Origin of the sequence: Thauera propionica (assembly GCF_002245655.1) — a bacterium.
Taxonomy (GTDB): Bacteria; Pseudomonadota; Gammaproteobacteria; order Burkholderiales; family Rhodocyclaceae; genus Thauera; species Thauera propionica.
Window position 1 is genome coordinate 113870 of record NZ_NOIH01000014.1, and the last position, 40808, is coordinate 154677.

The following is a 40808-nucleotide window of genomic DNA, read 5'->3' on the forward strand; positions in this document are numbered from 1 at the left end:
AGCTCTTCCAGGTCAGCACGAAATTGTTCGACTGTTTCGGCAACTCCGGTGCGCAAAGCGACAGATTGCTGAAGCGCTCGGAGCGCTTGGCGTCGTGCCAGAGCACTGCGTCAAAGTGAATGCAATCGCTGGCTTTGAGCGTGAGGCTGCGGGTCAGCGTCATCTGATCAGCCGGAATTTGCAGATTGCTGATCACCACCTTGGGCCACTCCGGGGCGCGACCGTCGGTAGACAGATTGTGGCGCAAGGCGTTATGCAGTGGAGTGCCCAGCAAGCTGTTGCGACTTGCCGCGCTTGCGGGCGTAGCCGCTTGCGACAGACTGGTTCCAATGGAGTGTCCTAGTCCGTTCAGGGAATCCAACGCCCCCTGCATGTCGGTTGTGGCGCAGCCCGTCAATACAAAAGGCAGAAGCAGCAAGCTCCGGTAGTGTTTCATCGCAGTTCCTCGCGAGGTTATCCGTTGAAGAGGGTATTGAGCCGGGCGCACCAGGTTTCCGCCGCCCGACGGCTCATGGGAAAACTGAGCACTGGTCGTTGCGGATCGGCGGTTTGCAGCTCGATGGCGAAGTTTTTGGCGCGTACCGTGCGCTCGAAGGTCGGCACGCTCATGCCGCTGGCGTTGACCTGACGGCTGCCGCCGTTCATCTCCATGCTCTCGACCTCGCGCCAGGTCATCCGCCAACCAAGCAGCCAGGAGAAGTCGTGGATTCGCCAGGTTTCATCCACGATTGAACAGACAGCCAGTTTGCGATGCTGCCGGTCAAACACCAGAAAGGCCGGCGCGGGGTAGCCCAAGAGTTGTCCAGCATCGAATGACAGGCCCTGCTGGGCGTTGATTTTGGCGACAAGGGCCTGACAGCGAGCCTGCAAACGTGCCAGAAAGCGGAAGGACAGCGTGAAGATCGCCAGCGAAATCAGCAGATAGAGCATCAGCTCACTGGTCAGCAGCCCCCACAGCGACGTCTGTGACAGGCGCGCAGGCCCTATGCCGAACATCGCCAGTACAAGAATCAGCGCAAAACCAGCGGCAGCCAGTCCTGAAAGCCCAGCCACCGGAACAGCAAGCCCCGCAGCCGCCCCCATCCCTGCAGTCTTCCAGACGCTTGCCATACGTCACCGCCTCCCCATTGTTACTCATAGAGGTCATTTTAGTGATTAAGAGCCTAGTTGTCACTTATAGAGCGTGCTCATATAGAGCGTGGCCTTATATGGCGGGCACTCATAGATTCTTTCTTTTTGAAAAGAGAGAGATATGGCCCTTGATCCGCGAGTGCGCTTTGGCCTGAAGCTGATTGAAATACGGAAGACCAAAGGGTGGTCACAAGAGCGCCTGGCGTTGGAGAGCGGCTTGGCCCGTAGCTATTTGGGTGGGGTTGAGCGCGGCCAGCGCAACATCGCGCTGCTCAACATCTTCAAGCTGGCCGAAGCGCTGGAAGTGGAGCCTTCGGTACTGCTGGAGGCGCCTGCAGCTGGACAGGAGGCAGCACCGTAATATCGTAGCGCTACGTTATCGTAACGTTACGATGTCATCTGACAGGGGCGAGTTGCCCCGGCAGGCCTGTCGATAGCATGTTGAGAAAACCGACGCCAAGTAGTCCTGTTTTTTGAGTAACGAGTAGCCGCGCAGCGACCGGAGGGAGCGAAGGATTTTCCACAGCCGCAGGGCGGTAGCTACTAGGTATTTATAAATACTAGGAAAAACCTAAAAGCAGAACTACTAGAGGCGACCTCTCCTCCTGGCTGAATCGCCATCCCAGCGGGGCTTACAGGCGACCTCACACGTTGATCTTGACTAGCGATGTCACGTAAAACGGCTAGTGATGTCACGTACCGATGACTAGCGATGTCACGTGGACAATTTACAGAAGTGGCACCAAAGCCAGCTCTGGCAAGGGTTTCCGTCTTGCTAGTGATGTCACGTGGACAGCCCGAAAAGCCCACAGGCTTATCCCCTCCTCTTGGTCGCTGCGATATGCAGGCGTGCAGGGGTGAGGATCAGGCAATCTTTCGTTTCCTCGATGTGGTTCCGAGCCTCGGGATAGAACAGCAGCGCTTCGTTTAGCCGGAGGCGGAAATTGGTCTTGAAGTTGGCCAGCCCCTTGGGAGTATTCGCATAGCCAGAGCCGAACTGCATCATCAGGCCAGTCCATGGCACGTGAACAAGCCGTTTGCCTCCTTTGCTTGCCCCAACGTTCAAAGTGAACATGCGGTAGACCAGCCATGTGTAGATGTCCATCGCCAGAGGCGACTTTATGAGCGCACGTAGTGCCTCCATCTTGAGTGGCACGGGGGCGCTGATCAGACGTTTAAAAAAGTCTGTGCTCAAGGTGATCGAGCTTTCCCATGCCCCTCGTCGCACCGTATCGCGAGAGCTCCAGAAGACGAACGCCTCCTCCGCGATGAGGATGTTTCTGACGTGCAGCGCATCGCCATCTGCACCACCGACGGTAATCATCGAATGCACCAGCCGCAAGCTCTGGTCACGCACTCGCGCGATGTACCGGCCATCATTGTGCAGATCAAGACTTTGCAAGAATGCCGCCTGGGAACGCCCAAGCGATAGATCGGGACTACCGGTGCGAACGGCTTCAGTACACATCCACGCCAGCAGCAGGCGCGGCAGCCCGCCATACGGTACGCCATAGTCGGGGTTGGCTACGATGGAAAGGCTCAGCTTGCCCGTGCCGCGTTTGAAATGGTTGGTCTTGGGGTCTGTATGAGGAAGTGTGGCCTGCGCCAGAAAGTGTGCGATGTAGCCTGTAGCGCCTGCGTTGCGGGCCTGCTCGATCTCCAGCTCCACAGCTTCGTCGATCAAGTGGCGTACCCGTGGAGTCAATGCATGGGCGGCGTCGTGCTGCTCCGCCTGTTTCGTCACTTCGGCAGCTTTCTGCTTGATCCACGGCAGCGGATCGCGCTTGGGCGTGGCTTCTGCCAAGCCAGTGTCCAGCAAACTGCCCATGCTGCGCATCGTCGAATCCTGACCTTTGACCTGCGAGATCGCGGCGATCAGGGATGGACAGCGTTGTTGCTGGCGGTACGGGCGGCTGCGGCCTTCTGTCCGAGCCAGGTATCAATTTCGTGTTCCAGCCATCCGACAACCCGCTTGTTGATCTGGATGCATACTGGGAATGTCGGATCATCGCGTGTGATCCGCCAGAGCGTTACGTCATTGATGCCGCCAAGCTTTTCGCAGACGGCCTTGCGGCGTAGAATTTTCATCGTCCCCACCTCCTGCACATTGAAAGTCGATGCAGGAAGTTTCAGGCGACGACCCGGCAGCGGTCACGGATTCCCAGAAGGGAATTTTTGCAGCAAAAAATCCGACGGCAGCGATGCGGGACAGGCAAGCGATGCGCGGACCTCGCTCCGGGTAGCAGCGGCTAAAGTGTATATGGAAGTGACTACAAGATGAGTGATAGCAGAGGCAATTCCGCTCCTACACGAGCTTTCCGGCCAGATTTCTGGTTTAACGTCTGAGCGCTGCCTGACCGAGGGCTGCAATGCACGCCCCGCAGATCCGGAAGGACTGCGGGGCGTTCTGTTTTACGGGCACTTCACGAAAAAAGGCCTCCCTCTTGCGAGGAAGGCCCCAAGTACCTCACACCAAATCAGGATGGCGTATCAGCTACGCAGCTTGCGACGCCCCGCGCCCAGGCCCAGCAGACCGATACCGAGCAGGGCAAGCACACCGGGCTCGGGCACCTGCGTGGGCGGGATGTTGATGATGTTGACCAGCGCGAGTTCTTCACCACCCGAATCCAGACCCGTCATGCGCAGCTGGAAGTACAACTCGTAGCCGTTGTCGTAATTGCGCAGATCGAGCTCAGGTGCGTAGGCGAAGAAGTCAGGCTTGCCGCTACCGACGTTGTTGTCGACGTTCATCGTGCACAGACCGCTCAAATCGCAGCTCGGGTTGCCCGGATCAAACCAGTTGACCACGACCGTCGGGTACGCCGTAACGAAAGAGTCCTCGTCGTAGGTTTTCACGTTGAAGACGTTGTCGAAGGCGAAGGTGTCGATAACGGTCTTGCCGATGATCTTGCCGTCTTCGTCACGCACGACATCGGTCACGATCTCGAATACGCCGTTCAGGGACAGCAGGTTCCTGGCCGTGTTGTTGAGGTCGAACGAGAACACCGGCGAGTAGTTGCCTTCGCCCAGGAAGCTCTTCAGATCGCCCACGGTCACGACCGCGTCGAACGGCCACTCGCCCAGGTAGAGCGTGTCGTTCTTCGGCGTCTGGTCGCCGTCCGGCGAGGGGTTCTGGTTGTCGCCCGTACCGCCGGTGGCGGGCGGCAGCGCGCCGTTGTTCGATTCATTGAACGAGAACAGCTTGACGATCTGGCCGGAACCGAAGGACGGCAGGCTGCTCCATTCCGAGAACTCGGAATAGCCGTAGCTCGAGAGCTGGGTCAGGGCGTTCACCGAGTAGGAGATGTAGTCGTCGTGCTGGCTGGCGACGTAAACCTTGGCGCCGGTCGAAGTCGTGACGCACAGCAGGTTGGCAAGATTCGGGTCGGGGAAACCACAGCTCGACACCGGCGGCAGCGACAACGCGTGGGCGGCACCCGCACTCATGAACGTACCCGCAAGCAGGGCTGTCGCACAAAGCGTTTTTGTCATTTTTTTCATTTCAATCCCCTGGGACAGTGAGTAACTCAGCTAATGCAATCCCCGCGCCAGATTTAGCATGAATATTTTTCTCCTTGCTCAACGAGCACTTAGTCTAAAACGCCGCAAATCACCCAAAATGGGCAATCCGGAAGTGTAAAGAAATCCGACACGGCGCAGCGTGAGTGTGAGGGCGGGCCCAGCATTCAACCGGCCGTTCCAGCTCGCGTCGGACGGGCTGTACCTCATGGCAGCCGGCGCGGCGCCTACTTCAGCGCAGTCCGCAGCAGCGCACGAATCCAGGGCCAGCGGCTCAGCACCAGCGCGGCGAAGATGAGGCCACAGCCGACGAACTGAAGGGTGGTCATGCGCTCGCCAAACCACCACGCCGCGACGATGGCGGTCCACATCGGCTCCAGCATCAGGATCACCGCGGCGTGGCTGGGCGTGGTCAGGCTCTGGCCGTAGAGCTGGACGAAGAAGCGCAAGGTCGTCGCGATCAGGGCGCTCGCCAGCAGCCAGCCGAGCACTGGTGTGCTGACGGCGTCGGGCCAGCTCTCGGTGAGGGCGGAGAGCGGCAGCATCAGCCCCCCGACCATCGAGACCTGTATCGCGCTCAGCGCCAGCGGCGACACGTTGCGCACCACACGGCTGTTGAGATTGAGCAGGATCGCAAACACCACGGCCGCGGCGATGAAGAACCACTGCCCCGGCTCGAAGCGGAAGCCATGCTCGAGCGACAGGCAGGCGAAGCCGCCGAGCGCGACCGGCATCGCGACCCAGGTCAGGCGCGGCGGACGGTCGCCGAAGAACAGCCGGCCAATGAGCGGCACCAGCACGATGCCAAGGCTGGAGATGAAGGCACCCTCCCCGAGGTGGCGTGCATGTTCGAGGCCCTTGATCCAGAACGCCATCGCCACCGCGAACAAGGTGCCAACCAGCAGCGAACCACGCAGCCCCGCACGGTCGAGCGCACGCAACTGGTTCCAGCCCAAAGCCGCGAGCACCACGCCGGCCAGCAGGAAGCGCACGCCCACGAACTGCAACGGCGGCATGCCCGCCAGCGCTTCCTTGGAAAAGATCCACCCCGCGGCGGCAACCAGCGTGGCGAGGACGAGCAGCAGGTCCGCCTTCAGCGGATGGTCGCCGGACGACACCCGGCTCAGGCTCCGGACGGCGGACGGGCGAGCTTTCGCTGAAGGGTGCGGCGATGCATCTGCAGCGCGCGCGCAGTGGCGGAAATGTTGCCTTCGTGTTCGGCCAGCACGCGCTGGATGTGCTCCCACTCCAGGCGGTCGACCGATAGCGGCGCATCGGGCGCACGGTCGTCGATGACCACGTCCTCGGCGCGCAGGGCCTTGATGATGGCGTCCACTTCAGCCGGCTTGGCCAGGTACTGGATGGCCCCCAGCTTCACCGCGTCGACCGCGGTGGCGATGCTGGCGTAACCGGTCAGCACCAGGATGCGCGCCCCAGGGCTTGCCTCGAGCAACGGACGGATGAGCTTGAGCCCGGACTCGCCGCCGATGTTCAGGTCGAGCACGATGAACTCGGGCGAATGATCCTGAGCCAGTTCCAGCGCGCCCTCGCTGTCGGTCGCGCCATAGGTGTCGAAGCCGCGCTGCGCCAGCGCCCGGACCAGCACGCGATTGAAAGCGGAGTCGTCATCGACGACAAGCAGGGTCGGAGCGTGTTCAACGGTCATTCGTCACTCATGCGCAGCGGTAGGACAAGGCGTGCAATGGTGCCACCGCCCGGGCGTGAATGGAACGACAGTTGTCCGCCATGATGTTCGACAGCCGCATGCGCCAGCATCAGCCCCACGCCCATGCCCGAGGAATGACTGCCCGATGGCGCGTGCCGGGCAGCCACCACACGCTCGGGCGACAGCCCCGGACCGCGGTCCGCGACCTCGACACGCAGCGCCCCCTCCGCCAGCCGGCCACGCACCTCCACCGCCTCGGTCGCCTGTCCGGCAGCGGCATTGGCGTTGGCAGCGTTGTCGATGAGGTTCTGCAGCGCCTCCCCCAGGCTGGCATCGGCGACGACGCCCTGCAGGGCGAGTTCCGGCGCGAGATCCAGGCGCAGCACGGCGGCAGGTCGCAAGCGCTGCCAGCGCGCCACGCATTCACGGACCCAGGCCGCCGCCGGCGCCTGCCCGCCGCCCTCGGCACGCTGCTGTCCCGTTTCCTGCGTCAGGCTGTTGAGAATGTCGCGGCAGTGATCGACCTGCTCGCGCATCAGTGCCACGTCCTCCTGGACCTCGGCCGGCAGGTCCCGCCGACGCGCCATCTCGTCCGCCAGGATGCGCAGGGTGCCCAGCGGCGTTCCCAATCGATGGGCCGCCCCTGCCGCCAGGTTGCCGAGACCGACCACGTAGGCGTCGCGCGCGCGCGCCGCCTGCGCCTCTGCCAGCGCAGCCTCTCCCCTGGCGATGGCCGCGTTCAGGCGGACGATGAACCACACGACGGTGACGGCAGCCAGCGCAAAGCTCACCCACATGCCGGCCAGGTGCCAGAACATGGCGGACGCAGCGTCAGCCAGATGGACCGGATGGTGGAACTCCCACAGCACGGCATAGACCCCGACAGCCACCACGGCCAGCGCCCAGGCCTGGCGCGATGGCAGGATGGACGCGCCGACGGCGACGACGGGCAACAGCAGCGAAATGGCGGGGTTGGTCACACCTCCGCCGAAATACAGGAAGGCCCCCCAGGCGACGAGGTCAAGCACGAGCTGCACGAAAGCGCCCCCCCGACCATCGAGCCAGCGCGCCAGGCCCGCCTGCAGCGCCAGATTCACCGCGGCCAGCACCAGCGCGACGCCAAGGAGGGGCTGCGCGGGATGCCCCGGTGCCAGCAGCGGAAACGCAATCACCGCCATCGCCACCATGGCGCCAACCGAGAACCAGCGCAGCTGGAGCAGGCGGGAACGATCCAGGCGCACCGCTGCGATCGCCGCAGACGCCGCACGCGGCTCGCCGGCCGCGTCGGCCGACGGGGCGTCCAAGCCAACCGGCTCGGCCGAAGGATGGGTCATGCCGTTGAAATCCTCAGAAGAATTGCCCGGATCACATGCCGGGCAAATGCATGCGTCTTTAACCCAGATCAAGGTTTGCCCACGTGGCCAGACCTAGAGTGCACCTGCGACAAAACGCCACAGGACATTTTGTCACAGGCATCCGCCCACCCTGCGCCATGGCGCACGAACCCCGGATGACTGGACGAACACCGATCACGTCAGTAACGGGAGCGAAAGATCATGAACGAAGACGCCAAGATGAACCAGGTCGACGCGATGCCCGACCCGAGCCGCCGCAAGTTCCTCAATTCCGCCGCGCTTGCCGGCCTCGCCGGCGCCGGCCTGTCGGTCGGCCTGTCGGCCTGCAACAAGGAATCGGCGCCCGCGCCGTCCGCGGCACCTGCAGCCGCGCCCGCTGCCGCGCCGAAGGCTGCAGCCAGCGACCTGCACCTGCACATGAAGCCGGGCGAACTCGACACCTATTATGGCGTCTGGTCCGGCGGCCACTCCGGCGAATGCCGCATCCTCGGCCTGCCCTCGGGCCGCGAGATCAAGCGCATCCCGACCTTCAACGTCGACTGCATGAGTGGCTGGGGCATCACCAACGAGTCGAAGAAGATCATCGGCACCCGTCCGGACGGCCGCCTGAAGTACATGACCGGCGACACGCACCACATCCACGGCTCGTACACCGACGGCACCTTCAACGGCAAGTACTTCTGGGTCAACGACAAGATCCACGGCCGGCTCGGCCGCATCCGCGGCGACATCTTCGAGTGCGACGCCATCACCGAGCTGCCCAACATCCAGGGCTTCCACGGCATCTTCCCGGACAAGCGCGACCCGGTCGACCCGGCGATCAACTACACCACCCGCGTGTTCTGCGGCAACGAGTTCCACATCCCGCAGCCGAACGACGGCCGCGACCTGGACGATCCGACCAAGTATTTCTGCCTCTTCACCTGCGTCGATGCCGAAACCATGGAAGTGCGCTGGCAGGCGAAGATCGACGGCAACATGGACCTCGTCGCCACCTCGTACGACGGCCGCTTCGCCGCATCGAACCAGTACAACACCGAAGGCGGCGCGCGCTACGAAGACATGATGTCGGCCGAGATGGACGCCTGCGTGTTCTTCGACGTCGCCCGTGTCGAGCAGGCGATCAAGGACGGCAAGTTCATGACCATCGGCAGCTCGAAGGTGCCGGTCGTCGATGGCACCAAGGCCGCGAACACCGATCCGAAGACCGCACTGACCGGCTACGTGCCGGTGCCGAAGAACCCGCACGGCGTCAATGCCAGCCCGGACGGCAAGTACTTCATCTGCTCGGGCAAGCTGTCGCCCACCTGCACCGTGATCGAGCTGGCGAAGGTTGCCGACTGGTTCGACGGCAAGCTCGACGACATCCGCAAGGCTGTGGTCGCCGAAGTCGAAGTCGGCCTCGGCCCCCTGCACACCACCTTCGATGGTCGCGGCAACGCCTTCACCACGCTGTTCCTGGACAGCCAGATCGTGAAGTGGAATGTTGACAAGGCGATCCAGTTCTTCGGCGGCGACAAGAACGCGCAGTACGTGGTCGACCGTATCGACGTGCATTACCAGCCGGGCCACATCAACGCCTCGATGGGCGAGACGAAGGAAGCCGACGGCCAGTTCCTCGCGGTAGGCTGCAAGTTCTCCAAGGACCGCTTCCTGCCGGTCGGCCCGATGCACCCGGAGAACGAACAGCTGATCGACATCCGTGGCGAGAAGATGGTTCTGCTGGCGGACCACCCGGTGCATCCGGAACCGCACGACTTCATCATCGTCAAGCGCGACATCATCAAGACCAAGCAGGTCGGCACCCTCGACGACCACCCGCTGGCGGTGAAGGATGCGAAGGACTCGGGCGTGTTCCGCGATGGCAACAAGGTCACGGTCAAGATCGCCTCGCTGGCGCCGGCCTACACCCTGCGCGAGTTCGAGCTGAAGGTGGGCGACGAAGTCACCCTGATCCTGACCAACCTCGACAAGGTGGAAGACCTGTCGCACGGCTTCGCGATTCCGAAGTACGACATCAACTTCGTGGTGAACCCGCAGGAAACCAAGTCCGTCACCTTCAAGGCCGACAAGCCGGGTGTGTTCTGGGCCTACTGCACCCACTTCTGCCACGCGCTGCACCTGGAAATGCGTTCGCGCATGATCGTGCGTCCGTAAGCCTGCAAGGCACCCGTGCCGGGCGAAAGCCCGGCCGGCGGCAGAGTGTGTCGACGAGGGGCTTCGCGCCCCTCGTTCCGTTTCCGGGAGTCGTCCGGCATGCAGGTCTTCCGTGATGCCGCACGACAACGTACTGCGGCAATTTGACGCGGAACAAATACACGCCGCGCTTCGGCGCCTAGACTCCATCGCAATTCTCTAATGGAGCGCATCATGAAGCCCCTGTCCGCCCTGCGGGGCATCGCGATGGCGGCGATCCTCGCCACCGTTTCCCTGTTGTCCCCGCCCGCCGCAGCCCAGACCGCCTACGAGGCCAAGCTGCCGCCCGAGGTCAATACCGCCCCCGCGCTGTGCGATTACGTGCCCTGTACGGATGTACTGCCCGGTGCCACCAGCTTCTCCGAGCGCAAAGGCCAGCCACCCTACGTCGAGGGCTATGCCGAGGAGAACGGCCAACGCAAGCTCATTGGCTACGTCGTGCTGTCCACCGACGTCACCGACACCCCCGCGTACTCCGGCAAGCCGGTCGTTACCCTGATCGGTCTCACGCCGCAGGGCCACTTCGCCGGCATCAAGATCCTCAAGCATTCCGAGCCCATCCTGCTGCTCGGCATCCCCGAGTCCGCGCTGACCAAGTTCAACGATCAGTACCTGGGCCAGTTCGTCGGCGCCAATATCGAGATCGGCCGCTCGCGTCCCGAGGAAGACATGATCGGCCTCGACGCGATCTCGGGCGCCACGGTGACGGTGATCGCGCAGAACCAGGTCATGATGATGTCCGGTGCGGCAGTTGGCCGTCAGGTCGGCATCCTGGAAGCCACCGTGCGCCCCCAGGCGAACTTCGCCGATCGCGGCCGCAAGCTCGACTGGGCGACGCTGGTCAAGGAAGGCGCGGTGCAGCGCTTGACGGTGATGCCCGAGCAGGTCGGCCTGCCGCGGAGCAGTGAACCCTTCATCGACCTGTGGTACGGCTACCTGAACCACCCCGAGGTGGGCCGCGCCATCATGGGCGAGACCGGCTGGCGCGACCTGATGGCACGCATCAAGGAGGGCGAGCACGCCCTGTTCGTGATCCGCACCGGCGGCAACGAGTCGTTCAAGGGCTCGGGTTTCGTGCGCGGCGGCATCTACGATCGCGTGCAGTTGCGCCAGGGCCAGGACGTGTTCACCTTCCGCGATCTCGACTACTACAACCTGTATGGAGTCTCCGCCCCGGGCGCGCCCTCCTTCAACGAGTCCGCGATCTTCATCGTGCGCTCGCCCGCCTTCTCCGGCGCATTCCCATGGAAGTTCATCTTCCTCGGCAACCGGATCGACCGGGAGACCGGCGCGCGTACCTTCGTTAACTTCGACAGGGAGTACTGGCTGCCCAGCGCCTATCTGGAAGGCGGCCGCCCGGTGGTGAAGAAGCCGGACGCGCCCTGGGTGCGCGTGTGGAAGACCCGCGCCGTGGAGATCGGGCTGTTCGCCGCCCTGCTCATCGCCGTGGCCGCAGTCTATGCGAACCGCGACGCACTCACCCGGCGCTCGACGCGCAAGAACAAGTGGCCGGTCAACGCCTTCAAGTACAGCGCATGGATCATCAGCATCGGCTTCGTCGGCTTCGGCCTGCTCGCCCAGCCGTCCATCACGCAGGTGCTGACCTGGTTCCACTCGCTGCTGTTCCAGTGGCAGTGGGAGCTGTTCCTCACCGACCCCTTCATCTTCCTGTTCTGGATCTTCATCATCCTCACGGTGTTCGTGTGGGGCCGCGGTCTGTTCTGCGGCTGGCTGTGCCCCTTCGGCTCGCTGTCGGAGCTGCTGTACAAGGTGGGCCGTGCGATTGGCCTCAAGCGTTTCCAGTTCGCACTGCCGATGAAGTGGCACAACCGTTTGAAGTGGGTGAAGTACGCGGTGTTCTTTGGTCTGCTGGCGGTGTCGATGTTCTCGATGGGCCTGGCCGAGAAGCTGGCCGAAGTCGAGCCCTTCAAGACCACCTTCCTGGTCGGCCTGTTCAACCGCAGTTGGCCCTACACGCTGTTCGCCGCTGGGCTGCTCGGCCTGTCGATCTTCATGGAACGGCCGTTCTGCAAGTATCTGTGCCCGCTGGGGGCCGCGTTGGCCATGCCCTCGACCTTCCGCTGGTTCGGCCTGCGCCGCAAGCAGGAGTGCGACAGCTGCAAGGCCTGCGCAGTCGGCTGCGGCTCGCTGGCGATCGACGAAAAGGGCCGCATCGACCACCGCGAATGCATGCTGTGCCTGGACTGCATGGTGCTCTACACCGACGAGCACGCCTGCCCGCCGCTGGCGCAGGAACGCAAGCGCCGCACCAAGGCCGGCCTGGCGCTGACGCCGATCGGCAAGGACGGCTACTACATCCCGATCAAGCCGGTGGCGCCTGCCGCGCCCCGCGCCTGATCCCGGTTCAACACATTCGAGGAGGATTCGATCATGGTCGATCCGCGCATCCTGACCGAGGCGGTCGAGCCGCCCTACGCCGGCGGCGGCGCTGCAAGCCGCCTGCTGTCCGAGATCTGGGACCACCTGTGGCCGTGGAGCCGCAACGGCTTCCAGCATCAGCGCTTCGTGCAGGCCACCGGCCTGGCGCTGGCGGCTGCCGCCAGCGTGGCGTGGGTACTGGCCGCGATGGGCGACATGACGCCGGGCGCCATCATCGGCTGGTGGTTTGGCTGGAGCGTGTTCGAGGTCGTCGTGCGCCTCGGCTCCAAGCCCTACGTCAAGGACGGCCCGTGGTGGGGTAGCCGCTACCGCCGCGCCAGCGTCATGGACATGATCTGCTACGTCGGCTTCAAGAACTTGCTGATCGGCGCCACGCTGTTCCTCGCACTGAAGAGCCTCGGCCTGGTCCAGATCTGAGAGCCAGTCGGGAAAACCGGCTCATGTGCGCCGCCCTCCGGGGCGGCGCACCGTTTCTGGCTTGCATATCCGGGGCCGCGAGCACTTCACCTAGATCAAGTACCAATGCGACATTGCGTCGCATACTGAGCGCCAATGTCAGCCGCCCGTTGCGCAATGTCCCATTCCCTTCGCCTCCTCCGCACCCTCGCCGCCATATTGCTCGCAGCGACGCTCGCGAGCCCGGCCGCTGCGGCGGTGTGGCGCGTCAAGGCGGGCGAATCCATCCAGGCGGCCATCGATCGTGCCGAACTGGGCGACACCATCGAGATCGAGCGCGCGCGTTACTTCGGTCATCTGCTGGTCGACAAGCCCCTGACCCTGCGCGGTATAGACCGCCCGACGATCGACGGCGAGCTGAAGGAGAACACCATCAGCGTGAAGGCCGAGAACGTCACCATCGACGGCCTGATCGTCGCCAACTCCGGCGGCGACACGCTGTACCAGCACGCCGGCATCTACATCTACCCCGGCTCGCACAAGGCGGTGGTGCGCAACTGCGACTTCTCGTACACCCTGTTCGGGCTGTGGATCGAGAAGGCCGACGACGTGCTGATCGAGAACAACCTCATCACCGGCAAGCGTGACTTCGACTCGCCCAAACGTGGTAACGGCATCCAGCTCTACAACACCCAGCGTGCCCGCATCATCGGCAACAACGTGAGCTTCGTGCGCGACGCGATCTATGTCGACGTGTCGCACGACGCGATCTTCCGCGGCAACAAGCTCCACCACAGCCGCTACGGCACCCACTACATGACCTCCTACCGCAACATCTGGGAGGACAACGAGACCTGGTACAACCGTGGCGGCCTGGCGCTGATGGAGGTGCGCGACCAGATCGTGCGCAACAACCGCGCCTGGGGCAATTCCGACCACGGCATCATGCTGCGCACGATCCAGGACGCAGTCATCGAGAACAACGTCGTCGCCGGCAACCAGCGCGGCTTCTTCATCTACGACGCCGAGTACAACGAGATACGCGGCAACCAGGTCATCGACAACGTGGTCGGCATCCACCTGTGGGCCGGCTCGAAGAACAACAAGGTGGAAGGCAACGACTTCATCGCCAACCGCGAGCAGATCCGCTACGTCGCCGCCCGCGACATGATCTGGGGCGCGGAAGAGGGCAACTACTGGAGCAACTACCTCGGCTGGGACCGCAACGGCGACGGCGCCGGCGACGTGCAGTACGAGGCCAACGACATGGTGGACCGTCTGTCCTGGCGCCACCCGATGATGAAGCTGCTTCTCGCGAGCCCGGCGGTGCAGACGCTGCGACTGGTGGGCCAGCAGTTCCCGCTGCTGCGCGCGCCCAGCATCGTCGACCCCAGGCCGCGCATGCAGCCGCACAACCCCGACTGGAGCCAATGGCGTGGCCGATATTTCCCCCGCTCCGAGTAATCCCCCGCAGACCGGCACGAAGCCGGTGATCGTCGCGCGCGGCGTGCGCAAGCACTACGGCAGCATCCATGCGGTCGACGGCGTCGACCTCGAGGTGCAGGAAGGCGAACTGTTCGGCCTCATCGGCCACAACGGCGCCGGCAAGAGCACGATGTTCAAGATGATGCTCGGCCTCATCCCGGTCACCGGTGGCGAGATCCGCATCGATGGCGCGCCGGTGGGCGGCGCCGGCGGCGACTTCCGCACAGTGCGGCGCAAGATCGGCTACCTGCCCGAGAACGTCGTGCTCTACGACAACCTCACCGGGCTCGAGACCCTGCAGTTCTTCGCCAAGCTGAAGGGCGTACCGGCCAGGGACAACGTGACGCTGCTCGAGCGCGTGGGCCTGATCCATGCCGCCAAGCGGCGCGTGCGCGAGTACTCCAAGGGCATGCGTCAGCGCCTGGGATTTGCCCAGGCTCTGCTCGGCAAGCCGCGCATCCTGTTCCTCGACGAACCAACCACCGGCCTCGACCCCGAAGCGATCCGCGGTTTCTACGCCATCCTGCGGCAGCTGAAGAGCGAAGGCGTGACCATGGTCATCACCTCGCACATCCTGGCCGAGATCCAGGAGCGGGTGGACCGCCTGGCGATCATGGCCGCCGGCAAGGTGCAGGCGACCGGCACGGTGCAGGCCCTGCGCGAACAGATGGACCTGCCCCTGTGGTTCAGCGTACGTGTCGATCCGGCTGATTTCGAAGCAGTTCGCGCGGCGCTGGGCCACCTGCCGGTGGGCGCGATCGAGGCTCGCGACGATCATGTCGCAGTGCAGTGCCAGCGCGACACCAAGATGGCGGTGATCACCGCACTCGCCACGCTGGATGGCAAGGTGCGCGACCTCACCGTGCGCGAACCCTCGCTCGAAGACGTGTTCTTCGGCTTCTCGGACTAAGGGGCGGACCATGGAGTTTTCGCAGATCGCCGCCATCGCCGGCAAGGAGTTCTGGGACCGCATCCGCAACCGCTGGGTGCTGGCCGTGGCGCTGGTGTTCACCGCCTTCGCGCTGTCGATCGCCTATTTCGGCGCGGCGCAGCAGGGTTCCGTGGGCTTTCGCTCGATCGAGGTCACCATCGCCAGCCTCGTCAGCCTGGTCATCTACCTGATCCCGCTGATCGCGCTGGTGCTGGGTTTCGACGCCATCGTCGGCGAACGCGAGCGCGGCTCGCTCGACCTGCTGCTGTCGATGCCGATCACCCGCGTGGAGCTGCTGCTTGGCAAGTACCTCGGCCTGGCCGGGGCCTTGGCCTTCTCCACCGTGGCCGGTTTCGGCCTGGTCGGCGTCGTGCTGTCGGCCCAGCTCGATCTCAACGCGCTGTTCCACTACTTCGGCTTCATGCTCAGCTCGGTGCTGCTGGGCTGCGCCTTCCTGAGCCTGGCGGTGATGCTTTCGGTGTTCGCCGCCGACCGCACCCGCGCCTCGGGCCTGGCGATCGCGATGTGGTTCTTCTTCGTGCTGATCTTCGACCTGCTGCTGCTCGGCGTGCTGGTCGTCACCGCCGGCCAGTGGGGGGGCGAGGCCCTGCCCTACATGCTGCTGTTGAACCCGGCGGACGTGTTCCGCATCCTCAACATCTTTTCGCTGGAAGACGTGCGCACGCTGTATGGCCTGGCCACCGTTTTCCCGCCCGCACTGGCCCAGCCCTGGCTGCTCGGGCTGGTGATGGCTGGCTGGATCGTCGTCCCGCTGGCGATCGCCGCCTGGCGCTTCCGCCTCGGCGCGGGCCGTGCGTAACCGAAACGACTGGAGATCCTCCCGATGTGCACACACCATGGCTGCAAGCATTCTCCCTTCGACCGTCGGCGCTTCCTGATCGCGGGCGCCGCGACCAGCCTGCTCGCCGCCTGCGGCGCGCCGAGCAGCGGCGGCAGCGGCTCGGTTGCCGCACTCGAGATCGACCGCAGCACCAGCTGCGCGCTCGACGGCATGCTGCTGGCCGACTACCCCGGCCCCAAGGCCCAGATCCACTATAGCGGGCTGTCGCAGCCGGACTGGTTCTGCGACACGCTGGAGATGTTCAACGTCTACCTGAACCCGGAGCAGGCGCGGCTGGTGACGGGCATGTTCGTGCAGGACATGGGCAAGACCGACTGGGACAAACCGGTCGGCAACTGGATCGACGCCAAGAAGGCGGTCTACGTGTTCGGCTCCAAGCGCCTTGGCTCGATGGGGCCTACCGCCGCTTCCTTTTCATCCGAGGCCGACGCCCAGGCCTTCGCCGCACAACATGGCGGCAAGGTGCTGAAGTTCGACGAGGTGAAACCGGACATGGTCATCCTCGACGGCGGTGCGCTGCACGACCAGTCGATGTAAGGGATACCCGCGATGAGCAACCCGATCTACGAAGCCCTGCCGCCCGAGGCAGCACTGGAACTGGAACAGATCGCACGCCTGATCTACGAGTCGCGCGAGCACCGGCGCAAGGTGCTGGATGCGGTAGGCGCAGAAGACGAGTCGACCTTGTTGGAGCGCATCGTCCGCGGCGACATCGGCGAACATCCCGCGTACGAGCACTACCTCGCGGCACGCATCCTTGGCGACACGCACGAAGCCGCACGCCAGGTCATGGCTGCAACGCTGAAGGAGGTCAATCGCTGATGAACCTGCACCCGACCATCCTCGAACATGTCGAGCGCGAGCATGGCGACGCGCTCGCCGTGCCGCCGCAGCTCAACCAGGACGCACTGACGATCGTGCTGTGCAACGGCGTGATGCTGACGGTGCGCTACGCCGCACCCGACGCCTACTCGCTGCGCTGGCGAACCGGCCTGGGCACCGATGCGGCCGAGCTCGGGATCGACACCGCGCCCACCCATCCGCAACTGGCGACGTCGCCGAACCATCTGCACCGCGCCGACGGCTCGGTGGTCGCCGATCCGCTCACCCGGGTCGACGCCAGCCCGGAAGCCAACGTCTCCGCGCTGGTCGCCGCACTGGCGAGTGACCCGCTGCTCGGAGCACTCGCGTGAGCACTGCCGCCCGCACGCTTCTGCTCGGCTCCGCCGCGGCCTGCGTCGTGGCGGCAGGCACACTTTTCTGGCAATACGCGGCGCGCCCGACGAGCGTCGAGTTCTCGCCGCCGGACGAGGACATCTGCATCGTCCCGCCCGCGCGCGTATCGGCCGCACATCCCTACGACCCCGCCTCGGGACTGGCCGTCTATGACGCCCGCCCGATACCCGCCGACGCGCGCTGTCCGGTGTGCGGCATGTATCCGGCCCGTTTCCCGCGGTGGGCAGCCCAGATCATCTTCAAGGATGGCTCGGCGCATTTCTTCGACTCGCCGGTCGACCTCTTCATGTTCCTGGAAGAGCCCAAGCGCTTCGACGCCACCCACACTGCCGAGGATGCGGCCGCGATGTATGTTGCGGACCACCGCAGCGGCACCTGGCTCGAAGCACGCCAGGCCGCCTTTGTCATCGACTCCAGCGCGCGTGGGCCGATGCGCGGGCCCGACCTGCCGGCCTTTGCAGACCTCGCTGCAGCGCAGGCCTTCGTCGCCGAACGTGGCGGCCGCGCACTCGCCTTCGACGAGGTCGATCGCAGCGTGATGAATGGCCTGCGCAGTTCCACCCACGCCGGCCACACCCACTGACGCTCTTGGGCTCCGCGCTCACGTATGCGGGCATACGCATTTGCAGGTCGCCCAGACTCCCTGCCGCAGCGCGCCGTAAACGAAGAACGGAGGCTTGCGCCTCCGTCCGAATGATTCGCCGCTGACGGCCGGTTGCCGGCTTACTGCGACTTCGCCACCATGAAATCGACCGCAGCCTTCACGTCGTCGTCGCTCAGCGTCGCCGCACCGCCGCGGGCCGGCATCATGCCCTTCTCACCGGTGAAACCTTCGATGGCGTGCTTGTACAGCGTGTCATTGCCTTGCGCGATGCGCGGGCCCCACTCGTCCTTGTTGCCGGGAATCGGCGCACCCGCAACGCCGGAGGAATGACACAGCGCGCAGGTCTTCTTGTAGACACTCTCGCCCGCGGCATTGGCCGGCGCTGCCGCAACCGGCGCGGGCGCTGCAGGAGCCGGAGCAGGTGCCGCCGCGGGCGCGGCCGCGGTGGGTGCCGGCGCGGAGCCCGCCGAGCCGCCCGAATCCTGGCCACCACAGGCGGCAAGCAGGACGGAAAGCACGGAGGCGAGGATCAGCGGGGTCTTTTTCATGGGAATTCTCCAATCGTATGGGGCAAACGATGCAGGACGGACTACGACGCATCGAACTTGACCCGATGCTACCCGCGTAGCTGCGGGTATTGGATTGACAGGAATCAATTCCTCCCCCGTCAGGGATCTCGAAATGCAAGCGTGCCCGCCCGTGCCGCTCGGCGGCAATTGATGCAGAATCGTGCCCATCGGCCGGAACCGACACCGACGCTTACCGCCCCTTCGCATCTCATCCATTCGTTCTCGTGACCGTTTCAGACAACCGGACGCTGCGCCCGCCTGTCGGCCGCTTCGCCCCCTCGCCCAGCGGCCCCCTGCATTTCGGCTCGCTGGTGGCGGCTGCAGGCAGCTACCTGGATGCGCGCAGCCGTGGTGGCCGCTGGCTGCTGCGGATCGAGGATGTCGACACCCCGCGCACCGTGGCGGGCGCTGCCGACGGCATCATCGCCACGCTGGCGCGCTTCGGCTTCGAATGGGACGGCGACATCGTGTGGCAGAGCCGCCGCACCGAAGCCTACGCTGCCGCCCTTGAGCGACTGAAGGCTGCCGGCCACGCCTTTCCGTGCGCGTGCCCCCGGCGCGAGATGGCGGACTCCGCACTCACGCGCGACGGTTCGCGCCGCTACCCCGGAACCTGCCGCAACGGCCTGCCGCCCGGACGCAGCGCGCGGGCCTGGCGCGTGCGCGCCGAAGGCGTCATCGCCTTCGACGACGCCATCCAGGGGCTGCAGCGCGAGGATCTCGCGCTGGACTCGGGCGACTACGTGGTGCTGCGTGCGGACGGCCTGTTCGCCTACCAGCTGGCGGTGGTCGTCGACGATGCCGACGCGGGTGTCACGCACGTGGTACGCGGCGCGGATCTGCTCGACTCCACCGCGCGCCAGATTCACCTGCAGCATCTGCTCGGGTTCCCGCAGCCGGACTACGCACATCTGCCGGTCGCCACCAACGCGGCCGGCGAGAAGCTCTCCAAGCAGACTCTGGCCCGCGCGGTCGACGAACATCCGCCTGCCGCGGCGCTGGTCACCGCCTTGCGCTTCCTCGGCCAGACGCCACCTGCCGGACTCGACCACGCAACGCTCGCCGAAGTCTGGGCCTGGGCGTTGCACCACTGGCGGCTCGCCGCCGTCCCACGCCGCCGTCAGGCGCCTGCCATCGACATCGACTGAGATCGCCATGCACCTCAACGACATCAGCACCGACCGCGCTGCCACCCGCGCCCTGTTGCAGGACACGCGGACCATCGCCATCGTCGGCCTGTCTCCCAACCCACAGCGGCCGAGCAACGAAGTCGCGCGCTACCTGCGCGCCGCCGGCTACACCATCATCCCGGTCAATCCGGCCTGCGACGAGGTGCTTGGGGAAAGGTGCTACGCCAGCCTGCGCGAGATCCCGGGGCCGGTGGATCTGGTCGACGTATTCCGCCGCGCCGAAGACGTGATGCCGATCGTCGAGGACGCGATCGCCATCGGCGCCCGCGCACTGTGGCTGCAGTTGGGCGTGGTCGCGCCCGAGGCCGCGCTGCGCGCCGCCGACGCCGGGCTGAAGGTGGTGATGGACCGCTGCACCAAGATCGAGCACGCAGTCCTGATCGGGCGCTGAGGGCTGCCTATCGGCAGTTCAGTGCTTGCCGCCGTAGCCGGCCAGACCGATCGCCAGACGCACCAGCTGATAGGACGCCCAGTTAAGGGCGCGCTGCAGCAACGACAGCCGCCGCCAGTCGGCCGGACGCAGCTCGGTCGCGCCGCTGCAGATGGCACGCTCGAGGCTGTCCCGCAGTTGCCGGGCGAAGGCGCTGTCCTCGACGACGACATTCGCCTCGCGGGCGAGCAGCAGACTGAAGGCATCGATGTTGCTCGATCCCACCGTCGCCCAGTAGCCGTCCACCACCGCCACCTTGGCGTGCAGGTGGCTGCGGTGGTACTCGAACAGGCGAATGCCCCGCGTCAGGAAGTAAGGGTAAAGCGCACGCGTCGCATAGCGCTGCATCGGATGGTCGGCCACGCCCTGCAGCAGCAGCGTGATGCGCACGCCGCGCTCGGCAGCCTCGACCAGGGCCTGGCGGAAACGCCGACCGGGAAAGAAATAGGCGTTGGCGATCAAGATCTCGTGCCGGGCACGGCCGATCGCAGCCAGGTAGGCATCCTCGATCGCACGGCGAAAACGCAGGTTGTCGCGCACGACGAAGGCCGCTCGGATGTCGCCCGCGACAGCCGTCTGCGCCGGCGCGATCAAGGGCGCATGCTGGCGCCGGCGAAAGCTTGCCCACACCACCAGGCGCCACAGGCGGTGCACTGATGCGACGATGGGTTCGAGCAGCGGCCCGCGTACCTGAACCGCATAGTCGAAACGCGGATGCGGGGCCGACCCTTGCTGGTAGTCGTCTATGAGGTTGATGCCGCCGACGAAGGCTTCGCGACCGTCGATCACGACGACCTTGCGATGCAGCCGGCGAAGGCGGTGGCGACGCAGTGAGAGCGGCTTCAACTCGCGCCGGTAGATCAGGACCTGCACGCCCCGCTCGACCATTCGCGGCATCAGTTGCGCCACGAAGCTGCGCCCCCCGAAGCCGTCGACCATGACGCGCACCTCGACTCCGCGCGCGGCGGCACGTTCGAGCGCAGCGGCAATGCTGCGTCCGGTTTCGTCCGGCTCGAAGATGTAGGTCTGCAGGAAGATCTCGCGCTCGGCCTGGTCGATCGCCGCGCGCAGGGCCGGGAAGTACTGCTCGCCGTTCTCCAGCAGCGTCAGGGCGTTCCCTGGCAGCGGGCTGGGAATCAAGCCAGCGGCTCCAGTTCGGCCGTCAGGGCCGCATGGTCGGAGATCTGCGCCCAGGGCGCACCAAAATGCACCTCGGCACGCTTCACGCGAAAGCCGCGCACGTAGATGCGATCGAGACGGAAGAAGGGCAGCGCGCTCGGATAGCTGCGCGCCGGCCGCCCGCGCCCGCTGCCGAAGGCCTCGGTGAGTCCGAGGCGATGCGCGAGCAGGTTGTCGGCGCGGTTGCGCCAGTCGTTGAAGTCGCCGGCGATGATGAGCGGTGCGCCGTCGGGCGCAAGGCGCTCCATGCGCTCGGCCAGCGCCTCCATCTGGCGCCGGCGACTGCCGCCGATAAGGCCGAGGTGGACGCAGACGCAGTGGACCGGCACGTCGAAGCCGGGCAACTGGATCTCGCAATGCAGCAGACCACGGCGCTCGAAGCGATGGTCGGACACATCCTGGTTGGCCTGGCTGAGGATGGCGTGGCGGCTGAGGATGGCGTTGCCGTGGTGGCCGTGGTCATACACCGCATTGCCGCCATAGGCGGTCTGGTGCCAGGCCTCTTCGGCGAGGAACTCGTGCTGCGGCAGCGCCGGCCAGTTCGGATGGCGCTCGGGGTGCGCGAGGTGCAGGCCCTGCACCTCCTGCAGGAACACGAGGTCGGAGTCGAGCGTGCGCAGGCGGTCTCGCAGTTCATGCACCACCATGCGGCGGTTGAACTGCGAGAAGCCCTTGTGGATGTTGTAGCTGCAGATCCTCAGCGTCATGGCCGCCGGGCTCCGGGATGGGGGATCAGGACACCGCCAGCATGCGATCGAGGGCGATGCGCGCGAGTTCGGCCTCGTGCTGCGGCACCCTGATCTGGTTGACGACCTTGCCCTCGGCGAGGTTCTCCAGCGTCCATGCCAGGTGCTGCGGATCGATGCGCTGCATGGTCGAGCACATGCACACCGTGGGCGCCATGAACTGAACGACCTTGCCCTGCGGCTTCATCTCTTCGGCCAGGCGGCTGACGAGGTTGAGCTCGGTGCCCACGAGCCAGTGCGTATCGGCAGGCGCGGCGGCAATCGTGTTGATGATGTACTCAGTGGAACCGACGTAGTCGGATTTCTGGCACACCTCGAGGCTGCTTTCCGGATGCGAAATCACGAAGCCATGCGGGTTCTTCTCGCGCCAGCGGTCGATATGCACCGGCTGGAACATCTGGTGCACGGAGCAGTGGCCCTTCCACAGCAGGATCTTCGCCTTGCGGATCTGCTCGGGGGTGAGGCCGCCGTACTCGAGGTCCGGGTCCCACACCACCATCTCGTCCAGCGGGATGCCCTTCTTGTAGCCGGTCCAGCGCCCGAGGTGCTGGTCGGGGAAGAACAGCACCTTCTCGCGCTTCGAGAACGCCCAGTCGAGGATGGTCGGCGCGTTGGTCGAGGTGCACACGATGCCGCCGTGCTCGCCACAGAAGGCCTTCAGGTCGGCCGCCGAGTTGATGTAGGTAACCGGCGTGATCAGCTCGTCAGGCTGGTCGAGCACCTCGGCCAGTTCGCGCCAGCAGCGCTCGACCTTGGCCAGGTTGGCCATGTCAGCCATGGAACAACCGGCAGCGAGGTCGGGCAGGATCGCGAGCTGGCTGGGTTTGGACAGAATATCGGCGACCTCGGCCATGAAATGCACGCCGCAGAACACGATGTACTCGGCATCGGTTTGCGAGGCCAGGCGGGCGAGCTTGAGCGAATCGCCGGTGAGGTCGGCATGCTGATAGACGTCGGCACGCTGGTAGTGGTGGCACAGCAGCACCGCCCGTTCGCCGAGGCGGGCACGGGCGGCACGGATGCGCTCCTGCGCCTCGTTGTCGGCGAGCACGTTGAAGCGGTCGAAGCTGATGTTGGCTACTTGCATGATGCGAATCCGGCTCCTGTCGGGAGTTACCTTCGTGTCTCGGACCGGCCGGCGCCCGGTGGGGTTCCGGCGTCGCCACGGCCCACGGTTTCGGGATGCTTCAGCCCTGATGCCAGGGCAAGCCGGCATGACGCCAGCCGCCGATGCGGTTGCGCTGGCCGTTGGCATCCTTGTCGCCCTCGAAGCCCTCGAGGACGTTGTAGCAGTTGCTGTAGCCGGCCTCTACGGCCGCACGCGCCGCCCCATCCGAACGCGCACCGGAGCGGCACAGGAACATGACCAGCGCCTCCGGATCGACCTGATGCCTGAGCTGGCTGACGAAATTGGTGTTCCGCTGCATGCCGGGCCACGACGCCCACTCGATCTCCACCGCTGCGGGCACACGCCCGACCCAGTCGAGTTCGGCGCGCGAGCGCACGTCGACAAGCTTGGCGCCCGGCGCCAGTTGCAGCACCTGCCACGCCTCTCCCGGCGTCAGCGCGCCCTGATAGGGCAGACCGAGATTCAGCGCACGTTGCTGCGCGAGCGCAAGCAGATCGGACAGGGTTCCCATGCGAACATCCGTCTAGAATTTGGTATTGATCGAAGTATAACGCGTCCGTCCGGCCACCCCTGCATGAACGACCCCGCCCAGCCCCTCTCCGTCTTGCGCCCCGCCTGCACCCGTGATTCGGACGAAGCCGTCCGCGGCCGTGGCATCCAGCGCGCGACCCTCGTGGCCATCATCACCAATGCCACGCTATCGATCGCCCAGGTGGCGATCGGCTTGTTCGCCAACGCTTTCAGCCTCGTCGCCGACGCCGCACACACCCTGTCCGACCTGGTGACCGACCTGCTCGTGCTGCTCGCAGGCCGGCGCGGCGCGGACCCAGCCGACACCAATCACCCCTATGGCCACGGCCGCATCGAAACGGCCACCACGATGCTGCTCGGCGGTGTGCTTGCCGCGGTGGGCATCGGCTTCCTGTGGAGCTCGGGCCTGCGCCTGCAGAACATGGAGGCCCTGCCCGAACTGCACCCGGCCGCCCTGGTGATGGCCCTGCTGACGCTGGCAGCCAAGGAAGAGCTGTTCCGCTACACGCTGGCGGCCGCACGCCGACTCAACGCGCCCATGCTCGAAGCCAACGCATGGCACGCCCGCTCCGACGCGGCCTCATCGCTCGTCGTCGCTGCCGGCATCGGCGGCAGCCTGGCCGGCTACCCCTTCCTGGAGCCGCTCGCGGCCGCAGTCGTCGGGTTCCTGATCCTGCACATGGGCCTGCGCCTGGCCTGGAAGGCCGTGGGCGAGCTGATCGATACCGGCCTCTCGGAAGAGGAGCTCGCGCGCATCCGCCAGACCATCGAGCAGACGCCGGGTGTGATCGGCCTGCACGACATGCGAACCCGGCGCATGGCGGACCGCGTGCTGTGCGACGCCCACGTCCAGGTCGCACCCCGCCTCACCGTGTCGGAAGGACACCGCGTATCCGACGCGGTCTATCTGCGCGTGCGCTCGGCGCATCCGGAAGTGCAGGATGTGCTGGTCCATATCGACCCGGAGGACGACGGTGACCTGCAGACGGTGCCCCCGGGGCCACTGCCCGAACGCAACGACGTCATCGCAATGGTCCATACCCTGCTCGGCACCAGCGCCATCGAGCCGAAGCGCATCCAGATCCATTACCTGGGCAACCGGGTCGATGTGGAGGTACTGCTGCCCGCCGCGCTACCGCCCGACGGCGAAGCGGCACTCCAGCAACGTCGGCGGGCCTGGCTCGCAGAGCACGCCCACTACCGCTCGATCAGCTTCTACGCACAAACCGCACCATAATGGTGCATTTTACGCACAGCGCGCACCATTGTGGTGCTCGCATTCAATGCCGGGGGCACCGCTTTCGCACATCCCCCTTGTGGCACAATGATCTGCACACGGGAAATGGGCTGGCACGCTTAGTGCTTTACCTGAACCACGAATTTCACGCACTGGTGAACACCGGTGCAAAACCGCTCGTCACAAACACCGCCTCATCTCACCAGGAGTGAAAATGAACGCTCAAGACGTCATGAAGATGATCCAGGAAAACGAAGTCCGCTTCGTGGACCTGCGCTTCACCGATACCCGCGGCAAGGAACACCACGTCGGCCTGCCTGTTTCGGCCTTCGAGGAAGAGCACTTCGAGCACGGCCACCCGTTCGACGGTTCGTCGCTCGCCGGCTGGAAGGGCATCCAGGCTTCCGACATGATCCTGATGCCGGAACCCTCGTCCGCCTACATCGACCCCTTCTTCGACGAGACCACGCTGGTCATCACCTGCGACGTCATCGAACCGTCCGATGGCAAGGGCTATGACCGCGACCCGCGCTCGATCGCCAAGCGTGCCGAGGCCTACCTGAAGAGCACCGGCATCGGTGACACCGCCTACTTCGGCCCCGAACCCGAGTTCTTCATTTTCGACTCGGTCGAATGGTCGGTCGACATGTCGGGCGTGTACAGCAAGATCATCTCGGAAGAGGCCGCCTGGTCTACCGCCGACAAATTCGAAGGCGGCAACACCGGCCACCGCCCGCGCGTCAAGGGCGGCTACTTCCCGGTTCCGCCGGTCGACAGCCTCAACGACGTGCGCGCCGCCATGGTGCTCGCGCTCGAAGCCTGCGGCGTGCCGGTCGAAGTGCACCATCATGAAGTGGCCAATGCCGGCCAGTGCGAGATCGGCACCAAGTTCAGCACGCTGACCAAGCGCGCCGACTGGACCCAGGTCCTGAAGTACATCGTGCACAACGTTGCCCACCAGTACGGCAAGACCGCCACCTTCATGCCCAAGCCCATCGTCGGCGACAACGGCTCCGGCATGCACGTTCACCAGTCGATCTGGAAGGATGGCCAGAACCTGTTCGCGGGCAACGGCTACGCCGGCCTGTCGGAAACCGCGCTGTACTACATCGGCGGCATCATCAAGCACGCCCGTGCGCTGAACGCGATCACCAACCCGGGCACGAACTCGTACAAGCGCCTGGTGCCGCATTACGAAGCCCCGACCAAGCTGGCCTACTCGGCCCGCAACCGTTCGGCCTCGATCCGCATCCCCTACGTCGCCAACCCGAAGGGCCGCCGTATCGAAGCGCGCTTCCCGGATCCCCTGGCCAACCCCTACCTGTGCTTCGCCGCGCTGCTGATGGCGGGCCTGGACGGCATCCAGAACAAGATCCACCCGGGCGACCCGGCCGACAAGAACCTGTACGACCTGCCGCCGGAAGAAGATGCGCTCATCCCGACCGTGTGCACCAGCCTCGACCAGGCACTCGAGTATCTGGACAAGGATCGCGAGTTCCTGACCCGCGGTGGCGTGTTCTCGAACGATTTCATCGATGCCTACATTGCGCTGAAGATGGAAGATGTCGACCGCATGCGCATCACCACCCATCCGGTGGAGTTCGACATGTACTACAGCCTGTAATCCCCGGATTACTGCGCACCCAGAAAAGGACGGGCATTGCCCGTCCTTTTTTTATCGGGTCTAATCGGGTTTCATACCGTCAGGATGGCGCAGGCCGGACCTTTCCGCCTGGCGCAGCAAGCCCACGGACAAGAGCATGCAACCGTTCCGAATCCTTCCCCTGATCCTGCTGCTGGGTGCAGCCCTTCCTGTTCAGGCCGAGGTGTACAAGTGTACCGACGCCGAAGGCCGCATCACCTACACGAATGACCGCAACGCCGCGCGCGGCTGCAAGGCGCTGGATACCGACCAGACGATCTCGACCGTGCCGGCACCGGCCCGCCGCCCTTCCGCAGGCCCCGCAACAAGCCCCGCCGGCACGCCGTCCAGTTTCCCGCGTGTGAGCCCGGACGACCAGCGCGCGCGGGATGACTCCCGCCGCCAGGTGCTGGAAGCCGAACTGGCCACCGAGGAGAGCGCGCTGACGGCCGCCGAGCAGGCACTGGCCGAACAGGAGTCGGTGCGCATGGGCGACGAGCGCAACTACCAGAAGGTGCTGGACCGCCTGCAGCCCTTCAAGGACAAGGTCGAACTGCACAAGCGCAACATCGAGGCCCTCCGCCGGGAGATCTCCGGCCTGAGATAAGTCGCTGGCGCGTATCTTGCATGTCATCGGGAAGACAAACAGGACGCGCCCATGCACAAGCCTCCGCCCCCTCTTGCCACCGGCCCCTTCGCAGGCCTCGAGCTGCTGTCTTCCGCCGTCATACTGGTGGATGGCAAGCTCGTCATCCGCTACATCAACCCGGGCGCGGAGAACCTGTTTGCCATCAGTCAGCGCAAGCTGCTGGGCTTGCCGTTGAACCGCCTGCTCGGCGAGCCGCCAGGACTTGGCGCCGCACTCGAGAACGCACTGCACACCAACTGGAGCTACACCGGCCAGGACCTGACGATTACTCGCGGCGACGCCGACCCGATCCGCCTCGACTGCACTGTCAGCCCGGTCGACACCGCCGGCGTACGCCTGCTGCTGGAGTTCCGCCCGATCGACGCCCAGCTAAGGGTAGCGCGCGAGGAGCAACTGCTGCAGCAGCAGCAGGCCAATCGCGAACTCATCCGCAACCTCGCGCACGAGATCAAGAATCCGCTGGGCGGTATCCGCGGTTCGGCGCAGTTACTGCAGCACGAGCTCGACGACCCGCAACTGCGGGAGTTCACCGACGTCATCATCGCCGAAGCCGACCGCCTGCAGGACTTGATGAACCGGCTGCTGAGCTCGCACTGCATGATGCGGCCAGCGCCGCTCAACATCCACGACGTGCTCGAGCGGGTGCGGCGCCTCATCCTGGCCGAGTTCCCCGCGCTCAACATCCGCCGCGACTACGACCTCAGCCTGCCCGAACTTACCGCCGACCGCGAACAATTGATACAGGCGATCCTCAATATCGTGCGCAACGCCGCACAGGCCCTGGAAGGCCACGGCGAGATCCGCCTGCGCACCCGCATCGCGCGCCAGGTCACGCTGGCCAAGCGTCGCTTCAAGCTGGCACTGGACTTGCAAGTGATCGACAACGGTCCCGGTATTCCGGCGGAGATTCGCGACAAGATCTTCTATCCGCTGGTCTCGGGACGCGATGGCGGCAGCGGGCTGGGTCTGTCGCTGGCCCAGAGCTTCATTGAACAACACCAGGGCATGATCGACGTGGACAGCCGCCCGGGGCGCACCTGCTTCACGATCCTGCTGCCGATTTCAGACCGCGCGTGAGCCACGAGCCGCGCACCACAATAGTGCATAGAAGAATGAATAACGTCTGGATCATCGATGACGACCGCTCCATCCGCTGGGTACTCGAGAAGGCCCTCAGTCGCGAGGACATCCCCTTCCGCAGCTTCAGCTCCGCCACCGAGGCGCTCGAGACCCTCGAGCATACGAGCCAGCCGCCGGCGGTGATGCTGTCGGACATCCGCATGCCGGGCGAGTCCGGCCTCGATCTGCTGCAGAAGGTGAAGGCCGCGCACCCGCAACTGCCCGTGATCATCATGACGGCCTACTCCGATCTGGACAGCGCCGTTTCGGCCTTCCAGGGGGGCGCCTTCGAGTATCTGCCCAAGCCGTTCGACGTCGACCAGGCGGTCGCACTGGTTCGGCGCGCACTCGAACAGGGCATGCACCAGAATAGTGCAGCAGAGGAGGCCGCGCTTGCGCCCGAGATTCTCGGCCAGGCCCCCGCAATGCAGGAGGTGTTCCGCGCCATCGGCCGACTCGCCCACTCCCACGCCACCGTGCTGATCAACGGCGAGTCGGGCAGCGGCAAGGAGCTCGTGGCGCGCGCCCTGCACCGCCACAGCCCGCGCCGCGACGCGCCCTTCATCGCCATCAACACGGCGGCAATTCCGCGCGACCTGCTCGAATCCGAACTCTTCGGCCACGAGCGCGGCGCCTTCACCGGCGCCGCCACGCAACGCCGCGGACGCTTCGAGCAGGCCGACGGCGGCACACTGTTCCTCGACGAGATCGGCGACATGCCGGCCGAGCTGCAGACCCGCCTGTTGCGCGTGCTGTCCGACGGTCATTTCTACCGCGTTGGCGGCCAGCAGCCGATCCGCGCCAACGTGCGCGTGATCGCGGCGACCCACCAGGACCTGGAGGAGCGTGTGCGCCAGGGCCTGTTCCGCGAGGACCTGTTCCATCGCCTGAATGTCATCCGTCTGCGCCTGCCGCCGCTGCGCGAGCGCCGCGAGGACATCCCGCTGCTGGTGCGGCATTTCCTGCAGCGCAGCGCGCAGGAGCTCGGTGTAGAGCGCAAACGCATCTCGGATGCCGCCATCGAGTACCTGCAAAGCCAGCCCTTTCCCGGCAACGTGCGCCAGCTCGAAAACCTATGCCACTGGCTGACGGTGATGGCGCCCGCCCAGGTCGTCGAGGTCGCCGACCTGCCGCCCGAGATGCGCGACCAGCCGGCACGCGAAACGCCGACGAGCTGGATCGACGGCCTCGGGCATGAGGCCGACCGACTGATCGCAGCCAGTCCGGGCGCTGTATTCGAGAAACTCACGCACGACTTCGAGCGCACCCTCATCCGCCGCGCGCTGGCCGCCACCGGCGGGCGGCGCATCGAGGCAGCCCAGTTGCTGGGCATCGGCCGCAACACCATCAGCCGCAAGATCCAGGAGCTCGGCATGGAGGAGGATCGCAACGGCAATGGGCATGGCGATCACGGGAACGACTGACCGACTCCCGAACATCGCCTCCCCGCTGGGCGCACCACCCTCGTGCATGCGCGCAGGATGACGGATAATGCGGCGGTCACACTTCAGGCCGCCCGACATCTTGCCCGCCAGCACGCCCCCCCCAAACGCGCTTCAAGCCGCCGTCATCACCCACCTCGGGGCACAGGCACCGCGGTTCGTGATCGACTGGGTCGACGAGTGCGTGTCGACCAATACCGCGCTGATCGAGAACACGCCGGCCGATGACGGCCGCGTTCATGTCCTCGTTGCCGAGCGCCAGTCCGCAGGACGCGGTCGCCGCGGTCGCCAGTGGCAGTCCTGGCCAGATGGCAGCCTGACCTTCTCCAGCGTGTGGCACTTCGCGCGCGGCACACCGGCGCCCGCCGGACTGTCGCTGGTGGCCGGCGTAGCCGTCGCACGCGCGCTGGAACGCCTTGGCGTCGTCGGCCTGCAACTGAAATGGCCGAACGACGTGCTGGTGAACGGCGAGAAGCTGGTCGGCATCCTTGTCGAGTTGAGCACGGGCCGCGCGCGAGGGCTTGCCGCCGTCATCGGCATCGGCATCAACCTGCGCCTGCCGCCGGATGTCCGCATCGAGGCTCAGGCCGGTGTCACCGACCTTGCGCATGCTCTCGATGGTGACGTGCCGGGCCGACCCGCCCTGCTCGCCGCCCTGCTTGCCGAACTGGACAATCTCCTGGCGACATACGCCAGTGGCGGCTTCCCTGCAGTGAAAGGCGCCTGGGAACAGCGCAACGCCTTCGCCGAACTGCCGGTGCGCATTTGCGGTGACGAGGCTTCGCTCGAAGGCATCTGCGCCGGCGTAGACGACGACGGCGCCTTGCTGCTGCGCACGGCGACGGGCACGCAGCGCATCCTCGCCGGCGACGTGTCGCTGCGCCCCCTAGGCGGGGACGCACCATGATCCTGCTCATCGATGCCGGCAACACCCGCATCAAGTGGCGCCTGCTCGCCGACGCCAGCGCGCCGGCAGCGCTGGACGAAGGCGCTCTGGGGCATGACGGGATCGATGCACTCGGCCAGTTGCGCACACGCCACCCCGGCCCGCTGCGTGTCGTCGGGAGCAACGTCGCCGGCACCGATGTGGCCGACCGGATTACCGCCGCGCTTGCGGTCAATGCGGTGGAATGGTTGTGTCCAACGCAGCATGCCTGCGGTGTGCGCAACCTCTACGACATTCCGGGCCAACTTGGTGCCGACCGCTGGGCCGCGCTCATCGGTGCGCACCACACGCACGCGCAGGCCTGCCTCGTCGTGACCGCCGGCACGGCCACCACGGCCGACCTGCTGTCGGCCGACGGCGACTTCCTGGGCGGGCTCATTCTGCCGGGCGTCGACCTGATGCAGGCCTCACTTGCCCGCGGCACCGCGCAGTTGCCACTCGCCGAAGGTCGCTTCGTGCCGCAGCCGCGATGTACCGTCGACGCGATCCGTTCGGGCTGCCTGCATGCACAGGCGGGCGCCATCGAACGCATGTTCCGCCAGATCGCCACCGAACGCGGCGCGCTCTGCCTGCTCGGCGGCGGTGCAGCCGACAGCTTCGCCGGCCTGCTCGACATTCCGCTGCGGCGTATCGACAACCTCGTCCTGTGCGGCCTTGCCGTCATCGCAGGACTACACTCGCCCAATGCATAACGACACTGGAGACCCCTCGATGGAAGCCACCCGCATCCAGCTCGAAGCCAACGACATCCCGACGCACTGGTACAACATCGTCGCCGACATGCCGAATCCGCCCGCCCCGCCACTGGGCCCGAACGGCAAGCCGGCCACGCCCGAGCAGATGGGGGCCATCTTTCCCGGGGCCATTCTCGAACAGGAGATGAGCGCGCAACGCTGGATAGCGATCCCGCAGGAAGTGCGCGAAATCTACCGCCTGTGGCGACCGAGCCCCCTGGTGCGCGCAGTGCGCCTGGAGCAGGCGCTGGGCACGCCGGCGAAGATCTTCTTCAAGTACGAAGGCGTGTCCCCGGCCGGTTCGCACAAACCGAACTCCGCCGTGCCGCAGGCCTTCTACAACAAGCAGGCCGGCATCAAGCGCCTGACCACCGAGACCGGCGCCGGCCAGTGGGGTTCGTCGATCTCCTTCGCCGGACAGATGTTCGGGCTGGACGTGCGCGTCTACATGGTCAAGGTGAGCTACGAGCAGAAACCCTATCGCCGCCTGATGATGCAGACCTGGGGTGCCGAGGTGTATCCGAGCCCGTCGCCGCTGACCGAGACCGGACGCCGCCTGCTGGCCGAGAACCCCGACAATGAAGGCTCGCTCGGCATCGCCATCTCCGAGGCGGTCGAGGAGGCGGCCAGCCGTGCCGACACCAACTACACGCTGGGCTCGGTGCTGAACCATGTGGTGCTGCATCAGAGCATCATCGGCCTCGAGGCGAAGAAGCAGTTCGACAAGGTCGGTCTCTACCCGGACGTGGTCATCGGCCCCTGCGGCGGCGGCTCGAGTTTCGCCGGCATCGCCTTCCCTTTCCTCGCCGACAGGGCCAGCGGCGACAAGCGCGCCGAGCACCTGCGCTGCATCGCGGTGGAGCCGAGTTCCTGCCCGACTCTGACCAAAGGCCAGTTCGCGTACGACTTCGGCGACGCCTCGGGCTTCACACCACTGATGAAGATGTACACGCTGGGCCACGACTTCATGCCGCCAGGCATCCACGCCGGGGGCCTGCGCTACCACGGCGACTCGCCGCTGGTGTCGCAACTGTTCCACGACGGACTGATCGAGGCCGTGGCCGTGCCGCAGTTGGCGACCTTCGAGGCCGGCGTGCAGTTCGCTCGCGCCGAGGGCATCATTCCCGCTCCCGAGTCCTGCCACGCCATCCGCGCCGCAATCGACGAAGCCCTGCGCTGCAAGGCGACGGGGGAGAGCAAGACCATCCTCTTCAACCTGACCGGGCACGGCCATTTCGACATGAGCTCATACGAGCGCTACTTCGCCGGCAAGCTCGAGAACTACGAGTACCCCGCCGAGGCCGTCGCAGCATCGCTGTCGCATCTGCCCAAAGTCGGCTGACGCGCCCCTCACCGGCTAGGCTTTTCGCATGAGCACGACGCGCCTCCTCGTCATCGTCCTGATCCTCCTTAACGCGCTGGCATTCGCCGGCGTGAAGGGGTGGATCGTCGGCACACCGCCACGTACCGAGCCCGAACGGATCACCAATCAGCTCAACCCGGAACGGATCCGCCTGAGCGGCGTCGCCGCGCGGGAAGGCGCGGCAAGCGAGCCGTCACTGCCCACGACACCCCTGGCACCCGCGCCATCGAGCCCCACGGTCGCCGTCGCGGAAACGCCCGCGGAGGCCGAAAGCATGGCACGTACTGGCCAAGCGGATGAGCCTGTGCCCCTGCCCGATGCGGACGTAGTCGCAACGGCCGGAGAAACCCTCCCCACCCCCCAGCCGCCTGCGCTGGTCTGCCAGGCCTGGGCCGGTCTCAGCGAGCAGGAAGCCGACGCGTTGACGCGTCGACTGCGCCAGGCCGGCGTCGAGGCCGAGCGGCGTCGCAGCGAGACACCCAGCGCATGGTGGGTACGGGTTCCGCCGCAAGGCAGCCGCGACCAGGCCGAACGCCGCGTTCAGGAACTGCGTGAGCTCGGCGTCAAGGACATGTTCATCGTCCAGGAGGCGGGACAGAGCCAGTATGCGATCTCGCTGGGCTTGTTCAAGACCGAGGCGCGTGCCCAGCAACTGCTCGGCCAGTTGCGCGCCCGCGGCGTGCGCAACGCCGGCGTCGAAGCCCGCATGAGCACAACCTACCTGATCCAGGCCCGGCTTGCGGACGAAGGCGTGCGTGCAATCGAAGCCGACGTGCGCGGCATCAGTGCTCGCCGCACTGCCTGCAACGGACGTTGATTCATGCACTTGGTCAAGTCTTCCGCTCGGCGTCCCTTCGTCGTCGGGCTGACCGGCGGCATCGGCAGCGGCAAGAGCGCCGTCGCGAACCACTTCGTCGCACAGGGCGCCAGCCTCGTCGATACGGACGCAATCGCCCATGCGCTGACAGCGGCAGGCGGAGCGGCCATTCCAGCGATTCGCGACCACTTCGGTATGTCCGTCCTGGCCGCCGACGGCAGCCTCGACCGTGCCGCCATGCGTTCGCTGGCCTTCAGCCATCCCGAGGCCCGCAAGCAGCTCGAAGCCATCCTGCATCCGCTGATCCGGGATGAAAGCGCACGGCAGTGCCTCGCCGCGCAAGGGCCCTACGTGATTCTTGCCGTCCCGCTGCTGGTCGAATCGGGAACGTATCGCGAACGCTGCGACCGTGTCTGCGTCGTCGATTGCCCCGAGGCATTGCAGATCGAGCGCGTCAAGGCACGCAGCGGACTCGCCGAGGCCCAGATCCGCGCGATCATGGCGGCGCAGGCCAGCCGCGCGGCGCGACTGGCAGTCGCCGACGACGTCGTCGACAACGATGGCACGCTCGACCAGCTTCGGGTACAGGTCGAGCGGCTGCACCGCCGGTACATCGACCTGGCCGGGAAGCGCACATGAACGGCCATTTGACAAGACCCTTCAGGCCGCTGTGCTATTATCTGGCATCTTACGGGAGCGCAATTCTTGCGGACAGTTTGCGGTGATTAGCTACGAATATCCTCTCAACGAGCGTATCCGCACGCTGCTGCGTCTCGAGGACCTGTTCGTCAAGCTCGCGCACTTTGCTGGCCGCGACGCGCCGCAGGATCACCACGTCGCCCTGCAGACCATCTTCGAAACGCTCGAGGTCGCGAGCCGTGCCGACCTCAAGGTGGATCTTGTGCAGGAACTCGAGCGTCAGCGCCAGATCCTGATGTCATTTCGCAACAACCCCGAGATTTCGGAAGAGGCGCTGGCCGGCGCGCTGTACGAGATCGAGCAGGCGTCGACCGGCCTGTTGGCGATGGCTGGCAAGATCGGCCAATACCTGCGCGAGAACGAGTGGCTGATGAGCATCCGCAGCCGCGCCGCAATCCCCGGCGGCGTGTGCCAGTTCGACCTGCCTGCATACCACTACTGGCTGAACCGCGACCCCGACGCGCGCCGTCGCGACCTCGATAGCTGGATGGCGCCGATGACGCCGATCCGCGAGGGGCTGGAGATCGTGCTGCGCCTGTTGCGCGCCAGCGGCCGCCCTGAACTGCAGGTGGCCCGCGGCGGCGCCTACCAGCTGACAATGGCGGGGCGCTCGGCCCAGATGCTGCGGGTGCGCGTGCCGCGCGCCGACGCGGTGGTGCCGGAAATCAGCGCCAACAAATACGCCCTGAACATCCGCTTCATGCTGCCCGAGACTGTCGCCCGTCCCCGCCTCGCCGAACGCGACGTGCAGTTCGAGCTCACCTTCTGCAGCCTCTGACGCGCATGAGCGAAACACCTCGCACCGTTCGCTGCCCGACCTGCGGCAAGTCCGTTCCCTGGGTGGCGGAGAGTCACTACCGTCCCTTCTGTTCCGCCCGCTGCCGTCAGATCGACCTCGGCGCCTGGGCCTCGGAAACCTATCGCGTGCCGTCGTCGCCACCTGACGCAAGCGAGAGTGACGGATTCGCTCCGCCGGGCCAGCCCCGGGACTAGACGCCTACCCCCAGATACCGCGGATGCCGGCGATGCCATGCGCACGGGCATCGCGCGCCGTTTCCATGACTGCCGGAGAAAGTCCGCCGAGCGCAAGCACCGGCATGGGCAGCCCTTCGGTCAACGCGCTGAAGCCGCTCCAGCCCAGGCTCGCGGCGCCGGGGTGGGAGTCCGTGGCAAGCACCGGGCCGAGGAGCGCGTAATCGAGCGTCAGCGCCGCTGCATGCTCGAGTTCGGCGCGGTCGTGACACGAGGCTCCCACCCACTGGAACGCAGGTCGTTCTGAGAGCGCCATCAGGCGGCGCGCGGGCAGATGCACGCCATCCGCGCCGATCGCTTGCGCCAGTTCGATGTCGCCATTGACCACGACAAGTCCGCCACGCGCGCGGGTGCGAGCAAGCACCTCGCGCGCGAACCGGTCGCGCGCACCCGCGTCGAGGGCCTGCTCGCGCACCTGCACCAGCCGCAATCCCGCATCCAGCGCCCGATCGAGGGCCTCGAGTTGGGCGTCGACGCCGAGCCGGGCCGCGTCGGTGATGCCCATCACGCGGGGCAGGCGAAGCGCCTTCAGGATCGGTCCGTTCGCGGGCAACATCGGCTCCCGCGTCGCCGAGCTGGGTTCGACCCAATCGAGCGCGCTGTGGACCTTGTCGTCCAGCGCGCCCTCCCACGCACAGACCTCGAAGAAATGCAGGCGGACATGGGCATGCTCGTAGAGGTGTTCGCGACGCAGCCACGGCCGCAGATGGGTGACGCGAATACCCAGTTCCTCATCCAGTTCGCGGCAGAGGGCCTGCGCCGGCTTCTCGCCCGGCTCGACCTTGCCCCCCGGGAACTCCCAGTAGCCGGCATAGACGGTATCGGGCCCGCGCTGCCCGAGCAGATAGCTGCCATCCGGGCGCAGCAGCACCCCGGCGGCGACATCGACGAGTTTCCGCGTCATCGCCCGCCTCACCCTTCGAGCTGGCCGGCGTAGTCGCGGGCGAACTGCCAAGCTACCCGTCCCGAGCGCGAGCCGCGCATCAGCGCCCATTGCAGCGCGTCCTGTCGCGCAGCGGCGATCCGCCGCTTGGGCACACCGAACTGCATGAGCCAGTGCGCAACGATGTCGAGATACTCGTCCTGGCTGAACGGGTAGAACGAAATCCACAGCCCGAAGCGCTCGGACAGGGAGATCTTCTCCTCCGTCGCCTCGCCCGGATGGATCTCACCATCGACATGCCGCGCCTGAAGGTTCTCGTCGTGGTACTCGGGCATCAGGTGACGACGGTTCGAGGTCGCATAGACGAGCACGTTCTCCGACACGGCAGACACCGAGCCGTCGAGCACGCTCTTCAGCGCCTTGTAGGCGTCCTCGCCTTCCTCGAAGGACAAGTCGTCGCAGAACAGGATGAAACGCTCGGGCCGCTGCTCGACAAGCTCGACGATCTCGGGCAGGTCGACCAGGTCGGTCTTGTCGACCTCGATGACGCGCAGACCCTGCCCTGCAAATTCGTTGAGCAAGGCCTTGATCAGCGACGACTTGCCCGTGCCGCGTGCACCGGTCAGCAACACGTTGTTGGCGCGGTGCCCGGCGAGGAACTGGCGGGTGTTGCGTTCGATGCGGGTCTTCTGTTGATCGACGTCCTGCAGGTCGGCAAGACGGATGCGGTGCGGCACGCGCACCGGCTTCAACTCGGCACGCCCGTGGCGACGCTGCCAGCGGAAGGCGGTCGCAGCCTCCCAGTCGGGCTCGGGCGCAGGCCCAGGCAATACGGCCTCGAGACGCTCGAGCACGCGCTCCGCGCGGCTCAGCAGATCGGATAGCTCAGTCATGTTTCTCATCCTGCGGGTTCGTGTCGGCTTCGGGCGCCTTCTCCCGCCGCGGCCAGGTTGCCCAGACGATGATGAGCAACAGCAGCAGCGCGAGTCCGGCCTCGAGAAAGATCACCCACATAGCAAGCCTCCGGCGCAAAGCCCGCCCTGCCGTCGGTATACTCTGCCGGGCGAAAGTCCCCGAGTTTAACCGATCCCCTCCATGACGCTTGCCCCCACCCGTCTCATCCTTCCCGCGCTGCTCGCCCTGCTCTCGGCCTGCGCGACACCCTCACGCGCACCCGACGTCGAGGCTGGCAGCCAGTGCCCGCAGCACCAGCCCTGCCCAGCCTGCCCACGTTGCCCGGCGTCAACGGCAGGCACCACGGCAGTGACACCCGCAACGCCCAGCGCACCACGACCGCTCGAGACCGCCGCAGAGCCGCCCCCGCCCGTGGCCGCCGCCTGGTCGGAGATCAAGGGCTGGTCGGAGGACGATCCGTCGGCGGCATGGTCCGCGCTGCTCGCCTCCTGCTCGAAACTTTCCCGACAAGCGCAGTGGAAAAGCGCCTGCGATGCCGCGAATGCGCTGGGCACCCAACCCGGGAACACCCGCGCCCGTCATTATTTCGAGCAGCACTTTTCACCCTGGCTGCTTCGCAATTCGGAGACGTCGACCGAAGGCCTGGTGACAGGCTATTACGAACCCTTGATCCGCGGCAGCCGCAACCGCAATCAGCGCTACGCCTGGCCCATTCATGGGGCGCCCGCCGACATGCTCACGATCGAGCTCGGCGACGTTTATCCGGAACTCAAGCACCTGCGCCTGCGCGGCCGCATCGTCGGCAACAAGGTCCTGCCCTACTGGACCCGCGAACAACTGGCCGAACGCGGCGAACAGGTGCCCGCGCCCGTGCTGCTGTGGGCAGATGATCCGATCGACCTGTTCTTCCTGCAGGTGCAGGGCTCGGGACGCGTGCAGTTGCCCGACGGCCAAACCGTGCGCATGGGCTACGCTGACCAGAACGGCCATCCCTACCAATCGATCGGGCGCTGGCTGGTCGCACAGGGCGAACTGACGCTGGATCAGGCCTCGATGGACGGCATCAAACGCTGGGCGAGCGCCAATCCTCAGCGTCTACGCGAACTGCTTAACACCAATCCCAGCTACGTATTCTTCCGCGAACTACCGGCATCCAGCGGCGGCCCCATCGGCGCGCTCGGCGTCCCGCTCACCGAAGGCAGGAGCATCGCCGTCGACCCGCGTTACGTTCCCCTTGGCGCCCCGGTTTTCCTTGCCACCACCTATCCGCTCAGCAACCGTCCGCTCAATCAGCTGATGCTGGCTCAGGATACCGGCAGCGCAATCAAGGGCGCCGTGCGTGCGGACTTCTTCTGGGGCTTCGGCGAGCAGGCTGGGCGGGAAGCCGGACGGATGCGCCAACAAGGCCATATGTGGGTCTTGCTGCCTAAGGGAATGCGGCCGACGGGCGCCCGCTGAACAGGACTGCCAGTTCTGAAACAGTGAAGCGGCGCCGTTTCTGGGCGCTGCTTCACTCTGGTCTGGCTTATTTTGCCTTCACGTCCGCGAGTGCTTTCTCGAGTTCCGCGGCCGGCACGTAGCCTCCAATCCGCCGACCGTCGGCAAGGAACAGCGTCGGCGTGCCGGTGATGCGCAGCTTCTGTCCCAACTCCACGTTCTTTGCCACCGTATTCACGTCACAATCGGCGTCCGCCGGCACCTTGCCATCAAGGATCCAGCTGTTCCAGGCCTTGGCACGATCCTTCGCGCACCAGATGTTATTCGACTTGCTGGTCGAATCGGGGCTGAGAATCGGGTACAGGAAAGTGTAGATCGTCACATCATCCATGCCGGCAAGCTCCTTGGCCAGACGCTTGCAATAGCCGCAATTCGGATCTTCGAAGCTTGCGATCACCCGCGTTCCCTTCCCCTTGACCTGCTTGATCGCCTGGTCAAGCGGGAGGGTGGAAAAATCGATCGCGGCCAGCTCATTGAGCCTCGCCTGCGTGACGTCGCGGCGCGTCTTCATGTCGATGACGCTACCATCGACGATGAAGCTACCCTTTTCGTCCGAGTAGACGAGCTGGCCGTTCTTCAGCAGCACCTCGTACAGGCCGCCGTAAGGCGTCTTGGTCACCGATTCGACCGCCGGCGCGCCGATGAAGGCCTCCATGTTCTTACGGACGGTCTCCTCGGAGGCGTTGGCGGACAGGCTCGCAGCGAAGCCCGTCACCGTTGCGACGGCAAGAACTGCGGTACGTTTGGCAAAGAAACTCATCAAGCTCTCCGAAAGGAATCAAAATCGGCCATTGACCGCATAGCGGATAAGGGCATTGTTTAGGACCGGCAAGCGCCCCGTGAGGTTCATGCCGGCGTTCCGCAACGCCGCGGCAAGCGGATTGCGAGCCCCGAACAGGCGGTTCAAACCATGCGTCAAGTACTGCAGCATGAAAGGCTCTTCGGCGCGCGCGCGCGCGTAGCGTCGCAGTACCGCCAGCTCGCCCGCATCCTGCCAGTTCTCGAGGCCGCAAAGAACCTCCGCCAGCACCTTCGCATCCTGGAACCCCAGGTTGATGCCATGCCCCGAAAGCGGATGGATTGCGTGCGCCGCGTCACCAATCAACGCCACACGTTCCTTCACGACCGTGTCCACCCGCATCAACCGTAGCGAGAACGCCGCACGCGGAGTCAGCAAGCCAAGCGTACCGAGTACGCCACAGCCAGCCTTCTCCACCCGCGCGACGAACGCAGCCTCATCCAGCCCCATTAAGGCATCAGCCACCTCGTCGGGAGCGGACCACACCATGGACATCCGATCCCCAGGCAGCGGCAGCCACGCCAGGATACCGTCGTCCCGGAACCACTGATGCGCAACGCCCCGATGAGGCTGCGAACACGCGAAGTTCGCGACGACCGCCCGCTCACCATAAGGTGAGACATGCGAGTCAATCGCAGCCTGCGCACGTACCCATGAGTCCCGCCCGTCGGCACCAACGACCAACTGCGCGGAGATGGTTCGGCCATCTTCCACCCTCAATTCGACGCCTGTCGGTCGGATCTCGAGCGCCCGCGGCCGAGCAGGGCAGAACAGGGTCACATTGTGCTGTCGCTTGAGGCCTTCCCATAACTCGAGATGAACGCGGCTCGATTCACCGATCCAAGCGAGTTCGGGCAGCCCAGACTCGTATGCCGAGAAGCGGATCACCCCACCGTCATCGCCGAATACACGCATTTCGGAGACAGGCTGCAGACGCGTCGGATCGATATGGCGCCAGGCCCCCAGATCGTCCAGGAATCGCGCACTTGCTGGGCTATACGCATAGACCCTTTGGTCCCAGGATTCCGACTGCATCGGGGGACTCGCCTCGACGACGGCAATCCTGAGGCGCGAGCGCCGCAAGGCCACAGCCAAGGCAGCACCGGCCAGACCACCGCCCACAATCACGAGATCGAAATCCATTCAGCACACCATGCACTGTTACCCACAGCCTACGATTTTGCCGCGGCATCTCCCGCGCGTCATTGTGATTTTTGTATTTGTTTTGTTGTAGAGGCCGTAGACGTGCAAACGCCCAGCGATCGTATTTGGATGCTGGGCGTTTTTTGTGGGTTAGTCTGACGATGACCTACTTTCACGAGGGCGGACCTCACTATCATCGGCGCGTTTGTGTTTCACGGTCCTGTTCGGGATGGGAAGGGGTGGTACCACAAAGCTATGGTCGTCAGACTTTGACTTGTTGCCTGGGTGTTGGTGCCAGGCCAAAGCGGGAAGAAGAGTTGTGTGATTGGGTGTCGT

The 40808-nt window shown here is 65.4% G+C and carries 44 protein-coding genes and 1 rRNA gene (1 of these 45 cut by a window edge); 26 read left to right on the forward strand and 19 right to left on the reverse strand.

Translation table 11 applies throughout. The annotated features are described in order from the left end of the window. Both CGK74_RS12635 and CGK74_RS12640 read right to left on the reverse strand, forming a co-directional pair. Nucleotides 1-436, reverse strand: partial view of a hypothetical protein gene (locus CGK74_RS12635; protein ID WP_094268816.1) — the 5' portion only. The gene continues 209 nt to the left of window position 1, outside the view; the window shows 436 of its 645 coding nt (coding positions 1-436); it begins with the start codon at nt 434-436; its stop codon lies beyond the left edge, outside the window. 17 nt (nt 437-453) lie between these two features. Further along, a complete protein-coding gene (locus CGK74_RS12640; protein WP_054286751.1) occupies nt 454-1110 on the reverse strand; it encodes a hypothetical protein in 657 nt (218 codons plus the stop codon). Nucleotides 1111-1252: 142 nt separating this feature from the next. Between CGK74_RS12640 and CGK74_RS12645 the strand changes: the two genes are divergently transcribed. Continuing rightward, nucleotides 1253-1492, forward strand: a complete 240-nt coding sequence (locus CGK74_RS12645; protein WP_054286750.1) for a helix-turn-helix domain-containing protein — start codon at nt 1253-1255, stop codon at nt 1490-1492. A gap of 453 nt (nt 1493-1945) precedes the next feature. On the opposite strand, the gene CGK74_RS12650 is transcribed toward CGK74_RS12645, so the two are convergent. The 6 genes from CGK74_RS12650 to CGK74_RS12675 all read right to left on the reverse strand — a co-directional run bounded on the left by CGK74_RS12650 (nt 1946) and on the right by CGK74_RS12675 (nt 7650). After that, nucleotides 1946-2968: a replication protein RepA gene (locus CGK74_RS12650; RefSeq protein ID WP_054286749.1), complete on the reverse strand. Its 1023-nt coding sequence runs from the start codon at nt 2966-2968 to the stop codon at nt 1946-1948. Between the two features lie 38 nt (nt 2969-3006). Next, on the reverse strand, nt 3007-3219 hold the full coding sequence (locus CGK74_RS12655; protein ID WP_017245590.1) for a helix-turn-helix transcriptional regulator: 213 nt from the start codon (nt 3217-3219) through the stop codon (nt 3007-3009). A gap of 402 nt (nt 3220-3621) precedes the next feature. Beyond that, a complete protein-coding gene (locus tag CGK74_RS19225; protein ID WP_240498717.1) occupies nt 3622-4578 on the reverse strand; it encodes a PEP-CTERM sorting domain-containing protein in 957 nt (318 codons plus the stop codon). Between the two features lie 299 nt (nt 4579-4877). Then, complete coding sequence (locus CGK74_RS12665; RefSeq protein WP_094268818.1) at nt 4878-5768, reverse strand: DMT family transporter; 891 nt, start codon at nt 5766-5768, stop codon at nt 4878-4880. Nucleotides 5769-5773: 5 nt separating this feature from the next. After that, nucleotides 5774-6316: a response regulator transcription factor gene (locus CGK74_RS12670; protein WP_094268819.1), complete on the reverse strand. Its 543-nt coding sequence runs from the start codon at nt 6314-6316 to the stop codon at nt 5774-5776. Next, on the reverse strand, nt 6313-7650 hold the full coding sequence (locus tag CGK74_RS12675; RefSeq protein ID WP_206186245.1) for an ATP-binding protein: 1338 nt from the start codon (nt 7648-7650) through the stop codon (nt 6313-6315). Before CGK74_RS12675 ends, CGK74_RS12670 begins: the two co-directional genes overlap by 4 nt. 222 nt (nt 7651-7872) lie before the next feature. On the opposite strand from CGK74_RS12675, the gene nosZ reads away from it, so the two are divergent. The 10 genes from nosZ to CGK74_RS12725 all read left to right on the forward strand — a co-directional run bounded on the left by nosZ (nt 7873) and on the right by CGK74_RS12725 (nt 17760). Beyond that, a complete protein-coding gene (gene nosZ, locus CGK74_RS12680) occupies nt 7873-9828 on the forward strand; it encodes a TAT-dependent nitrous-oxide reductase (RefSeq protein WP_094268820.1) in 1956 nt (651 codons plus the stop codon). A 213-nt stretch (nt 9829-10041) separates the two neighbouring features. Beyond that, nucleotides 10042-12225: a NosR/NirI family protein gene (locus tag CGK74_RS12685; RefSeq protein WP_094268857.1), complete on the forward strand. Its 2184-nt coding sequence runs from the start codon at nt 10042-10044 to the stop codon at nt 12223-12225. Between the two features lie 33 nt (nt 12226-12258). Continuing rightward, a complete protein-coding gene (locus tag CGK74_RS12690; RefSeq protein ID WP_094268821.1) occupies nt 12259-12684 on the forward strand; it encodes a transcription regulator in 426 nt (141 codons plus the stop codon). A gap of 156 nt (nt 12685-12840) precedes the next feature. Next, nucleotides 12841-14127 carry a nitrous oxide reductase family maturation protein NosD gene (locus CGK74_RS12695; RefSeq protein WP_094268822.1) on the forward strand — a complete coding sequence of 429 codons (1287 nt, stop codon included), beginning with the start codon at nt 12841-12843 and terminating at the stop codon, nt 14125-14127. Next, on the forward strand, nt 14099-15058 hold the full coding sequence (locus tag CGK74_RS12700; RefSeq protein WP_094268823.1) for an ABC transporter ATP-binding protein: 960 nt from the start codon (nt 14099-14101) through the stop codon (nt 15056-15058). Before CGK74_RS12695 ends, CGK74_RS12700 begins: the two co-directional genes overlap by 29 nt. Before the next feature lie 10 nt (nt 15059-15068). Then, the gene (locus tag CGK74_RS12705) at nt 15069-15899 is read left to right on the forward strand and encodes an ABC transporter permease (RefSeq protein WP_004264052.1); all 831 of its coding nucleotides are present in this window, start codon (nt 15069-15071) and stop codon (nt 15897-15899) included. Nucleotides 15900-15923: 24 nt separating this feature from the next. Then, nucleotides 15924-16478, forward strand: a complete 555-nt coding sequence (locus CGK74_RS12710) for a nitrous oxide reductase accessory protein NosL (protein WP_004264049.1) — start codon at nt 15924-15926, stop codon at nt 16476-16478. A 12-nt stretch (nt 16479-16490) separates the two neighbouring features. Next, nucleotides 16491-16763, forward strand: a complete 273-nt coding sequence (locus CGK74_RS12715; RefSeq protein ID WP_094268824.1) for a hypothetical protein — start codon at nt 16491-16493, stop codon at nt 16761-16763. Beyond that, the gene (locus tag CGK74_RS12720) at nt 16763-17134 is read left to right on the forward strand and encodes a toxin-antitoxin system TumE family protein (protein WP_094268825.1); all 372 of its coding nucleotides are present in this window, start codon (nt 16763-16765) and stop codon (nt 17132-17134) included. Before CGK74_RS12715 ends, CGK74_RS12720 begins: the two co-directional genes overlap by 1 nt. Then, nucleotides 17131-17760, forward strand: coding sequence for a nitrous oxide reductase accessory protein NosL (locus tag CGK74_RS12725; protein WP_004264032.1), 630 nt, complete (start codon nt 17131-17133; stop codon nt 17758-17760). The genes CGK74_RS12720 and CGK74_RS12725 overlap by 4 nt, the downstream gene beginning before the upstream one ends. A gap of 140 nt (nt 17761-17900) precedes the next feature. Here CGK74_RS12725 and CGK74_RS12730 read toward each other — a convergent pair whose 3' ends face one another. After that, on the reverse strand, nt 17901-18329 hold the full coding sequence (locus tag CGK74_RS12730; protein ID WP_004264027.1) for a c-type cytochrome: 429 nt from the start codon (nt 18327-18329) through the stop codon (nt 17901-17903). A 245-nt stretch (nt 18330-18574) separates the two neighbouring features. Here CGK74_RS12730 and gluQRS point away from each other — a divergent pair, with 245 nt between their 5' ends. After that, nucleotides 18575-19498, forward strand: a complete 924-nt coding sequence (gluQRS, locus tag CGK74_RS12735; protein ID WP_094268826.1) for a tRNA glutamyl-Q(34) synthetase GluQRS — start codon at nt 18575-18577, stop codon at nt 19496-19498. A gap of 7 nt (nt 19499-19505) precedes the next feature. Beyond that, nucleotides 19506-19931 (forward strand): CoA-binding protein, encoded by a 426-nt coding sequence (locus CGK74_RS12740; protein ID WP_094268827.1) that lies wholly within the window; start codon nt 19506-19508, stop codon nt 19929-19931. 18 nt (nt 19932-19949) lie between these two features. Here the strand turns inward: CGK74_RS12740 and clsB are convergent, their stop codons facing one another. From clsB to CGK74_RS12760, 4 genes are all read right to left on the reverse strand, one after another. Then, the gene (gene clsB, locus CGK74_RS12745; RefSeq protein WP_420823177.1) at nt 19950-21110 is read right to left on the reverse strand and encodes a cardiolipin synthase ClsB; all 1161 of its coding nucleotides are present in this window, start codon (nt 21108-21110) and stop codon (nt 19950-19952) included. Then, complete coding sequence (locus CGK74_RS12750; protein WP_094268828.1) at nt 21107-21856, reverse strand: endonuclease/exonuclease/phosphatase family protein; 750 nt, start codon at nt 21854-21856, stop codon at nt 21107-21109. The genes clsB and CGK74_RS12750 overlap by 4 nt, the downstream gene beginning before the upstream one ends. A 25-nt stretch (nt 21857-21881) precedes the next feature. After that, a complete protein-coding gene (gene nadA, locus CGK74_RS12755) occupies nt 21882-22982 on the reverse strand; it encodes a quinolinate synthase NadA (protein WP_094268829.1) in 1101 nt (366 codons plus the stop codon). A 100-nt stretch (nt 22983-23082) separates the two neighbouring features. After that, nucleotides 23083-23535 carry a rhodanese-like domain-containing protein gene (locus tag CGK74_RS12760; RefSeq protein WP_094268830.1) on the reverse strand — a complete coding sequence of 151 codons (453 nt, stop codon included), beginning with the start codon at nt 23533-23535 and terminating at the stop codon, nt 23083-23085. 63 nt (nt 23536-23598) lie between these two features. On the opposite strand from CGK74_RS12760, the gene CGK74_RS12765 reads away from it, so the two are divergent. From CGK74_RS12765 to yacG, 12 genes are all read left to right on the forward strand, one after another. Further along, nucleotides 23599-24792: a cation diffusion facilitator family transporter gene (locus CGK74_RS12765; RefSeq protein ID WP_094268831.1), complete on the forward strand. Its 1194-nt coding sequence runs from the start codon at nt 23599-23601 to the stop codon at nt 24790-24792. Between the two features lie 214 nt (nt 24793-25006). Beyond that, nucleotides 25007-26416, forward strand: a complete 1410-nt coding sequence (gene glnA / locus CGK74_RS12770) for a type I glutamate--ammonia ligase (RefSeq protein WP_094268832.1) — start codon at nt 25007-25009, stop codon at nt 26414-26416. A gap of 136 nt (nt 26417-26552) precedes the next feature. Further along, nucleotides 26553-27041, forward strand: a complete 489-nt coding sequence (locus CGK74_RS12775; RefSeq protein ID WP_094268833.1) for a DUF4124 domain-containing protein — start codon at nt 26553-26555, stop codon at nt 27039-27041. Nucleotides 27042-27092: 51 nt separating this feature from the next. Continuing rightward, complete coding sequence (glnL, locus tag CGK74_RS12780) at nt 27093-28160, forward strand: nitrogen regulation protein NR(II) (protein ID WP_094268834.1); 1068 nt, start codon at nt 27093-27095, stop codon at nt 28158-28160. A 35-nt stretch (nt 28161-28195) separates the two neighbouring features. Beyond that, nucleotides 28196-29626, forward strand: a complete 1431-nt coding sequence (gene ntrC / locus CGK74_RS12785) for a nitrogen regulation protein NR(I) (RefSeq protein WP_094268835.1) — start codon at nt 28196-28198, stop codon at nt 29624-29626. 67 nt (nt 29627-29693) lie between these two features. Further along, nucleotides 29694-30551 (forward strand): biotin--[acetyl-CoA-carboxylase] ligase, encoded by an 858-nt coding sequence (locus CGK74_RS12790; RefSeq protein ID WP_094268836.1) that lies wholly within the window; start codon nt 29694-29696, stop codon nt 30549-30551. Continuing rightward, nucleotides 30548-31282 (forward strand): type III pantothenate kinase, encoded by a 735-nt coding sequence (locus CGK74_RS12795; protein WP_094268837.1) that lies wholly within the window; start codon nt 30548-30550, stop codon nt 31280-31282. The genes CGK74_RS12790 and CGK74_RS12795 overlap by 4 nt, the downstream gene beginning before the upstream one ends. A gap of 19 nt (nt 31283-31301) precedes the next feature. Continuing rightward, on the forward strand, nt 31302-32666 hold the full coding sequence (locus CGK74_RS12800; protein WP_094268838.1) for a TrpB-like pyridoxal phosphate-dependent enzyme: 1365 nt from the start codon (nt 31302-31304) through the stop codon (nt 32664-32666). Nucleotides 32667-32694: 28 nt separating this feature from the next. Further along, the gene (locus tag CGK74_RS12805; RefSeq protein ID WP_094268839.1) at nt 32695-33504 is read left to right on the forward strand and encodes an SPOR domain-containing protein; all 810 of its coding nucleotides are present in this window, start codon (nt 32695-32697) and stop codon (nt 33502-33504) included. A gap of 3 nt (nt 33505-33507) precedes the next feature. Then, nucleotides 33508-34143 (forward strand): dephospho-CoA kinase, encoded by a 636-nt coding sequence (gene coaE / locus CGK74_RS12810; RefSeq protein WP_094268840.1) that lies wholly within the window; start codon nt 33508-33510, stop codon nt 34141-34143. Between the two features lie 82 nt (nt 34144-34225). Further along, nucleotides 34226-34981, forward strand: coding sequence for a cell division protein ZapD (zapD, locus tag CGK74_RS12815; RefSeq protein WP_094268841.1), 756 nt, complete (start codon nt 34226-34228; stop codon nt 34979-34981). Between the two features lie 5 nt (nt 34982-34986). Further along, entirely contained in the window at nt 34987-35196 is a 210-nt protein-coding gene (gene yacG, locus CGK74_RS12820; protein ID WP_094268842.1) for a DNA gyrase inhibitor YacG, read from the forward strand. 4 nt (nt 35197-35200) lie between these two features. On the opposite strand, the gene CGK74_RS12825 is transcribed toward yacG, so the two are convergent. From CGK74_RS12825 to CGK74_RS19395, 3 genes are read right to left on the reverse strand one after another with little or no spacing between them, the layout of a single operon-like run. Continuing rightward, a complete protein-coding gene (locus tag CGK74_RS12825; protein ID WP_094268843.1) occupies nt 35201-36139 on the reverse strand; it encodes a Nudix family hydrolase in 939 nt (312 codons plus the stop codon). Nucleotides 36140-36147: 8 nt separating this feature from the next. Continuing rightward, nucleotides 36148-37011, reverse strand: a complete 864-nt coding sequence (locus tag CGK74_RS12830; RefSeq protein WP_094268844.1) for an ATP-binding protein — start codon at nt 37009-37011, stop codon at nt 36148-36150. Then, complete coding sequence (locus tag CGK74_RS19395; protein WP_276206064.1) at nt 37004-37132, reverse strand: hypothetical protein; 129 nt, start codon at nt 37130-37132, stop codon at nt 37004-37006. Before CGK74_RS19395 ends, CGK74_RS12830 begins: the two co-directional genes overlap by 8 nt. Nucleotides 37133-37444: 312 nt before the next feature. Here CGK74_RS19395 and mltA point away from each other — a divergent pair, with 312 nt between their 5' ends. Then, nucleotides 37445-38491, forward strand: coding sequence for a murein transglycosylase A (mltA, locus tag CGK74_RS12835; RefSeq protein WP_206186246.1), 1047 nt, complete (start codon nt 37445-37447; stop codon nt 38489-38491). Between the two features lie 67 nt (nt 38492-38558). On the opposite strand, the gene CGK74_RS12840 is transcribed toward mltA, so the two are convergent. From CGK74_RS12840 to rrf, 3 genes are all read right to left on the reverse strand, one after another. After that, nucleotides 38559-39290, reverse strand: a complete 732-nt coding sequence (locus CGK74_RS12840) for a DsbC family protein (RefSeq protein WP_094268845.1) — start codon at nt 39288-39290, stop codon at nt 38559-38561. Between the two features lie 18 nt (nt 39291-39308). After that, nucleotides 39309-40472, reverse strand: a complete 1164-nt coding sequence (locus CGK74_RS12845) for a UbiH/UbiF family hydroxylase (protein WP_094268846.1) — start codon at nt 40470-40472, stop codon at nt 39309-39311. A 153-nt stretch (nt 40473-40625) separates the two neighbouring features. Beyond that, a 5S ribosomal RNA gene (gene rrf / locus CGK74_RS12850) occupies nt 40626-40739 on the reverse strand. Nucleotides 40740-40808 lie beyond the last annotated feature (69 nt).

What these genes read in the sequence shown, in the direction of transcription:
- CGK74_RS12640 (WP_054286751.1), bottom strand. Translation starts at nt 1,110, where the DNA reads ATGGCAAGCGTCTGGAAGACTGCAGGGATGGGGGCGGCTGCGGGGCTT.
- CGK74_RS12715 (WP_094268824.1), top strand. Translation starts at nt 16,491, where the DNA reads ATGAGCAACCCGATCTACGAAGCCCTGCCGCCCGAGGCAGCACTGGAA.
- CGK74_RS12795 (WP_094268837.1), top strand. Translation starts at nt 30,548, where the DNA reads ATGATCCTGCTCATCGATGCCGGCAACACCCGCATCAAGTGGCGCCTG.
- CGK74_RS12750 (WP_094268828.1), bottom strand. Translation starts at nt 21,856, where the DNA reads ATGACGCTGAGGATCTGCAGCTACAACATCCACAAGGGCTTCTCGCAG.
- CGK74_RS12825 (WP_094268843.1), bottom strand. Translation starts at nt 36,139, where the DNA reads ATGACGCGGAAACTCGTCGATGTCGCCGCCGGGGTGCTGCTGCGCCCG.
- coaE (WP_094268840.1), top strand. Translation starts at nt 33,508, where the DNA reads ATGCACTTGGTCAAGTCTTCCGCTCGGCGTCCCTTCGTCGTCGGGCTG.
- CGK74_RS12670 (WP_094268819.1), bottom strand. Translation starts at nt 6,316, where the DNA reads ATGACCGTTGAACACGCTCCGACCCTGCTTGTCGTCGATGACGACTCC.
- nosZ (WP_094268820.1), top strand. Translation starts at nt 7,873, where the DNA reads ATGAACGAAGACGCCAAGATGAACCAGGTCGACGCGATGCCCGACCCG.
- CGK74_RS12710 (WP_004264049.1), top strand. Translation starts at nt 15,924, where the DNA reads ATGTGCACACACCATGGCTGCAAGCATTCTCCCTTCGACCGTCGGCGC.
- yacG (WP_094268842.1), top strand. Translation starts at nt 34,987, where the DNA reads ATGAGCGAAACACCTCGCACCGTTCGCTGCCCGACCTGCGGCAAGTCC.
- CGK74_RS12805 (WP_094268839.1), top strand. Translation starts at nt 32,695, where the DNA reads ATGAGCACGACGCGCCTCCTCGTCATCGTCCTGATCCTCCTTAACGCG.
- CGK74_RS12840 (WP_094268845.1), bottom strand. Translation starts at nt 39,290, where the DNA reads ATGAGTTTCTTTGCCAAACGTACCGCAGTTCTTGCCGTCGCAACGGTG.
- CGK74_RS12830 (WP_094268844.1), bottom strand. Translation starts at nt 37,011, where the DNA reads ATGACTGAGCTATCCGATCTGCTGAGCCGCGCGGAGCGCGTGCTCGAG.
- CGK74_RS12705 (WP_004264052.1), top strand. Translation starts at nt 15,069, where the DNA reads ATGGAGTTTTCGCAGATCGCCGCCATCGCCGGCAAGGAGTTCTGGGAC.
- ntrC (WP_094268835.1), top strand. Translation starts at nt 28,196, where the DNA reads ATGAATAACGTCTGGATCATCGATGACGACCGCTCCATCCGCTGGGTA.
- CGK74_RS19395 (WP_276206064.1), bottom strand. Translation starts at nt 37,132, where the DNA reads ATGTGGGTGATCTTTCTCGAGGCCGGACTCGCGCTGCTGCTGTTGCTC.
- glnA (WP_094268832.1), top strand. Translation starts at nt 25,007, where the DNA reads ATGAACGCTCAAGACGTCATGAAGATGATCCAGGAAAACGAAGTCCGC.
- CGK74_RS12645 (WP_054286750.1), top strand. Translation starts at nt 1,253, where the DNA reads ATGGCCCTTGATCCGCGAGTGCGCTTTGGCCTGAAGCTGATTGAAATA.
- glnL (WP_094268834.1), top strand. Translation starts at nt 27,093, where the DNA reads ATGCACAAGCCTCCGCCCCCTCTTGCCACCGGCCCCTTCGCAGGCCTC.
- CGK74_RS12650 (WP_054286749.1), bottom strand. Translation starts at nt 2,968, where the DNA reads ATGCGCAGCATGGGCAGTTTGCTGGACACTGGCTTGGCAGAAGCCACG.
- CGK74_RS12720 (WP_094268825.1), top strand. Translation starts at nt 16,763, where the DNA reads ATGAACCTGCACCCGACCATCCTCGAACATGTCGAGCGCGAGCATGGC.
- CGK74_RS12790 (WP_094268836.1), top strand. Translation starts at nt 29,694, where the DNA reads ATGCGGCGGTCACACTTCAGGCCGCCCGACATCTTGCCCGCCAGCACG.
- CGK74_RS12730 (WP_004264027.1), bottom strand. Translation starts at nt 18,329, where the DNA reads ATGAAAAAGACCCCGCTGATCCTCGCCTCCGTGCTTTCCGTCCTGCTT.
- CGK74_RS12800 (WP_094268838.1), top strand. Translation starts at nt 31,302, where the DNA reads ATGGAAGCCACCCGCATCCAGCTCGAAGCCAACGACATCCCGACGCAC.
- CGK74_RS12765 (WP_094268831.1), top strand. Translation starts at nt 23,599, where the DNA reads ATGAACGACCCCGCCCAGCCCCTCTCCGTCTTGCGCCCCGCCTGCACC.
- CGK74_RS12760 (WP_094268830.1), bottom strand. Translation starts at nt 23,535, where the DNA reads ATGGGAACCCTGTCCGATCTGCTTGCGCTCGCGCAGCAACGTGCGCTG.
- CGK74_RS12690 (WP_094268821.1), top strand. Translation starts at nt 12,259, where the DNA reads ATGGTCGATCCGCGCATCCTGACCGAGGCGGTCGAGCCGCCCTACGCC.
- CGK74_RS12685 (WP_094268857.1), top strand. Translation starts at nt 10,042, where the DNA reads ATGAAGCCCCTGTCCGCCCTGCGGGGCATCGCGATGGCGGCGATCCTC.
- CGK74_RS12695 (WP_094268822.1), top strand. Translation starts at nt 12,841, where the DNA reads ATGTCCCATTCCCTTCGCCTCCTCCGCACCCTCGCCGCCATATTGCTC.
- nadA (WP_094268829.1), bottom strand. Translation starts at nt 22,982, where the DNA reads ATGCAAGTAGCCAACATCAGCTTCGACCGCTTCAACGTGCTCGCCGAC.
- CGK74_RS19225 (WP_240498717.1), bottom strand. Translation starts at nt 4,578, where the DNA reads ATGAGTGCGGGTGCCGCCCACGCGTTGTCGCTGCCGCCGGTGTCGAGC.
- CGK74_RS12655 (WP_017245590.1), bottom strand. Translation starts at nt 3,219, where the DNA reads ATGAAAATTCTACGCCGCAAGGCCGTCTGCGAAAAGCTTGGCGGCATC.
- CGK74_RS12675 (WP_206186245.1), bottom strand. Translation starts at nt 7,650, where the DNA reads ATGACCCATCCTTCGGCCGAGCCGGTTGGCTTGGACGCCCCGTCGGCC.
- CGK74_RS12740 (WP_094268827.1), top strand. Translation starts at nt 19,506, where the DNA reads ATGCACCTCAACGACATCAGCACCGACCGCGCTGCCACCCGCGCCCTG.
- CGK74_RS12845 (WP_094268846.1), bottom strand. Translation starts at nt 40,472, where the DNA reads ATGGATTTCGATCTCGTGATTGTGGGCGGTGGTCTGGCCGGTGCTGCC.
- CGK74_RS12775 (WP_094268833.1), top strand. Translation starts at nt 26,553, where the DNA reads ATGCAACCGTTCCGAATCCTTCCCCTGATCCTGCTGCTGGGTGCAGCC.